Source organism: Actinophytocola xinjiangensis (assembly GCF_001921215.1).
In the GTDB taxonomy this organism is placed as follows: domain Bacteria; phylum Actinomycetota; class Actinomycetes; order Mycobacteriales; family Pseudonocardiaceae; genus Actinophytocola; species Actinophytocola xinjiangensis.
The window spans coordinates 1-40,992 of record NZ_MSIF01000044.1 but is presented as its reverse complement, the minus strand read 5'-3'; the positions used below and the strand labels follow the sequence as shown (position 1 = coordinate 40,992).

The 40,992-nt window shown below is 72.6% G+C and carries 31 protein-coding genes, 2 tRNA genes and 1 pseudogene; 19 read left to right on the top strand and 15 right to left on the bottom strand.

All coding sequences use genetic code 11. The annotated features are described in order from the left end of the window. Positions 1-587 precede the first annotated feature (587 nt). Entirely contained in the window at positions 588-1,472 is an 885-nt protein-coding gene (locus BLA60_RS40885) for a peptidoglycan DD-metalloendopeptidase family protein (RefSeq protein ID WP_245812505.1), read from the bottom strand. Positions 1,473-1,780: 308 nt separating this feature from the next. Here BLA60_RS40885 and BLA60_RS40880 point away from each other — a divergent pair, with 308 nt between their 5' ends. The 5 genes from BLA60_RS40880 to BLA60_RS40860 all read left to right on the top strand — a co-directional run bounded on the left by BLA60_RS40880 (position 1,781) and on the right by BLA60_RS40860 (position 4,966). After that, positions 1,781-2,926, top strand: a complete 1,146-nt coding sequence (locus BLA60_RS40880; RefSeq protein WP_075138481.1) for a sensor histidine kinase — start codon at positions 1,781-1,783, stop codon at positions 2,924-2,926. Then, complete coding sequence (locus tag BLA60_RS40875) at positions 2,923-4,095, top strand: hypothetical protein (RefSeq protein ID WP_075138480.1); 1,173 nt, start codon at positions 2,923-2,925, stop codon at positions 4,093-4,095. The genes BLA60_RS40880 and BLA60_RS40875 overlap by 4 nt, the downstream gene beginning before the upstream one ends. Next, on the top strand, positions 4,074-4,748 hold the full coding sequence (locus BLA60_RS40870; RefSeq protein WP_075138479.1) for a response regulator: 675 nt from the start codon (positions 4,074-4,076) through the stop codon (positions 4,746-4,748). Before BLA60_RS40875 ends, BLA60_RS40870 begins: the two co-directional genes overlap by 22 nt. Before the next feature lie 56 nt (positions 4,749-4,804). After that, positions 4,805-4,878, top strand: a tRNA-Asp gene (locus tag BLA60_RS40865). A gap of 14 nt (positions 4,879-4,892) precedes the next feature. Next, positions 4,893-4,966, top strand: a tRNA-Phe gene (locus BLA60_RS40860). A 123-nt stretch (positions 4,967-5,089) separates the two neighbouring features. On the opposite strand, the gene BLA60_RS40855 is transcribed toward BLA60_RS40860, so the two are convergent. Together BLA60_RS40855 and BLA60_RS40850 are read right to left on the bottom strand one after the other, a co-directional pair. Then, complete coding sequence (locus tag BLA60_RS40855; protein WP_075138478.1) at positions 5,090-5,569, bottom strand: TSCPD domain-containing protein; 480 nt, start codon at positions 5,567-5,569, stop codon at positions 5,090-5,092. 119 nt (positions 5,570-5,688) lie between these two features. Then, positions 5,689-7,293, bottom strand: a complete 1,605-nt coding sequence (locus BLA60_RS40850; RefSeq protein WP_162293090.1) for an aminotransferase class I/II-fold pyridoxal phosphate-dependent enzyme — start codon at positions 7,291-7,293, stop codon at positions 5,689-5,691. Between the two features lie 290 nt (positions 7,294-7,583). On the opposite strand from BLA60_RS40850, the gene BLA60_RS40845 reads away from it, so the two are divergent. From BLA60_RS40845 to BLA60_RS40835, 3 genes are all read left to right on the top strand, one after another. Further along, positions 7,584-9,017 carry a helix-turn-helix domain-containing protein gene (locus tag BLA60_RS40845; RefSeq protein WP_162293089.1) on the top strand — a complete coding sequence of 478 codons (1,434 nt, stop codon included), beginning with the start codon at positions 7,584-7,586 and terminating at the stop codon, positions 9,015-9,017. A gap of 15 nt (positions 9,018-9,032) precedes the next feature. After that, complete coding sequence (locus BLA60_RS40840) at positions 9,033-9,923, top strand: phosphotransferase (protein WP_075138476.1); 891 nt, start codon at positions 9,033-9,035, stop codon at positions 9,921-9,923. A gap of 137 nt (positions 9,924-10,060) precedes the next feature. After that, positions 10,061-10,492 (top strand): VOC family protein, encoded by a 432-nt coding sequence (locus BLA60_RS40835; RefSeq protein WP_245812503.1) that lies wholly within the window; start codon positions 10,061-10,063, stop codon positions 10,490-10,492. A 50-nt stretch (positions 10,493-10,542) separates the two neighbouring features. Here BLA60_RS40835 and BLA60_RS40830 read toward each other — a convergent pair whose 3' ends face one another. Next, positions 10,543-11,934: an outer membrane protein assembly factor BamB family protein gene (locus BLA60_RS40830; RefSeq protein WP_075138474.1), complete on the bottom strand. Its 1,392-nt coding sequence runs from the start codon at positions 11,932-11,934 to the stop codon at positions 10,543-10,545. A 607-nt stretch (positions 11,935-12,541) separates the two neighbouring features. On the opposite strand from BLA60_RS40830, the gene BLA60_RS40825 reads away from it, so the two are divergent. The 11 genes from BLA60_RS40825 to BLA60_RS40775 are packed head-to-tail and all read left to right on the top strand — an operon-like array spanning position 12,542 to position 24,325. Then, positions 12,542-14,029, top strand: coding sequence for a sugar transferase (locus BLA60_RS40825; RefSeq protein ID WP_425427139.1), 1,488 nt, complete (start codon positions 12,542-12,544; stop codon positions 14,027-14,029). After that, the gene (locus tag BLA60_RS40820) at positions 14,026-15,261 is read left to right on the top strand and encodes a class I SAM-dependent methyltransferase (protein ID WP_154814970.1); all 1,236 of its coding nucleotides are present in this window, start codon (positions 14,026-14,028) and stop codon (positions 15,259-15,261) included. The genes BLA60_RS40825 and BLA60_RS40820 overlap by 4 nt, the downstream gene beginning before the upstream one ends. Then, positions 15,258-16,169 (top strand): glycosyltransferase family protein, encoded by a 912-nt coding sequence (locus tag BLA60_RS40815; RefSeq protein WP_245812502.1) that lies wholly within the window; start codon positions 15,258-15,260, stop codon positions 16,167-16,169. The genes BLA60_RS40820 and BLA60_RS40815 overlap by 4 nt, the downstream gene beginning before the upstream one ends. Then, entirely contained in the window at positions 16,166-16,810 is a 645-nt protein-coding gene (locus BLA60_RS40810; protein WP_075138472.1) for a PIG-L deacetylase family protein, read from the top strand. Before BLA60_RS40815 ends, BLA60_RS40810 begins: the two co-directional genes overlap by 4 nt. A 3-nt stretch (positions 16,811-16,813) precedes the next feature. Then, positions 16,814-17,842: an NAD-dependent epimerase/dehydratase family protein gene (locus tag BLA60_RS40805; RefSeq protein ID WP_075138471.1), complete on the top strand. Its 1,029-nt coding sequence runs from the start codon at positions 16,814-16,816 to the stop codon at positions 17,840-17,842. After that, complete coding sequence (locus BLA60_RS40800) at positions 17,839-19,104, top strand: DUF4910 domain-containing protein (RefSeq protein ID WP_075138470.1); 1,266 nt, start codon at positions 17,839-17,841, stop codon at positions 19,102-19,104. The genes BLA60_RS40805 and BLA60_RS40800 overlap by 4 nt, the downstream gene beginning before the upstream one ends. Before the next feature lie 5 nt (positions 19,105-19,109). Beyond that, a complete protein-coding gene (locus BLA60_RS40795; protein ID WP_211289022.1) occupies positions 19,110-20,351 on the top strand; it encodes an MATE family efflux transporter in 1,242 nt (413 codons plus the stop codon). Further along, positions 20,348-21,292, top strand: a complete 945-nt coding sequence (locus BLA60_RS40790) for a glycosyltransferase family 2 protein (protein WP_075138468.1) — start codon at positions 20,348-20,350, stop codon at positions 21,290-21,292. Before BLA60_RS40795 ends, BLA60_RS40790 begins: the two co-directional genes overlap by 4 nt. Then, positions 21,289-22,452: a polysaccharide pyruvyl transferase family protein gene (locus BLA60_RS40785; RefSeq protein ID WP_075138467.1), complete on the top strand. Its 1,164-nt coding sequence runs from the start codon at positions 21,289-21,291 to the stop codon at positions 22,450-22,452. Before BLA60_RS40790 ends, BLA60_RS40785 begins: the two co-directional genes overlap by 4 nt. Beyond that, positions 22,449-23,009: a dTDP-4-dehydrorhamnose 3,5-epimerase gene (gene rfbC, locus BLA60_RS40780; RefSeq protein WP_075138466.1), complete on the top strand. Its 561-nt coding sequence runs from the start codon at positions 22,449-22,451 to the stop codon at positions 23,007-23,009. Before BLA60_RS40785 ends, rfbC begins: the two co-directional genes overlap by 4 nt. Next, positions 23,006-24,325, top strand: coding sequence for a glutamate-1-semialdehyde 2,1-aminomutase (locus BLA60_RS40775; protein WP_075138465.1), 1,320 nt, complete (start codon positions 23,006-23,008; stop codon positions 24,323-24,325). Before rfbC ends, BLA60_RS40775 begins: the two co-directional genes overlap by 4 nt. Here BLA60_RS40775 and BLA60_RS40770 read toward each other — a convergent pair. The 11 genes and pseudogenes from BLA60_RS40770 to BLA60_RS44490 all read right to left on the bottom strand — a co-directional run. Continuing rightward, positions 24,316-24,900, bottom strand: a complete 585-nt coding sequence (locus tag BLA60_RS40770) for a phosphatase PAP2 family protein (protein ID WP_075138464.1) — start codon at positions 24,898-24,900, stop codon at positions 24,316-24,318. The two genes, BLA60_RS40775 and BLA60_RS40770, sit on opposite strands and share 10 nt — an antisense overlap. 38 nt (positions 24,901-24,938) lie before the next feature. Then, complete coding sequence (locus tag BLA60_RS40765; RefSeq protein WP_075138463.1) at positions 24,939-28,517, bottom strand: CHAT domain-containing protein; 3,579 nt, start codon at positions 28,515-28,517, stop codon at positions 24,939-24,941. 4 nt (positions 28,518-28,521) lie between these two features. Further along, positions 28,522-29,694, bottom strand: a complete 1,173-nt coding sequence (locus tag BLA60_RS40760) for a glycosyltransferase (protein ID WP_075138462.1) — start codon at positions 29,692-29,694, stop codon at positions 28,522-28,524. Further along, a complete protein-coding gene (locus BLA60_RS40755; protein ID WP_075138461.1) occupies positions 29,691-30,356 on the bottom strand; it encodes a class I SAM-dependent methyltransferase in 666 nt (221 codons plus the stop codon). Before BLA60_RS40755 ends, BLA60_RS40760 begins: the two co-directional genes overlap by 4 nt. After that, on the bottom strand, positions 30,353-31,582 hold the full coding sequence (locus BLA60_RS40750; protein WP_342744826.1) for an O-antigen ligase domain-containing protein: 1,230 nt from the start codon (positions 31,580-31,582) through the stop codon (positions 30,353-30,355). Before BLA60_RS40750 ends, BLA60_RS40755 begins: the two co-directional genes overlap by 4 nt. A 1-nt stretch (position 31,583) precedes the next feature. Beyond that, the gene (locus tag BLA60_RS40745) at positions 31,584-33,041 is read right to left on the bottom strand and encodes a right-handed parallel beta-helix repeat-containing protein (RefSeq protein WP_075138483.1); all 1,458 of its coding nucleotides are present in this window, start codon (positions 33,039-33,041) and stop codon (positions 31,584-31,586) included. 56 nt (positions 33,042-33,097) lie between these two features. After that, positions 33,098-35,062: a heparinase II/III family protein gene (locus BLA60_RS40740; protein ID WP_245812499.1), complete on the bottom strand. Its 1,965-nt coding sequence runs from the start codon at positions 35,060-35,062 to the stop codon at positions 33,098-33,100. Next, complete coding sequence (locus BLA60_RS40735) at positions 35,059-37,239, bottom strand: bi-domain-containing oxidoreductase (RefSeq protein ID WP_075138459.1); 2,181 nt, start codon at positions 37,237-37,239, stop codon at positions 35,059-35,061. The genes BLA60_RS40740 and BLA60_RS40735 overlap by 4 nt, the downstream gene beginning before the upstream one ends. Positions 37,240-37,269: 30 nt before the next feature. Beyond that, entirely contained in the window at positions 37,270-39,183 is a 1,914-nt protein-coding gene (asnB, locus tag BLA60_RS40730; protein WP_075138458.1) for an asparagine synthase (glutamine-hydrolyzing), read from the bottom strand. Between the two features lie 13 nt (positions 39,184-39,196). Further along, a complete protein-coding gene (locus BLA60_RS40725) occupies positions 39,197-40,666 on the bottom strand; it encodes a Wzz/FepE/Etk N-terminal domain-containing protein (RefSeq protein ID WP_075138457.1) in 1,470 nt (489 codons plus the stop codon). Beyond that, positions 40,663-40,992: pseudogene (locus BLA60_RS44490) on the bottom strand (hypothetical protein); the annotation flags it as partial. The pseudogene BLA60_RS44490 and the gene BLA60_RS40725, both read right to left, overlap by 4 nt.

The window sequence follows — 40,992 nt, the reverse complement described above, 5'->3', positions numbered from 1 at the left end:
GATGCCACGCCGCTACGCGGGCATCCTTTCGTGAGGCAACGACTCACCTTCCCGGGCATTTTTGATGAGTCAACGCGCACCCCAAAACCCACCACCCCCACGACTAGAATGGAAATCGGGGGGATCCCCGTGCCAGGGGGAGTTCAATTCGCGGGGTGGCCGGTGGAACCGCCTGCGGTTCGGGCGGTGCGCGACGGGCGCGGACGACACGGACGACCGGGACACCGCCGCCGGACCAGCGAAGAAACCGGCGGTGGTGAGCCGGCGGCCTGGCAGGCGACGGGAGCCGTTGATCGAGCAGGGCCGTGGTGGCAGACAACCATGGTGGCGTCTCGATCAGGACACTGGCAACCCCAAGTGCTGTCGGCCGGCGTGGCGGCCGGTCGTGGGCGGTTGCTCCGCTGGCCGGAGCGGTGTTCGGTTGGCTGGGTCGGTGTGGTGGCCGGCCACGCTGGTGGCTGGGGTGGGTGGTCTGTTGACCGGGGTCGTGTTCGGTTGGTCGGCCGATTGGGTGGCGTGGCCGCCGATCAGCGTCGGTCGGCCCGGCGTGGCCGCCGACCACGGGGGTCGACGGCCGGGCGGCCGGGTCAGCCGACGAGGGCGCGCCAGGTGATCGGGCCGGCGTTGCCGTCCACCACCAGACGGTTGGCGCTCTGGAAGGTGCGGACGGCCGTGGTGGTCACCGAGCCGAAGTCGCCGTCCACGAGCAGGCCGGCGCTGCGCTTGTTGAGGGCGGTCTGGAGTCCCCGGACGTGGTGGCCCGACTTGCCCTGGCTGAGCGTGTACACGAGTTTCGGCCAGGTCAGCGGGCCGATCTGGCCGTCGGCGACTAGGCCCGCGCCGGACTGGAACTTCTTGGCGGCGTTCACCGACAGGGTGCCGTAGGAACCGTCCACCACCAGGTTGTTGCCGCGCTGGTTGAGCAGGTGCTGGATCACCGACACGGTCTGGCCGGCGGCCCCGGGGTCGAGGGCGGGCCAGCCGCCGCCCAGGTCGACGCCGCGGGCGGACAGGTAGTTCACCGGGTTGACGGTGCTGCCGAGCGCGCCGCTGTGGGTCTCGAAGTGGAGGTGGGGGCCGGTGACGTTGCCGGTCGCGCCCATGTCGGCGATGCGTTGGCCGGCGGCCACCCGCTGGTTGAGCGACACCCGGTACGTGTTCAGGTGCCCGTAGTACGTGTACACCCCGCCGCCGTGTGAGATGACCAGGGCGTTGCCGGTTCGCCCGCCCAGGCCGCCGCCCCACTGGCGGCGGATGACGGTGCCGGCGGCCGCCGCGTAGACGGCGGTGCCGGTGGAGTTGGTGACGTCCTGGCCGGCGTGGGCGCCGCCGGGGCGCGGGGCGCCGTAGTGGCCGCCGGAGGGGAAGTAGCCGAGCCCGGGGTTGCACCACGCGCCGTTGCGCAGGGTCGCGGCCGAGGCCGGGACGGCCAGGGCCGGCACCGCCACCAGGGCGGCACCCAGGGCGACCATCAGGCTCCGGCGGGACAGGCCCGTCGCGCCACAGGACTCACACATCTCGTTCCCCGATCAGTTGGACGGCCAGGCTGGGGATACTGACAGTGGCCGTAAGAAAAGGCCATAACTTCGGTGCAACTGGTAATGAATTGACCAATTCGGCCGATCGGTTTCGGCCGGTAAGGGCTGTGACCAGACGCGCCTACAGGGGCTTGCCACGGGCCTCCTAGTCTGTGCGGGTGACGCGTGTCGTCAGGCGAATGCCCGACAGGGATGCATAACAGTCGTATGTCATCCGGTAGTGTCATGGCCCGACTGACCCGATGCGTTTCAGATCCGGCGAGGTGACCGTGGCTGGACCGGCCGTGCGGATGCTGGATCGGTTCGGACGCCGGTACGCGGGCGCCGTCCGGGTCGTCACCCTGCCCCCGATCCTGGCCATCGCCCTGCTGCGCGCCTCCGGCGACCAGTACGCGAGCACGATCACCGTCGTCATCGTCATGGCCGCCTGGTCCTGCGGCTACGCTTGGTGGCTCAACCGCTCCGACTCCCCGCTCACCGGCGCCCTCCCGGTCGCCCTCGACGTCGTCGTGCTGCTCGCACTGTGCCTGAGCGTGTCGGCCGACCTGGTCGCCGAGACCAACACCGGCTGGATCCGGCTGCTGCTCACCTTCGCCTGCGTCGCCACCCAGTGGCACACCCGGCCGGTCACCGGGCTGGTGGCCGCGTTCACCACCGGCGGCGGGATGATCATCCTGTTCGTCATCGCCGACGCCGAGATGGGACTGTCGCACTGGTGGGTGCTGGTCGCCGCCAGCCTCTCCCGCGCCGTCTGGGTGCTGGTCACCCGGGCCGCCGAGCGCGCCGACCGGGTCACCCTCGCCGCCGAGCAGGCCCGGCGCGACTCCGCGGTGGCCGCCGCCGAACGCGCCGAGGAACGCGAACTGGCCAACTCGCTGCATGACACCGCCGCCACCACCCTGCTCATGGTCGGCGCCGGACAGGTCCCCGACGACGTGTCCTGGCTCGCCCCGCAGGCCCGCCGCGACCTGGACCGGCTGCGCTCCGACGGCGGCCCCGTCCCCGAACGCGCCGACCTCGTCGACCTGCTCAGCGCCGACCTCGACGCCACCATGATCAGTGTCGAGTTGTCTGCGCCACAACGACTTTCGCTGCCCTTCGAGGTCGCCGGAGCGATCGCCGGGGCCGCCGTCGAAGCCGTCAACAACGTGCGCCGGCACGCCGGAACCGACCGTGCCTGGGTGCGCGTCCAAGGTGACGCGGTGGCCGTCAGGGTGGAGGTCACCGACGAGGGCAGAGGGTTCTCGGTCGACGAGAGCTCGGTGACCCGACGCGGGCTGCGCGAGTCGATCTACGGCAGGATGAGCCGGATCGGCGGCGCGGCAACGATTTCGTCCACTCCTGGGGCTGGCACCGTGGTGTGCCTGGAATGGCGGGATGACGCGTGACCGACGCCGGTACCGACACCAGAACCGACGACAGAGCTGTCGACAGGGCCGCCGACAACGCGGACGACGTCGAGGCGCGGACCAGGATCCACCTGCAACGCAGCCTGCGGATCGCCACACTCATCGTGGCGATCGCCATCGTCTGCGGGCTCGGTCTGCTGAACCTGTTGCGGCAGCAGGACACCCACGACAACTTCGTCGTCCAGGTCATCGCCTTCGCCCTGCTCGCCGGGATCCTGGGGATGACCACGCTGCTGGTCGTGCTGCGGCTGCAGTGGGGCAGGTGGCGCCGGGCCGCGATCGCCGTCGTGTTCCTGGCCGTCGCGCTGTCCTACCTGACCCTGCCCGACGGCAAGACCTCGACCACCACCGACTGGATCTTCGGCGCCGCCAACTGGGTCGGCGTCGTCGTCCTGTTCGACCGTCCGTTCCGGACAACCGCCTCGTTCCTGGTGGCCCACGAGCTGTTCGCGCTGGGCAACCTCGTGCTGTTCCACGAAGTGGACCGGGCGTCACTCGCCCGGTTCGCCACCGGAACGGTCAGCGTGCTCGGCTTCCCGCTGTGCGTGGCCGTCGCCGCCGCCGTGCTCGCCTGGCTCGGCCGCGAAGCCGCCGCCGCCACCAGGGAACTGGAACGGGTGCGCACCGCCGAGGCCGTCGCCGCCGCCACCCACCGCCGCCGCACCCAACGGTTCGCCGAACTGTCCGACACCGCCGTGCCGCTGCTGGAGGGCCTCGCCGACGGCACACTGGCGCCCACCGACCCGGTCGTCCGCCGGCGATGTTCCATCGAGGCCGCCAGGATGCGCCGGCTGTTCGCCGAAACCGACTCGGTGGAGAACCCGCTGCTGCACGAGCTGCGGCACTGCGCGGACATCGCCGACCGCAAGGGCGTCGAGGTCGAACTGGACGCGCGCGGCCAGTGGCCGCAGCTGCCGGTCGCGGTGCGCCGCGACCTCACCGACGCCGCGCTCACCGCGCTCGCGACCGCGACCTCGTGGGCGCGGGTCACCCTCGTCGGCAGCGTGGACCTGGTGTCGGTCAGTGTGGTCGCCGACTGCGGCGAGTCGGGCGTACTCGCCCCGGCGACCCCCGAGGTGCGGATCGAAACCTTCGGCAGCGGCGGGACGATCTGGACGGAGGCGCAATGGCAGCCCATGGCGAGCTGATCACGGCGGTGATCGTGGACGACCACGCGGCCATCGCCGCCGGCGTGCGGTACTGGTGCGACCAGGCCGTCCCGCCGATCAGCCTCATCGACGCGGGCGACCGGCTGGCCGGCGTGTGGACCGGCCCCGGCGCCGACGCCGACGTGGTGATCTTCGACCTGGAGCTCGTGCCCCGCAACCCCGACTTCGGCGAACTGAGACGCCTGGTCGACAGCGGCCGGCGAGTGATCGTGTACTCCCAGCACTCGGAGAACGCGACCGCCATCAAGTGCATCGACCTCGGCGCGCTGGCGTACCTGACCAAACGCGAAGGCCCCGACCACCTCGTGCCGGCCATCCGCGCCGCCGCCCAGGGCCTGCCCTACACCGGCCCGTCCCTGTCCGGCGCCCTGGCCGCCGACGACGCCCCCGACCGCCCGCGACTGTCCCCCCGGGAGACCGAGGTACTGCGCGCCTGGTTCGCGTCCTCCTCCAAGGAACTGGTCGCCGCCAAGCTGCACATCACCGTCAAGACGGTCGACACACACATCGCCCGGGTCCGCGTGAAGTACGCCAACGCCGGCCGCCCAGCCAGAACCAAAAGCGAACTGGTGACCCGCGCCCTGGACGACGGCGTCATCACGTTGGCCGAGCTCAACGACGTCGCGCTGTAGTACGACGGCCCTGTGAGAGCGGTGTCAGGCGTCTGCTACAGTTCCACTCGTTGCCAGGCCCAGTGGCGCAGTTGGTTAGCGCGTCGCCCTGTCACGGCGAAGGTCGCGGGTTCGAGTCCCGTCTGGGTCGCTTCACTTTTCCTCGGCCAGGTAGCTCAGTTGGTATGAGCGACCGCCTGAAAAGCGGTAGGTCGGCGGTTCGATCCCGCCCCTGGCCACTGCTCTGAACAGCACAAACGCCCCGTCCGTGATCACGGACGGGGCGTTTGCGTCTCAGTTCTCGGCAGGTCCGCACGTCGGCCAGTGCTGGTAGCGCTTGGCGTGATGCCTGCGGTGATCGACTACGCGGTGGCGGCTCGCGGGTTCGGGGGTTGGCGGCGGGCCAGCGGGGTGGGGGCGTAGGCGTCGGCCGGGAGTGCGGCTTCTTCCTTGGTGGTCAGGACGCCGAGGTCCTTGCGGGTGTCGAACGGCAGCCAGTCGAGCGCGAGGCGCCGGGCGACCCAGTCCATGATGCTGGAGGCGTCGGGGATCTCGTCGTCGTCGGTCATGCCGAAGGGCTCGAACCGCAGGTCCCTGAGCTTGGCCACGATCGCCTCGGCGGGCACACCGTACTGCAGGGCGAGGGAGAGCATGATCGAGAAGGCGTCCATCATGCCGCCTGCGGTGGAGCCGTCCTTGCCCCATCTGGCGAACACCTCACCCGGGCGGCCGTCCGGGAACTGGTTGGTGGTCATGAACACCTCAGCGCCGTTGATCGTGACCGCGTGAGTGATGCCGTGACGGCGTCGTGGCAGTCGTTCGCGGGCGGGTGAGTGGTTCATCAAGGCACGCCTCCATGCACTATTTGTGGTGTCTTGTTTGTTTGCAACTACCAGATGTGGTGTTGGACCGTAGCGCAGGACACCGACGGTTTCGGGTGCGCCACGCCGACCCTGGTGGGTTAGTACCGCCGGTTCGCCAGGATCTGATCAAGGTCGGGCACGATGCGGTGAGCGCGCCCGAGCGCATGGTCGACGACCTGGTCGCGTCGATTGCCGAGTAGAGCGGTCGCGACGTCGTGGAAGCGCTGTACGGTCCGCACGATCGTGTCGGTGTCCACCGCGAGGTTCGTTCGCACCGTGAACCAGGCGTCGTCACCGTCATGCCCGAACAGCTCGCCGGGGAGTGCCGCGAGTCCGGACTCGGGGTTGTCGCCACCGTAGTAGAGCAGGACCGCGAGTGCCTCGACGCTGTTGCGGACCCGGTCGCCGAACAGGCCCCGTGCGATCCGCACCGGGACGTACCAGCCGCCTTGTGGCAGCTCGGTCCAGAACATGTCCCGGCGCAGGGTGGTGTTCAGGCTGGTGATCTCGCTGGCGAAGAAGCGGACCTGCTCCCGGTTCCAGATGTTCCATCGGGTGACCCAGTTCGCCGGAGTCAGGCAGATCGCGGCGGCGCTGACCAACTCGTTGGACTGCGGCACCCGGCCGTGGGAGAACACCGTCCGGTAGTGGGCCAGCGCGGTGCGAATGACCGGGCTGCGAGCGGTGGCGAACGCGACCCGTCCGGTTGGCAGGGTGAATGTCTTGGACGGGGTGACCACCGAGACACACCACGGGGCCATGCCAGGCGCCGCGCCGATCGGCATGGCGTCGATCCCATCGTGGAGGTAGGAGCCGACGTACACGTCATCACCCACGACGTAGGCGGGGTTGTCGGGGTGGTCCAGGTTGTGGGCCACGATCGCGGCAGCGAGGTCGTGGGCACGCTCCCGGGTCAGCACGTGACCGTCCAGGTTGTTGACCAACGGGACGTAGATCAGCCGGCCCGGCAGGTGTTCAGTCTCGGCAAGCCAGTCGGCGACGGTCGTACCGGTCAACTCGTCCTCGACGTTAATCGTGCCGCCGAACACCGCCGGCAGCAGCCGCAGTGACTGGTAGTAGCCGGACGGCGCGAGTAGCACACCGCCACGGTGGCGCAGTTCGTCGAATGTCCGGTGGCACATCAGCGCCGCGCAACATGCGAGGAACACGGCCTTCGCTCCTCCAGCGAAGATCATCACGTCGTCGATGTCGGACGGGATGCCGAGCTGGCGGAAATGCGCGCACATGAAGGCGCGAGCCTCGTCGTCGAACCCGGACGTCCCACCCCGGTACCAGCCGAGCCGATGTTCCCGGTCCGCGACATGGTTCAGGAACTCCTCGAGCATCCCGTCCACTTGATTTCGGTGATGGGCGAGGATGTTGAACGCTTCGCCGGACGATACCCGTGGTTGGTGGGCGCTGTCGAAGGCGGTCAAATCGTCGACGACGTAGCGTCCGGGGTCGGACTGGGCCCTCTCGCACACGTACCCAAACAATCCGCGACGATGTTCGAAGAACCACGAACCGAAATCCGTGACGATCTCATGTGGATCGGGTGAGCTGTGCGAGCCCTTGTAGAGCTTCACCACTTGGTACGCCGCTTTGGCGTCGTCAATCAGCTCGTAAACCGCTGTATACAGATCGTCGAAACATGTCTGTGGTAGCGCATTGAGGTTCGCGCCGCTGGCTGTCGGGGCGAGCATCCGGACTCCCCTTCGTTTGAGGACGGTTGCTGCCTTACCTGGAGAACGCACGTACCTACCGTCTCGTCGGCCGTCTCCGACTTCTACGCCTGCCGATATACCGAGTCGGTCTAGACCGACTCGGGCTGGTGGACCACGGTTATGCATATCTCGGTCGGTCGGCTCCACCACCGGAGGCCAGCGAAGGACGTTGCGGGGAGGATCCGTCACATCACGGCACGGAAGGGACGATGGCCGGCAACTCGGGACACCGCTGCCGAGCGTGCGGGTGCTCATTGCGTCGAGGGCACGTGGGCGTGCTGTGTGACCCCTGCGCACGCACGGCGCGTTCCTACGACCGATGCCCAGTTCCGGACGGCTTCTACGACACACCGTCCCTGCGCAGCGCCCTCGCCAACTACGACTTCGGCACGATCTTCCGTGCCGTTCGGGCACAAGCCACCCTCACCCAGGAGGAACTCGGGTTTCTCGTCGGACTACACCAACCGCGCGTCTCCGCCGTTGAGCGTGGCGACCACAAGATCCGTGATGTCGCGATCGTCGCCCGCATCGCTTCGGCGCTGGGTGTCCCAGCTCCGCTGCTCGGCTTCCACTCCTCGCCCGCAGGTAGCGTGCATGGCGAGGAGGTGGGTTGGGTGGATCGCCGGGACTTCTTCGGCGCGGTTGCCGCCATCACTCTCGGCGCTGGGCTGCATCCCGAACTCGAACGGATCGAGGCTCTCCTGCCTGTCCGTAGCGACCCGGCCCCTCCACGTCGGATCGGGGCCTCCGACGTGGAGGCGATCCAGGAGACCACGGAGGCGTTTCGGCAGTCCGACTACCGGCATGGCGGCGGTTTGTCCAGGGCGGCGGCGGTCGCGCAACTCGGTTACGTCCTCAAACTCCAGGACTCGCTGTGTTCCGACCAGGTGCACGCTCAGCTGCTGCTCGCGACAGCCGACCTCGCGATGGCGGCCGCGTGGATGACCTACGACGTGGAGCAGCACGAGGCCGCGCGCCGGCTGTGGATGATCGCGCTCGACACCGCGCGCCGTGCCGATCACCCATTCGCCGTGGACCTGACGGTGATCTTGTTGCTCGACCTCGCACACCAGGCGCTGCACCTCGACCGACCGGACGAAGCACTGCGGCTGGTGCAGCTCGCCGCGACGACAGCGACGACCCGCAGGTACCCGGTCAGTGCCAGTACCCGCAGCTACATCGCAGCGACCCTGGCCTGGTGCCATGCCTCCCTCGGTGACGCCGAGGCTTGTTGGCGTGCGCTGGGTGACGCCGAGCAGTCCTACGCCGATGCCGACCCCACGAACGCACCGCCGTGGGCGGCGAACGTGACTTCGGCGGAGATCGCGGCACAGCACGGCCACTCCTACTATCTACTGGCCCGGGCGGAGCCCGGCCACGCACCGAAGGCGGTCGAGCATCTCCGCGTCGCGGTGGACGGATTCGGGTCGGCCTACGCGCGCTCCCGCGCGGTCAACTTGCCTGGCCTTGCGGGGAGCTACTTCTACGTCGGCGACGTAGACGCGGCAGTGGCGACCGGACATGAGGCTGTGACCGAGATCGGCACACTGTCCTCCAAGCGGGCCTATGCCCGGCTGGCGGTACTCGACGATGCGGCGGCCCGGTTCGCCGCAGATTCGGCTGTCGCGGACCTGCGGGAGCGGATCCGGCGCGTGTCCGCCACGGCGGATTCAGGGCCCGCTGGCCACCGTGGCGTGATCTGATCGACGATCACACCTATGGCGGAAGATCCCCCGGGGCTGACGGCGCTCGCGGCGGCGTGTGCCGTGTTCGGCCTGGAAGACACCGACGCACGCCTGCTGCACCACCGGTCGAACGTGGTGTACCTGCTTCCCCGGGACCAGGTTGTCGTTCGTCTGGCGCCGGCTACGGACCTGCGTCGAGAACGAGCTGCCACCGTGATCAAGGTGACCCGCTGGCTTGCCGAGCACCAGGAACCGATCGCCCTGGCCCCCGTTCCGGGTGACCAGCCGGTGTTCGCGGGATCCGCGATCGCCACGTTCTGGCCGTACCGGCCGACGACCCCGCCGCCGACGCTCGGTGAGTTGGCGCGACTGGTGCACCGTCTGCACCAGGTGCCGCCGCCGCCATTCCCGCTGCCCCGGTACCGCCCGTTGTACCGCCTTCGCGAAGCTTTGGACATCGACCGACACCGATCCGACCCGGTGCTCACCGGCACGACGCGAGCGTGGTTGGAAGGCCGAGTCACCGCTCTGCTCGACAACTACGCCCGGACGACCTTCCCGCTCGGGTTCGGTCTCGTGCACGCCGACGCCCACAGCGAGAACCTCGTCCGCCAGGGCGACGGCTGGGTCTTGATCGACTGGGACCAGACCTGCCTGGGGCCTCGCGAGCTCGACCTTCTCACCGGCCTGCCCGACCACTTCAACGAATCCGAATCCGCCCGAACCACGTTCCTCACCGCCTACGGGTACGACCTGACCCGCTGGCCCAGCTGGCCCCTGCTCCGCGACATAGCCGAACTGCACTCACTGGCCGCCTACATCCGCCTCGCGCCTACCAAACCCGCCGCTGCCAACGAACTTGCCCGGCGGGTGTACTCGCTGCGCACGGGGGACCGGTCCGTCCGCTGGGAGGCGGTCTCGTAACCCGTACTGGTGGTGCCTCGGAGCGGTGCCTCGCGGTGCTCAGTTCGAGCTTGCCTGACGACACTTGGATATGGCAGACGCGGCCGAACCCGTATGTCGCGGTGCGGCGGGAGGGCATCAATCTGCATTTCTTCGGGATGGACGACTACGACCCGGCGCAGTCCTACAGCACGTGCGTGATCGTCGTGGTGGACACCGGCGGGCTGTTCGAGGCCTTCGCGGCGGGGATGCGGTCCGTGCGCGGAAAACTGCTCATCTCCGGCATCCCACGGATGACCCGGCCGAGGTTGCGCAACGACCGGTACACCGGGTTCACCGTCGTCGATCCCGGGGGCAACTGGATCCGGATCACCAGGGCCACCGCCGAACCCGAGGCGCGGACCACGCTCGCCGCGGCCCTGGAGAACGCCGCGAGGCAGGCCGACTCGCACGGCGACGAACGCCAGGGGCTGAAGATCCTCGAAGGCGCGTTGACACGGGCGAGCGGCGACGAACCGGAGTACCAGGCGGTGCGGGAGTACCGCGACGAACTCGTCGAACGGATCACGGGGACCGAGTCGCGCCCCTGACCAGCACGAACGCCCCGTCCGGAAAGGACGGGGCGTTCCGCGTGGAGGGGTCAGGAGTAGACGAGGCTGGCCAGGGAGCCGGCGCCGCCGCCTCCGCCTTCCTTGGTGACGACGACCGCCGAGGTCAGCAGGCCGAGGGTGCCGTCGTGCCAGGTGAGCAGGCCGGTGCCGTGGTCGCCGTTGCTGACCATGTTCTGGCCGGGGGCGCCGGTCTCCACCTTCGGCAGGCCGGCCAGGGCGGTGAGGTCACCGGTCTTCGGGTCGGCGGCCACGACCGCGGCCGCGGCGTCGCCCTCCTGGGGCTGGAACAGGATCGGGCGGCCGTTCTCGTCGAGGTCGATCAGGCACAGGGACGCCTCGCCCTCGGCGCGGGCCGTCCAACGCTTGTCGCCGGTTTCCATGTCCACGGCGACGATGCCGTGCTGGCGGCCGTTCTCGTCGAGGCGCTCGCGCAGGTACAGCACGCCGTCGCCGACCAGGACGTGGTCGCAGTGGGTGAGGTTGGTGGACGCCGGGCAGGGCCGGGAGATCGACGGGTCGGACGGGACGAGCACGGTGTGCTCGCCGGGGTCGTCGACGGTGCCCTTGCCGGGCTGCACCCGCCAGATCTCCTGCTCGGTGCGGGTGTCGGAGACCACCACCAGCGGCTCCAGCGACAGCACCCGCGCCACGACCGGCTTCTTGCCCCCCTCCGGGTGGCGCCAGCCCCAGGCGATCTCCCGCATCTCCCCGGTCCAGCCCAGCAGCGCGTAGAACGGCTCGCGTTCCTTGTTCACACAGCTCATCCACGAGATCAGGGTCTCGTCGATCGCCTGGTAGGCCGCGGGCTCGCAGTTGCCCACCAGCGTCATCTGCGTCGGCGAGCCGTCGGCCACCGACAGGTGCACACCGCCGTCGCCGGTGGCGAGGTGGACGTAGTCGCCGAGGATCACCGGGATGGGGGTGATGCCCACGAGCTGGTTCGGGCTCATCTTCTCCAGCTCGACCGTCCACACCTCCTTGCCCTGGGTGATGTCGACCATCGTCAGCTGGTGGCAGCCCTTCTCCGCCTTGCTGCCCATCCCGTCACCGCGCAGGATCGCGACGTAACCCTCCGACGTGACCTCCCGCGACGACGGGCACGAACCGTTGCCCTCCAGCGGCAGCCGCCACGCCGCCTCGCCGGTCGCCGGGTCGTAGGCGACGACCTCGTCGGGCATCTCCCGGACCAGGTGCTTGTCGGTCCACCAGCGGCCCTCGATCCACGAACCGACCGACATCTCGACCTCGTCGCCCTCGGGCGTCCAGTCGTCGGGGATCTTCTCCTCCATGGTGAGCGTGAGCTGGGTGTCGGCCCCGGCCGCCAGATCGCCACCGCCGCCGCCACCGTCGCCGCTCTGCTGCCAGAACCAGACGCCGCCGCCGGCGGCCAGGGCCACCACCACGACCACGACGGCGATCACCAGGCCGCGTCTGCTCTTCCTGGGGGCGGGCGGCGGCGGACCGTAACCGGGGGGCTGCGGGCCGTATCCCGGGGGTGGTGGTGTCGGCTGCCACCCACCCTGCGGACCGGGGCCGGGCTGACCCGGGCCGGGTCGACCGGGGCCGGGCTGGCCCGGTGGGTACTGCTGCGGTCGCGGGGGATACTGCGTCATTCGACGAAGCTAGAGCGTCCACCGGCCCGCCGATGTCCGGTGAACACTGGACACCGGCCCCGGGTGCGACGCATGTCTCAGTGCCGGAACGGCCGGTCGTGAAGTCGTTGGGGCACCAGGAATCAGGTCGGTCCGGCGGGCGATCGGCGCAGGTCCCGGGGCCTGACCTCCCCGCTCCGGGGGATACCGGTCTCACTGTCCGTGTAACGGTCAGGTCGGGGGAAACGAATCTCTCAACGGCGACCGCGGCTCGGCCTGGGGCAGTCCGAATCGTTGGGTCGCAAGCGAATCGTCCACACCATGGGCTTCTCGGGGATGCCCTCAACCCCGTCGTGCTCGCGTGCGCGCGCGGCCGGGAGGGGACCACAATGAGTGAGCAGACGAGCGAATCCATGCCGCCCGACGGACACCGGTCGTGACCGGACCACGGCTGGGGGTCCGGCGGCGAAGACCAACGATCCTGCGCAGTCTCACCACCACCGGCGGTGAGCACTCCCGGTTACCCGTGGCCGGCTGGGAACCCCGCTACCGCCGGCTGGTCATCCTCAGCGACGTCACCGTCGCGGTCGTCGTCGCCGTCGTTCTCGGCGGGCTGCTCAGCGTCGGCGGCGCCGCCCTGTTCAAGGACCTCACCCTCGGCTTCCTCACCGTCACCATCGAGGTCTGTGCGCTGGCCGCCGGCCGCGCCTGGCACCCGGTCGTCCTCGGCCAGGGCGCCGAGGAGTACGTGCGGCTGGGCCGGGGGCTGTTCGCCGCGGCCGTCACCCTCGCCCTGGCCGGCCTCGCGACCGGCGTGGTCTCCACCCGGCCGTGGGTGTTCGTCGTCGTCCCGGCCACCGCGCTGGTCGCGCTGTTCGCCCGCTACCTGCTGCGCCAGGTACTGCACCGGGCGCGGCGGATCGGGCAGTGCCTGCTGCCGGTGATGGCCGCCGGCCACCCGGACACCGTGCGCGACCTCATCGAACGCACCAGGGACAACTCGCACATCGGCTGGCAGGTCGCCGCCGTGTGCACCGCCGACGGCACCGGCGACTCGATCGCCGGCATCGCCGGGGTGTCGGTCGTCGGCCGGCTCGACGAGCTGGCCGAGCACGTGCGGCGCGGCGGCTACCGGATCGTGGCGATCACCGCCGACCCCTACTGGAACCCGCGTCGGCTCCAGCGCCTGGCGTGGCGGCTGGAGGACAGCGGCGCGGAGATGGTCGTCGCGCCGACGCTGATGGAGGTCGCCGGGCCCCGGCTGCACGTCTCCGGGGTGCTCGGGATGCCGATGCTGCGGGTCAGCGCCCCGGTGTTCACCGGGATGCGGCGCGTGGTCAAGGGCGTGATGGACCGGGTCGGGGCGGTCGCGCTGCTGGCGATGGCGCTGCCGCTGATGGCGCTGATCGCCGTGGCGATCGCCATCGACAGCCGGGGGCCGGTGCTCTACCGGCAGCGGCGGGTCGGCAAGGCCGGCCACGAGTTCACCATCCTCAAGTTCCGCACGATGGTGCGTGACGCCGACCGGCTCAAGCCGGCGCTGGCCGGCGACAACGAAGGCGCCGGTGTGCTGTTCAAGATGCGCCGCGACCCCCGGGTCACCCGGGTCGGCGCGGTCCTGCGGCGCTACTCGCTCGACGAGCTGCCGCAGCTGCTCAACGTGCTCGCCGGCGCCATGTCGCTGGTGGGGCCCCGGCCGCCGCTGCCCCAGGAGTGCGCCCGCTACGAGCCGGACATGCGGCGCCGGCTGCTCGTCAAACCCGGCTTGACCGGATTGTGGCAGGTCAGCGGTCGCAGCGACCTGTCGTGGGAGGAGGCGGTCCGGTTGGACCTGCGCTATGTGGAGGACTGGTCACTGGCCATGGACGTGATGATCCTGTGGAAGACGTTCCGCGCCGTGCTCGGCGGACAGGGGGCGTACTGATGCGGTGCCGCCTGTGCGGGTCGGCGAGCCTGGTGAGCGTGGTGGACCTGGGGGCGACCCCGCCGTGTGAACGGTTCCTCACGCGGGCCCAGCTCGACGAGCCGGAGACCACCTACCCGCTGCACCTGCGGGTGTGCACGTCGTGCTGGCTGGCGCAGCTGCCGCCGCTGATCACGCCGGAGGAGACGTTCACCGAGTACGCGTACTTCTCGTCGTACTCCACGTCGTGGGTCGAGCACGCCCGGCGCTTCGTCGACGACTCGGTCGCGCGGCTGCGCCTCGGTGCCGACTCGTTCGTCGTCGAGGTCGCCAGCAACGACGGCTACCTGCTCCAGCACGTGGCCGCCGCCGGCATCCGCTGTCTGGGTGTCGAGCCGTCGGTCAACGTCGGCGCGGCGGCCCGCGAGCGGGGCGTGCCGACGCACACCGCGTTCCTCACACCGGACACCGGGGCGGGCGTGCGCGCCGAGCACGGGCCGGCGGACCTGGTGGTGGCCAACAACGTCTACGCGCACATCCCGGACGTCGTCGGGTTCACCAAGGGCCTGCGGGCGCTGGTCGCCGACGACGGCTGGGTGTCGATCGAGGTGCAGCACCTGCTCACGCTGATCGAGCACAACCAGTACGACACGATCTACCACGAGCACTTCCAGTACTACACGGTCGCCTCCGCGCAGCGCGCGCTGGCCAGCGGTGGACTGTCCCTTGTGGACGTCGAGCTGCTGGCGACGCACGGCGGGTCGATCCGGTTGCTGGCCAGGCCCAGCGAGGTCGCCGGGGAGCCCAGCGCGGCCGTGCTGGACGTGCTGGCCAGGGAGAAGGCGGCCGGGCTGCACGAACTGGCCGGCTACGCCGAGTTCGCCCGCCGGGTGGCCGGCGTGCGCCGCGACCTGCTGAGCTTCCTGACCCTGGCGGCCGAGCAGGGCCGCAGTGTCGTCGGCTACGGCGCGCCGGGCAAGGGGAACACGCTGCTCAACCACTGCGGCATCCGCCCCGACCTGCTCGCCTACACCGTGGACCGCAACCCGTACAAGCACGGCCGGTTCACCCCGGGCACCCGGATCCCGATCCTGGAGCCCGAGCGCATCGCCGCCGACCGGCCGGACTACGTGCTGGTGCTGCCGTGGAACCTGCGCACCGAGCTGACCGACCAACTGTCCTTCGTGGGCGGTTGGGGTGGGCGGCTGGTCTTCCCGATCCCCCGTCTCGAGATCGTCGAGGTGAACCCATGAAGGTCGTCCTGTTCTGCGGCGGTTACGGGATGCGGATGCGCGCCGGCGCCGCCGACGACGTGCCCAAGCCGATGGCGATGGTCGGGCCGCGACCGCTGATCTGGCACGTGATGCGCTACTACGCGCACTTCGGGCACACCGAGTTCGTGCTGTGCCTTGGCTACGGGGCGCACCACATCAAGAACTTCTTCCTCAACTACGAGGAGACGGTGTCCAACGACTTCGTGTTGCGCGGCGGCCGGGCGACGCTGCTGTCCACCGACATCGCCGACTGGTCGATCTCGTTCGTGCAGACCGGGATCTCCTCGGCGATCGGTGAGCGGCTGCGCCGGGTGCGCGAGCACCTCGACGGCGACGAGATGTTCCTGGCCAACTACGCCGACGTGCTGACCGACGCGCCGCTGGACGTGATGGTCGACCGGTTCACCGCCAGCGACGCCGGCGCGTCGATGATGGTGGTGCCGCCGCAGTCGTCGTTCCACTGCGTGGAGATGGGCGAGGACAACCGGGTGGGTGCGATCACCGCGGTGAGCGAGATGCCGCTGTGGGAGAACGGCGGCTACTTCGTGCTGCGCCAGGAGATCTTCGACCACCTCCCGCCGGACGGTGACCTGGTCGCCGACGGCTGTGGGGAGCTGGCCAAGCGCGGGCGGCTGCTCGCCTACCCGTACCGGGGTTTCTGGAAGCCGACCGACACCGTCAAGGAACGCTTCGCCCTCGACGACGGCTACTCCCGTGGCGAACGGCCGTGGGCGTTGTGGGAGTCCCGGCCGGCGCCAGGAGCGAAGGAGCGGTCGGCGTCTGGACTGAGGAGCGCGCGCAGGCGCGCCAGCGCCGAGCACGCGACGAGGGAAGACGCCGACTCAGCGGATGAGCGGGGCGCCCAGGAGAAACAGGTGCTCGTGTGATTGGACTTGCTGGTGCGGTCCGGCGCGTGGTCGCCCTGGGTGCTCACTGTGACGACATCGCGATCGGGGCCGGGGCGACGCTGTTCGCGCTGTGCGACGCCACGCCGGGGATCCGGGTGGACGCGCTGGTGCTGTCCGGGGGCGGGACCGAGCGGGAGGCCGAGGAGCACGCGGCGCTGGCCGCGTTCTGTCCCGGGGCCGACCTGGCGCTGACCGTGCTGAAGATCCCCGACGGGCGGCTGCCGGCGCACTGGGACGAGGCCAAGAACGCCCTGGAGACCCTGCGCGCGGGCACCGACCCGGACCTGGTGCTCGCGCCGCGCGTGGACGACGCGCACCAGGACCACCGGGGCCTGGCCCAGCTCGTGCCGACGGCCTTCCGCGACCACCTGGTGCTCGGCTACGAGATCGTCAAGTGGGACGGCGACCTCGCCCCGCCCAACGCCTACCAGCCGCTGACGGCCGAACTCGCCGAGAAAAAGGTCGAGCTGCTGCAACGGCACTACCCCTCGCAGCGACACCGTCCGTGGTACGACCGGGAGGTCTTCCTCGGGCTGGCCAGGATCCGTGGCATCGAGTGCCAGGCCCGCTACGCCGAGGCGTTCCACGTCACCAAGCTGATCCTCGACCTGAAGGGCTGAACGATGCGTGTGCTGCTGACCGGTCACCTCGGCTACCTCGGCACCGTGATGGCGCCGGTGCTCACGGCAGCCGGCCACGACGTGGTCGGGCTGGACTCCGGCCTGTTCGACCGGTGCGTGCTCGGCCCGGCCCCCACCGACCCGCCCGGTCACACCGTCGACCTGCGGGACGTCACCGCCGCCGAGGTGTCCGGTGTGGACGCCGTGGTGCACCTGGCGGCGCTGTCCAACGACCCGCTCGGCGCGCTGGCCCCCGAGCTGACCTACGACATCAACCACCACGCCGCCGTGCGCCTGGCCCGGCTGGCCCGCGACGCCGGTGTCTCCCGGTTCCTCTACGCCTCCACCTGCTCGGTGTACGGGGCGGCCGGCGGCGACGAGCTGGTCGGGGAGGACGCGCCGCTGCGGCCGGTGACCCCGTACGCGGAGTCCAAGGTCCGCGTCGAGGACGACCTGCACGAGCTGGCCGACGGCGACTTCACCCCCGTGTACCTGCGCAACGCCACCGCGTTCGGCTTCTCGCCCCGGCTGCGCGCGGACATCGTGCTGAACAACCTGGTCGGGCACGCGCACCTGTCCGGGGAGGTGCTGGTGCTCTCCGACGGCACGCCGTGGCGGCCGCTGGTGCACGCCCGTGACATCGCCTCGGCGTTCCTGGCGGCGCTGGAGGCGCCGCGCGAGGCGGTGCACGACCGGGCGTTCAACATCGGCACCGAGGCCAACAACGTGACGGTCGCGCAGATCGCCGCCGAGGTGGTCGAGGCGGTGCCAGGGTCGCGGCTGCGGATCACCGGGGAGGCCGGCGCCGACCCGCGTTCCTACCGGGTCGACTTCGCCCGTTTCCGCGCGGCGGTCCCCGGGTTCGCCTGTGCCTGGTCGGTGCGTGACGGCGCGCGGGAGCTGATCGAGGCCTACCGGCGCCACGGCCTGACCCGCGAGGACTTCGACCAGCGGTTCACCCGGTTGACCTGGCTGCGCGAACACGGCGCCGCGGACCAGTCCCTGCGGCCCGCCGCGCAACCCGCCAGATGACCACCGGCCCCTGGATGCACACGCTGGTGTCGCGGCTGTACCCGTTGTGCCGCAGCATCACCGGCGACGGCGTGCGGCAGACGCTGGCGATCGTCGGCGAGCACCTGCCGCTGACCGTGCACGAGGTGCCGACCGGGACGCCGGTGCTGGACTGGACGGTGCCCCAGGAGTGGAACATCCGCGACGCCTACGTCGCCGACGCGAGCGGCCGGCGGGTGATCGACTTCCGGGAGTCGAACCTGCACGTGGTGGGCTACAGCGTGCCGGTGGCGACCCGGCTGCCGCTGGCGGAGCTGCGCGAGCACCTGCACACGCTGCCCGACCAGCCAGCACTCGTGCCGTACCGCACCAGCTACTACGCGCCGACCTGGGGCTTCTGCCTCGCACAGTCCACATTGGACTCTCTGCCGGACGGCGAGTACGAGGTGTGTGTCGACTCGACGCTGGCCGACGGCTCGCTGACCTACGCCGAACACGTCGTGCCGGGGCAGGTCGAGGACGAGGTGATCGTCAGCGCCCACGTGTGCCACCCGTCGCTGGCCAACGACAACCTGGCGGGGATCGCGGTCGCCGTCGGGTTGGCGCTGTCGCTGGAGAACCCTTACTACACCTACCGGTTCGTCTTCGCGCCCGGCACGATCGGCGCCATCACCTGGCTCGCGCGCAACGCGCAGCGGATCGACCGGGTGCGGCACGGGATCGTGCTGGCCTGCGCCGGCGACCGGGGATCGTTGACCTACAAGAGAAGTCGCCGGGGCGACGCGCCGATCGACCAGGTAATGGAGTACGTGCTGCGCGACCGCCCGCACGAGATCCGCGAGTTCACGCCCTACGGCTACGACGAGCGCCAGTACTGCTCACCCGGCTTCGACCTGGGGGTCGGCTCGCTGACCCGCACCCCCTACGCCGGCTACCCCGAGTACCACACCTCCGGCGACAACCCCGACCTCGTCAGCCCGGAGTCCATGGTGGACACCCTGGAGGTGCTGCGGGAGGCGGTGGCGGTGCTGGACCGGGACCGGCGCTACGTCAACCTGTCGCCCTACGGCGAGCCGCAGCTGGGCCGGCGTGGGCTCTACGACTCCCTCGGCGGGCGCAGCGACGCCCACGACGCCCAGCTGGCGATGCTCTGGGTGCTCAACCTGGCCGACGGCCAGCACTCCCTGCTGGACACCGCGCGACGCGCCGGCCTGCCGTTCACGTCGGTGGCCGCCGCCGCTGACGCGTTGCTGGCCGCCGGATTGCTGAAGGACGCCCCGTGAGGGGGTTGGCCGGGCGGCTGACCTGGGGACTGGGTGACCAGGCACTGTCGAGCATGACGAACTTCGTCGTCGGGGTGTTCGTCGCGCGGGAACTGGGGGTGGCCGGGTTCGGGCTGTTCAGCCTGGCCTGGGTGACCTACGGCGTGGTGCTCAACGTCTCGCGGGGGTTGGCGACCGACCCGCTGGTGGTGCGTTTCTCCGGCGTCGAGCACGGCACGTGGGCGCGGGCGACCGCGCGCGCCGCCGGCACGGCGATCGCCGTCGGCCTCGCGTTCGGGGTGGTGAGCGTGCTCGCCGGGCTGGTGATCGGTGGGCAGCTGGGGGCGGCGTTCGTGGCGCTCGGGGTGGTCGCCCCGGCGATGCTGCTGCAGGACAGCTGGCGGTTCGCGTTCTTCGCCGCCGGCACCGGGCGGCGCGCGTTGCTCAACGACCTGGCCTGGGCGGGCGCGATGGTGCCGGCGCTGCTGGTCGCCTCGGCGCACGGCCAGGTGTGGGCGTTCGTGCTGGCCTGGGGCGGCTCGTCGGTGGTGGCCGCCGGCTGCGGGTGGTGGCAGAGCGGGATCCGGCCCACGCCGGGCGGGGTCGGCGACTGGGTGCGCGCGCACCGCGAACTCGGCACGCGCTACCTGGTGGAGAACGTCAGCAACTCCGGCGCCGGGCAGCTGCGGATGTACGGCCTCGGCGCGATCGCCGGCCTGGCCGACGTCGGCGCCCTGCGGGGCGCGGAGCTGCTGCTCGGCCCGTTCCTGGCGCTGCTGATGGGCCTGAACCTGGTCGCCGTGCCGGAGGCGGCGCGGGTGCTGCGCCAGGCCCCGCACCGGCTCGCCCGGTTCTGCCTGGCGCTGGGCGGGGTGCAGGCGCTGGCGGCGGCGAGCTGGGGAGCGGCGCTGCTGTTCGCGGTGCCCGACACGCTGGGCGAGCTGGTGCTCGACGACGTGTGGGGGCCGGCGTCCGCGCTGATCCTGCCGGTGTCGCTGTCGGTGACCGGGGCCGGTGTGGTGGCCGGGGCGAGCGCGGGGCTGCGGGCGCTGGGCGCCGCGCGGCGGAGTCTGCGCGCCCAGCTGCTGGCCTCGGCCGGCTACCTGGGCGCCGCGCTGGCCGGCGCGGCCGCCGCCGGGGCGCCCGGCGCGGCCTGGGGGTCGGCGATCGCCATGTGGTGCGGGGCGCTGGCCTGGTGGGCGCACCTGCGGGCGGCGCTGCGTGAGCACGAACCTGACCGAGTACCAGCGGAGATGGGGACGAGATGAACACGGTGCCACGGCTGAGCATCGGCCTGCCGGTCTACAACGGCGAGGAGTTCCTCGCCGAGTCGCTGGACGCGCTGCTCGGCCAGACCTTCCACGACTTCGAGCTGATCATCACCGACAACGCGTCCACCGACGCCACCGAACAGGTCGCCCGCGACTACGTCGCCAGGGACTCGCGGGTGCGCTACCTGAAGCTGGAACGCAACATCGGCGCGGCGCCCAACCACAACCACGTGTTCACCCTGGCCAGGGGCGAGCTGTTCAAGTGGGCCTCGCACGACGACCTGTACGGCCGGGAGCTGCTGGCCCGGTGTGTGCGCGAACTCGACGAGCACCCCGAGGCGGTGCTCGCGCACGCCGGGCAGGCCATCATCGACGGCGACGGCGCGGTCACCGTGACCTTCGACTACCGGCTGGCCACCGACTCGCCGCACGCCCCGCAACGCTTCCGCAGTCTGCTGTTCGAGCCGGGCGGCGACGACTTCTACGGCGTGATCCGCACCGAGGTGCTGCGCCGGGTCCGCCCGCACGACAGCTACCACCACGCCGACCGCACGTTCGTCGCCGAGATCGCCCTGCACGGGCCGTTCCGCCAGGTCCCGGAGCTGCTGTTCTTCCGCCGCGACCACCCCGACCGGGCCGAGCGGGCCAACCCGACGATCCGGTCGCGCTGCGCCAACCTCGACCCGCGCCGCGCCGACCGGCTGCGGCACCCGACGGTGCGGCTGCTGTCGGACTACGTGCTTGGCTTCGCCGGGGCGATCAACCGGGCGCCGCTGACCGGGCGCCAGCGCCGCGAGTGCTATCGGCACCTGGCGTCCTGGCTGGGCAGCCGGGCGCGCCCGCACCGCACCCACCGGGTGGAGGACCGCGCGCCGGTCACCACCGAGCCGCTGCTCGTCGACGCGATCGTCGCCGGGCGGGACCGGCGGCTCGGGTGAGCGGGATCGGCCTGTTCGGGCTGTTGGGCTCGGGCAACCTGGGCAACGACGCGTCGCTGCTGGCGATGCTCGGGCACCTGCGCGCCGCGCACCCGCACGCCAGGATCGACGCGCTGTGCGGCGGCCCCGACCAGGTGCGTGCGACGTTCGGGCTGGAGGCCACGGCGCTGTACCGCACGACCGAGTTCACCACCGCGTCCGGGGTGCGCTCGGCGGTGGCCAAGGCCGTGGCCAAGCTCGGGGAACTCGTGCGCACGGCCGCCTGGGTCCGCCGCCACGACGTGGTGATCGTGCCGGGGATGGGCGTGCTGGAAGCGACGCTTCCCCTGCGGCCGTGGGGTTTCCCGTACTCGCTGTTCGTGCTGTGCCTGGCCGGGCGGCTGTTCGGCACGCCGGTGGCGCTGGTCAGCGTTGGCGCCGGGCCGATCCGTCAGCCGGGGGTGCGCTGGTTCGTGGTGCGCGCGGCGCGGCTGGCGACCTACCGGTCCTACCGGGACACCGGGTCGCGCGACGCGCTGGCCGCCCTGGGCGTCGACGTGCGCGCCGACCGGGTGTACCCGGACCTGGCGTTCGCCCTGCCGGGGCCGGACGCGCCCGGTGGTACCGGGGTGGTCGGGGTCGGGGTGATGGCCTACCGGGGCGGGCCGGGCGACCGGGCGCACGCCGACCGGATCCACGACGACTACCTGGCCAGGCTCATCGAGCTGGTGCGGGGGCTGACCGGCGACGGCCGGGCCGTGCGGCTGCTCACCGGCGACCGGATGGACCTCGCGGTCGCGCACGCGGTCGTCGCCGCCCTGCCGGACGCGCCGGTCAGCGCCGCCAACGCGTCCACAGTGGACGAACTGCTGGCCGAACTGGCCGGCGTGGACGTGGTGGTCGCCAGCCGGTACCACAACGTGCTGTGCGCGCTCGGGCTCGGCCGGCCGGTCGTGTCGCTTGGCTACGCCGCCAAGAACGCCGCGCTGATGGACACCATGGGCCTGCCCGGGTTCAGCCACTCGATCCGCGACTTCGACGTCGACCTGGTCCGCGCGCAGGTCGCCGACCTGTGCCGGCGCGCGCAGGAGGTGTCGGCCGCGTTGCTGGTGGCGGCCAAATACCAGCGCCAGCTGCTCGACGAGCAGTTCGCCGCGCTCTCGGCGATGGTGGCCTCGTGAGGGCCCGGCCGGTCCCCGAGATCGCCGGGGCGCTGCTGTTCGAGCCGACCCCGCACGGCGACGAGCGCGGGTTCTTCTCCCGCACCTTCGACGCCGACGTGGTGCGCGCCGCCGGCCTCGACCCGGACGCGTTCGTGCAGGACAGCGTGTCCCGGTCGCGCCGGGGCGTGCTGCGCGGGATGCACCTGCGGTCGGGCGCGGGGGAGGCGAAGCTGGTGCGCTGCTCGGCCGGGCGGGTGTTCGACGTGGTCGTCGACCTGCGGCCGGGTTCGCCGACCCACCGCAAACAGCTGCACATCGTGCTCTCCGGCGACACCCAGGTCTCGCTGTACGTGCCGGCCGGCTGCGCGCACGGGTTCCAGGCGCTGACCGACCCGGCCGACGTGTCCTACCGCATCGACCGCCGCCACGACCCGCGCGAGGACGTGGCGATCGCCCACGACGACCCGGACCTGGCCATCCCGTGGCCGCTGCCGGTCGCGCTGCTGTCCGACCGGGACAGACAGGCCAGCCCGCTGGCCTCACTGACGGATTCGGTGCTGGAGGAACTGCCATGAGGACACCGGACCTGCCCCACTCGCGGGAGGCCAACAAACGGCTGCACGACCTGGTGCCCGGCGGCGCGCACACCTACGCCAAGGGCGAGGACCAGTACCCCGAGGGCCTCGCGCCGGTGATCTCGCACGGGCGCGGCGCGCACGTGTGGGACGTCGACGGGCACTCCTACGTCGAGTACGGCTCCGGGCTGCGGTCGGTCAGCCTCGGGCACGTGCACCCCCGGGTCACCGAGGCGGTGCGCGCGCAGCTGGAGCTGGGGTCGAACTTCGTGCGGCCCAGCCGGCTGGAGATCGACGCCGCGCAGATGTTCCTGGCGACCGTGCCGACCGCCGAGATGGTGAAGTTCGCCAAGAACGGCTCGGACGTGACCACCGCCGCCGTGCGGCTGGCCCGCGCGGCCACCGGCCGCGACCTGGTCGCGCTGTGCGCCGACCAGCCGTTCTTCGCCACCGACGACTGGTTCGTGGCGACCACGGCGATGGCGGCCGGGGTGCCGCGCGCGATCGCCGACCTCACCGTCACCTTCCCCTACGGCGACCTGCCGGCCGTGGAGGCGCTGTTCGCCGAGCACGACGGGCGGATCGCCGCTCTGGTGCTGGAGGCCGCGACCCAGGCCGACCCGCCGCCGGGCTACCTGCGCGGCCTGCGTGAGCTGTGCACCCGCCACGGCGTGGTCCTGGTCTTCGACGAGATGATCACCGGGTTCCGCTGGTCGGAGTCCGGGGCACAGGGCGTGTACGGGGTGACGCCGGACCTGTCGACGTTCGGCAAGGCGCTGGGCAACGGGTTCGCCGTGGCGGCGCTGGCCGGCAAACGTGAGCTGATGGAGCTCGGTGGGCTGCGGGACCACCGGGAGCGGGTGTTCCTGCTGTCCACCACGCACGGCGCCGAGAGCCACTCGCTGGCCGCGGCGATGGCGGTGATGCAGACCTACGACCGGGAGGGCATCGCCGAGCAGCTGCACGTGCTGGGCACCCGGCTGGCGGCCGGGGTGCGCGCGGCGGCGCGGGCGGCCGGGGTGGCCGACCACGTGGTGGTGCGCGGCCGCGAGTCGAACCTGGTGTTCGGCACGCTCGACGGCGACGGCCAACCCTCGCAGGCCTACCGGACGCTGTTCCTGCGCCAGCTGGTCAGTGGTGGCGTGCTGGGCCCGTCGTTCGTGGTCAGCAGCGCGCTGTCGGACGTGGACCTGGAGTACACGGTGGACGTGGTGGCCCGCGCCTGCGCGGTGTACCGCCGGGCGCTGGACGCCGGTGACCCGACGCCGTGGCTGGGTGGGCGGCCGGTGCGCCCGGTGTTCCGCCGCTACGCCTGAGGGCGGGTGAGGACCAGCGCGGTCGCCGGCACGACGGCCAGCGCGGTGGCGAACCCGCCGAGGGTGTCGGTGGCGTAGTGGGCATTGAGCAGCACCTGCGCCCAGGCCATGGCGGCCCCGGCGGCGAGGGTGACCAGCGCGGTGAGCACGCGGCGGCGGGTGAACACCAGCATCGCGACCAGGGCCACGGCGGTGGCGGTCGCGGTGTGGCCGCTGGGGAAGGCCAGGAACCCGCCGTTGATCTCCCGGCCCACCAGGGGTTTGAGCGCGGTGGTGACGGCGATCGAGCCGCCGGTGCCCACGATCGCCAGTACGGCGCCCCGGCGGTGGCCGGTGACCAGGCAGGCCAGCACCAGCAGGCCGATGGTCAGCGCGCCGCCGACCGGTTCGGCGGTGAAGTCCACCGCCAGCGCCAGCTGGTGCCAGGGGGATCCGGCGCCCAGCAGCGTCGAGCGCGCCCACTCGTCCACGCCGGTGCCGGCCGTGGCGCCGGCGAACAGCACGCCGAGGACCGCCACGGTCAGCGCGGCACCCAGCGAGATGAGGGCGAGGGCGACCCGCCAGGAGACACGCACGACAGGGGCATCGTCGCGCCGGCCACCGGTGTTTCGCCCTACGGTCCACTGTGGACGAAGGGTGCCCACAGCCGGGGGTCGCGGGGGTGCTCGGCGCGCAGCCGCCTGGCCACCCGGTGCAGCGCTTGCGCGGGCGGGACGTCCTGGTCGCGCAGCTCGTGGAACCGTTGGGCCGCCGAGGCCGCGACCGCGTCGGACACCGGCCACAGCGTGGCGACCACGTGCCGGAAGCCCGCCAGCTGGAACGCCGAGCCCAGGTGGATCGCCTCGTCGGCGGTGACCACGCCGCCGCGCCCGGTCGAGCACGCCGACAGGTAGGCCAGCTCCGCGCCGGACAGCCGCAGCCGCGCCACCTCGGGAACGGTCAGCAGGGCGTCGTGCAGGTGCAGGCCGCTGCCGGCCGAGGCCGCCGGGTCGCTGGTGGCGTGGCAGGCGAAGTGCGCGACGCTCGCCGCCGGCAACGCGGCCAGCACCGCGCCGGCGGTGGCCGTCGCGTCGGCCAGGGCGACCGTGTCCGGATGGCGGGTGCGCAGCGCCTCGGCCTCGGCCGTGGTGCCCGGCAGGTCGGGGAGCCCGGCGGTGTGGCGCATCGCGACCGTGAGCCGGCCGCCGGTGCCGGCGGGCCTGGCCCGCGCGTGCAGCAGGGACCGGACGGTGGGGGCGTAGGAGCTGGTCACCCGGTCCAGGGCCGACGGGCCGCCGGGACGCTCGGCGGCGTGCAGCGGGAGCAGGCCCAGCAGGCCGGTCGGCACCCACCAGACCCGAGGCGGCTCGTCGGACGGCTCGGTGTGGCCCAGGGCGTCGAGGACCGGGCCGGTGATCGTCTCCCACAGCCAGGACAGCAGGCCCGGGTCGGCCGGCACCGGGCGGGTGAGCGAACCGCCGCCCTCGTCGGCGACCGTGACGCCGGTCAGCGTGGCGACCCTGGCGCGAACCTCGCCGGCGTCCAGGCCGGGCAGCGGCAGATGGGTCAGGCCGTCGGGGCGGACCAGGATCGCGTCGCCACCCGGCTGGCCGACGGTGTGGCCGACGGTATGGCCGACGCTGACCAGCACGACCGTTCCGCCGGTCGCAGCCGCCCGCAGGTCCCGCGCACGCGGCGGGGCGAGGAAGTCGGCGAAGTCGGGCAGGGCGCGGATCCGGTCGAGTAACTCGTCCCACTCGCCGGCCGCCGCTCTTCGTCGCGACAGCCACGCGGCGGCCCGCACGGTGTCCAGCTCCGGCGGGCGCGGCAGGTCCAGCTCGGCGCACACCCGGTCGAACTCGGCGGCCAGCTCCGGGTCGGCGCCCGCCAGGCCACCGGTGCCGGCGCGGGCGTCGAGCTGGTTGCCCAGCAGGACGCCGCGCCCCAGCTCGGCCAGCTCCAGCGCGCCCTCGACGTCACCGGCCGCCAACTGGGCGGCGATCGCGTCGCCGACCAGGCCGCGCCGGGGCGCCAGCTGGAACTCCTGGTCGGACCACTCCAGCCCGCGCGGCGCGCACCGGGGCAGCGCCCGCACCGCCGCCGCCAGCACCCTGGCCGCGGCGGTCGGCTCGCCCGCGCGCAACGCCAGCGTGCCGACGTTCTGCTGGGCGGCCGAGAGCTCCGAGGCCAGCACGTCGTCGGCGGCCGACAGGACCCCCTCGACGAGTCGTTCGACCGTGCCATCGGGCAGCCGGTCGGCCTTCTCGCCGTAGGCGATGGCCAGGTTGCCCAGGTAGTTCACCGACCCGTGGACGGCCGCGCGCTCCATGGTGTCGATCGCGGCGTCCAGGTCGGCCTGCTCGCCCGCGTGCCGGTACCGGGCGAGCAGGGCGCCGGCCAGCGCGGCCGCGTGCTCGGCCCACTCCGGGGTGTCCCCGGTGGCGCCGGCCAGACCCTGCTCGGCCAGCTCGACCGCCCGCGCCAGGTCCTCGGGGTCGCCGCCGGCCACGAACCGCTCCCGGTGGTGGACGCCCAGGGCGAGCCGGAAACGCGCCCGGTCCCCGGTGTCCGGCAGGCCGGCGACCGCCTGCCCGCCGTGCTCGATCGCGGTGTCCAGGTCCCCGGTGGAGCCGGTGCGGCGGAACCGCTGGGCGTGGGCGAGCGCCAGGTTGCCCAGCCGTGGTGGGCGCTGCGGGTGGTCATCGGGCAGCGCCGCCACGGCCTGTTCGCCCAGGACGATCGCCGCGTCCAGGTCCGCGCCGGCGCCGAACCGGTCGTAGCGGCGGCGGTGGCCCACCGCGACGTTGGACAGGCAGGCGCTGCGGTCCGCGCCGGTCTCCGGCAGCAGCGGCAACGCCCGCTGCCCGAAGCCGATGGCGGTGTCCAGGTCGGCCGGGTCGCCCAGGTGGTGGTAGCGCTCCAGGAGGTCGGCCGCCAGGTTCACCAGCGCCGGGACGTGGGCGCCGCCCTCGGCCGGTTCGGTGCCGGCGACCACCCGCTCGTTGAGCGTGATGCTGGCCGCCAGGTCATCGTCGTCGCGGGTCAGCTCGAACCGCGCCTGGTAGGCCATCGCCAGCTTGCCCTGACAGTCGATGTGGTCGGGGTGGTCCTCGGGGATCGCCGCACACGCCGACTCCAGCCGGTCCACCGCCGTCCGCAGCGACGCCTCGTCGCCGGTGAGCCGGAAGCGCGCCAGGTGGTCCAGGCCGGCGTTGGCCTGCCAGCGGGCCCGCCGCTGGTCGTCCGGGTCGAGCGCGGCGACCGCCCGCTCCAGCCCGTCGATGGCCGCGTCGAGGTCGGCCCGGGTGCCCAGCCGGTCGAACTTGCGGCGGTGCCCCTCGGCGGCCATCGCCAGCAGCGAGGGCCAGCTCGGGGCGTCCGGGTCGCCCAGCGCCACCGCGGCGTCGGCCCGCCGGGCCATCGAGTCGGCGTCGGCGAGGTCCCCGGTCAGGTCGAAACGGTGCTGGTAGACCAGGGCCAGCAGGAACAGCCGGGGGACCCGCTCCGGGTCGTCGGCCGCCGTCTCGGCCAGACAGCGCTCGCCGTGGCGGGCGGCGGTGTCCAGATCCTCGAACACGCCCTCGCGCAGGTAGCGGTCGAAGTACCCGTTGCGCAGCCACGCCCGCACGTCGCCGTGCCGCACCCCGGGCATCGCGGGGGCGGTCAGCGCCTCCTCGCACAGCTCCAGCATCGAGTCGTGGTCGTCGACGTCGCCGGTGCGCTCATGGCGCCAGCGGTAGGCCACCGCGAGGTTGTACAGCTTCTCCGCCAACTCCGGATCGTCCTGGGGCGCCAGCTCCAGGTGCTCCTCGGCCAGCTCGATCGCGGCGTCCAGATCGGACAGTTCGTCGTCCACCCGGAACAGATCGACGTAGTGGTTGGACAACTGGAGGAGCACCTTGTGCCGCTGCGGGTCGTCGGCCGGCAGCGCGTCCAGGGCCAGCTCGCCGTGGTCGATGCCGGCCCGCAGGTCGTCCACCTCACCGGTGAACCGGTACCGCCGGGCCAGTGCGAAACCCAGAACCGCTTGGTACACACCGATGTTCGGCTCGTCGTCGGGTAACCGGCCGATCCCGGCGGTCAGCTCGTCGATGGCCGTACCGAGTGCGGGGACCTCACTCGCCCTGATCGCCGCGTAGACGGCGTCGACCGCGCGGGCGAGCTGGGAGTAGGTGTCGGCCGGTGGTCGCTGCGTGCGCTTGGTCCACGCCATGGGGTTACCGTAGCGAGTGACCCACCGCGGCCTCGTACCCGGACAGCAGGCGGGACAGTCCGACCTCCGGCGTGAAGTCCCGAACGTAGCGGCGACGCGCGGCCGCCCCCAGCGCCGCGTTGCGTCCCGGCTCGACGATCGCGGCCAGCGCGTCGGCCAGCGAGCCGGCGTCGCCCGGCCGGTGCAGCAACCCCGTCCCGTCTCCGAGCAGCTCGACGAACGCGCCGTGCCCCGCCGCGACCGCCGGCACCCCGGCCGCCATCGCCTCCACCACCACCAGACCGAAGGTCTCCAGCCACTCCGACGGCGCGACCACCGCCGCCGCCCGCGCCGTCAGCTCCCGGCAGCGCGCCCGGTCGGCCAGCCCCACGTAGTGCACGTCGTCGCGGCCGGCGGCCCACGCCGCCACCTCCCGCTCCAGCGGCCCGGTGCCGGCCACCACCAGCGGCAGCCCCACCCCGGCCCGCTCCCAGGCCGCCATCAGCAGCCGCACACCTTTCTCCTCGGCGAGCCGCCCGAGGAACAGCACGTGCTCGCCGGCCCCGGCGCGCCGCACCCCCGGGTCGGGCACGAAGTTGTGCTTGACCACGAGCCGCGCGGCCGGCAGCCCGGCGGCCACCAGCAGCTCACGCTGCGCGGCCGAGATGCAGAAGAACCGGGACACCCCGGTGCGCCAGCGCCGCCGGTTGAGCACCTGGCTGACCGCGCCCGGCACGGTCGCCACCGCCGAACCCCGGTAGCAGCCGTGGCGCACCGCCGGCAGCGGCGAGCCGCCGACACAGTCCCGGCAGACCTTCCCGTCCCGGAACAGGGTTCCCGGCGTGCACACCAGCGTGTAGTTGTGCAGCGTGGCGACCACCGGCACGCCCGCGTCCGCGCACGCCGCCAGCACCGAGGGCGACAGCAGCGGGAACGTGTTGTGCAGGTGCACCACGTCCGGCCGCTCCCGCGCCAGCCGGGTCGCCAGCGCCCCGCGCGCCGCCGGGTTCCACGGCACCCGCAGCGGCACCGAGGCCTTGGCGGGCAACGACATCGCCGCGATGTCGTCGCTGTGCCGCTCGAACAGGGACACCTCGTGGCCGGCGCCGGCCAACAACGCCACCTCCTGGTCGACCACCGCGTTCTCCCCGCTCGGCTGGCCCGAGCGGTAGCGGTTGTGCACGACCAGAACCTTCACGCCTTCACCGCGACGATCGACTTGGACAGCCCGCCCAGGCGCTCGTGCCAGATGTCCGAGCCGGGAAACAGGTGGCGCAGCTCCGCCGTGCTCACCAGGTCGATGGTCAGCACCTGCGCCAGCGCGTCCTCGACCGTGTACACCCGTTCGTGGGCCAGCGGCCAGCGGCTGACCAGCCGCGCGCGGGTGCGCACCGGCAGGAACTGGAACCCCGGCGCCACGTAGTGCGGCTCCACCGGGAAGTACCGGTTGGGGGTCTGCACCCAGTGCGCCGGCGCCGCCGCCCGCACCACCTCGGCGAAGTCCCGCCGCCGCTGGTAGCCGCCGACGTGCTCGATGAGGCTGTTGGACACCACCAAGTCGTAGTCGCCGGGGGTCTTGCCCAGGGTCGCCTGCTCGCACGCGTCGGCCACCACGTGGTCCAACCACGACTCGTCCGGGTCGTACTTGGGGTCCAGGTTGACGGTGGTGACGTAGGCCGGGGCCACCGGCGCGGACCGCCAGAACTCCGGGGTGCCGCCCAGGTCGAGCACCCGCATCGAGCGCAGGTCGGGGAAGCGACGCAGCAGCTCCTGGAAGCGCAGCGAGCGCCGCCGGCTGGAGAAGGAGTTCCGCTGGTCGGGATCGCCGATCAGGTGGTGCAGGCGCCGCGCCAGGTTCATCGTGTCAGCTCCGTTCGTGGGGTGGGGTGGGGGCCGAGCAGGGACGCCGCGACCGCCAGGTGCAGCAGGTAGGGCGAGGCGTCACCGAGCCCGACCTCGGTGTAGGAGGCCATCAGGCAGTAGGCGATCAGGAACACCGCGCACGCCCGCGCGGGCGATGGCGGACGCAGGAACGCCACGGCCAGCAGCGTCAGCAGGAACGCGGCGACGATCGCCACGCCGACCAGGCCCTGCTCCTGGTAGACGGCCAGCCAGCCGCTGTCGATCGGCAGCCCGTCGAAGGACTTGTTGCCAAGGCCGGTACCGAACGCCAGCTCGCTGGGCGTGCGTTCGGCGCCCAGCAGCGCGTCCCAGACCTTCTGCCGGCCGGTCAGGTTCGCGAAGTTCTCCTCGTCCTGCCCGCGCAGGAACCAGGTCTGCACGGCGCCGGCGAAGGCCACCGCGACCAGCGCGCCGGTCACCGCTGCCCCCGCGATGAACCGGCGCGCCCGCGAGGTCGTCAGGGCCAGGCTCACCCCGGCCACCACCAGCCCGACGACCAGACCCAGCGTCGCGGTCCTGGTGTAGGACAACAGGACCAGCCCGACCGCCGGCAGCGCGATCGCCAGCGTGCTGACGTGGTCGGTGCGCCGCGAGAGCCACAGCACCAGCGTCAGCCCGGCGACCACCGCCGCGTACTGGCCGACCTGCGGGGGCGTCAGCGGCCACAGCGCGCCGGTCAGCCGCCCGCCGTAGGTCTCCGGCAGCGCCAGCCCCGGCGCCACCACCAGCCCGACGACCACGGTCACCAGCACGGCCGCGTAGCCCCGGATGTGGTAGCGGACGAACGCCAGCGTGCCGTCCCACCAGCGGGTCAGCAGCCACAGCGTGGCCAGGAACATCGCCAGCCGCCAGCAGCGGAACAGCCCGCCGAAGCCGACCTCCTGCCCGACCGTGGCCACGACGCTGACCACCAGCAGCAGGCTCAGCAGCAGCAGGTACGCGTTGGGCCGCAGCCGCACCCTCGGGTTGAGCACCAGCGCCAGGCCGAACGCGCCGAGCAGCGACCCCATGGTGACCAGCTGGTACACCGGCTGGGGCACCGGCAGGAACGTCTGCGCGCCCTGCGAGCCGAGGGTGTTCACCACCAGCAGCGCCCACGCCACGCCGACCAGCTTCGGCGGGTCGACCGGCCCGGTGCCGGCCAGCCGGTCGGTGGGCGCGGAACTGGTCCCGGGGCCGGCCACCTCAGCCACCGCCCGGGACGAACGTGCTGCCCTCGTCCTGCCCGTAGGGCCGCGCCTGCCACGCGGTGTGCGTGAGCACCCGGTCGGTGTCGTGGGCCAAGAACGTCCACGGGCCGGAGTAGCTGTTGTCGTACCAGCGGTTGTCCTGGTGGAAGGTGATGGCCTCGCCGACCACCTCACCCATGTACGGCGACCACTCCGGGTAGGTGCCGTAGTTGGCCAGCACCGCCATCCTGGTGCACAGCGACTCGCAGGTCACCACCGTCGGGTCGAGCACGAACCGGTTGTCGTGCACCGAGAGCCGCTGGGTCTTCCACCGGCAGTCGTCGTAGAGCGGCGGCCGGGTGATCGCCGGTTGGGCGCAGGTCGCCGCGTCGGGCACCAGGGCGGTGCAGTCGCCGCTGGGGTTGGCCGGGCTGTTGCAGAAACGGTCGGCGTTCTCCCACGCGGTGATCCCCGACCAGTTGTTCTCCAGCAGGTTGCCGGTGATGTCGATCCGGTCGGTGCGTGCGTCCAGCCGGGGCTCGCCGCCGGACTCGGAGACGTAGATGGTGGCCACCGGGAACGGGTCGCCCCGGCCGGCGAAGTCCTTGCCCTCCACCCAGTTGTTCGCCCGGATGGTGTTGCCCCGGATGATCGCGTTGTAGCTGGCCTCGTAGACGATCGCGGCGCCGTCGTTGTCCTCGATGAGGTTGTTCTCGATGAGGAAGTCGTTGTTGTTGATGTCGCCCCACAGGCCGGGGCCCCGGTTGTCGTGCACCCAGTTGCGCCGCACGTCGGCGCCGTCGACCGCCCAGAACTTGACCCCGCCGGTGCAGCCGCAGCCTGGCCGGCGGCGCTCCCAGTCGCCGGTGTTGTTGCCGACGATCTCGTTGCCCTCGACCACCAGGCCGGTGATCGTGTTGCCCTCGCTGTAGGCGTTGATGCCGTACTGGCCGTTGTCCCGCAGGCAGTTGCCGACGATCCGCTGGCGGGCGCCGGCCATCATCGCGGCGCCGTCGTTGCGCTGGATGGTGTTGTGCTCGATCACCCAGTCCTCGCCGGAGTCGTGGTTGACCACGCCCTGGTTGTGCGGGGCGGCGAAGCCCTGGATGGTCAGGTACCGGATGGTGACCTCGCGCGCGGGCTGGGTGAACGCGAACAGGTTCCTGCCCTGCCCGTCGAGCACCGCGCCGGGCGCGCCGAGGTAGCTGTTGCCGTCCTTGGGGATGACCTGGCCGTAGAGGTCGGTGGTCAGCGTGTGCCGGCCGGGGGCCAGCCAGAACGTGGTGCCCGGCGGGTTGGCCATGGTCAGCTCGGACAGGGCGCCGTCGACGGTCGGGTCGACGGTCACCGCCCCGGCCGGCGCGGCGCGCGGACCGGGTTCGAGGTGGTCGCACACCGCCGGCACCGCGCCCGCCGGCCCGTCGCCGGTCTCGGCGCCGGGTTGCGGGGCGCTCGTGCAGGCCGCCAGCAGCATCACCGGCAGGAAGAGCACGGCGACCAGTGACCGGGTGTCCACAGCAGTCCTCCGCCTCAGCCGTCGAAGCGCAGCAGGGTGGTCAGCGGGGCGCGCACGGTGCCGGTGCCGACCAGGGTCGTCGCCGGCACCCGGACACCGAAGCCCGGCGAGTACCAGCCCAGCGGCGGGTCCTGCTGGCCGTGGTGGGCGCGCCAGGTCAGCTCCGCCGGCAGGGCGAGGACCGCGCCGCCGGTGGGCCAGTCGAGGCGGGCGGTGTGCCCGTGCAGGGCGACGGTGACCGTCGGGCCGAGGTGGAAGGCGAGCCGCCCGGGCACCGCCGCGCTCACCTCGTCGACGATCCGCAGCAGTTGGCCGGACAGCTCGACCGTGCGGCGGTGCACGTCCGGCGCGTAGCCGTCGTGCTCGGCCTGCCAGCGCCCGGCCTCGGCGGCCAGCACGCCGGTGGTGGCGTGCCTGGTCCACAGGAACGGCCCGCCGGAGACCGACTGGTCCCGCCCGTGCAGCTCCAGGGTGTTGTGCCCCAGCGTGGACCGGAAGTAGCGCCGCCACTCGGGTTCGCCGTGGTAGCAGTAGGTTCCGGGGTCGGCGAGGACGTCGACGCCGTCGTGGCGCACCTCCAGTGACAGCGCGTCGGCGTGCGCGTGCGCGGCGATCGACAGGAACCCGTGCGGGCCGCCGTCGCAGCGGCACCAGATCTCGCCGCCGCCGGTGGTCCGCGACCGCAGCACGGTCAGCCCGGCGTCGGGCAGGTGCGTGGGCCGGACCGCCGGACGGGCGAACGCCACCGGCACCCCGGTGCCCAGCGTCCTGCCTGCCGTCGTGCCTGCCGTCGTTCCCGCCGCCGTGCCCAGGGCCGTGAGCAGCGGGGTGCGGACGTCGGTGCCGGGGACCGCCGGCCACCAGTCGCGGGCGCCGAACAGCGCGGCGCCGGTGGCCAGCAGCGAACCCCAGCGGTGGGTGCCGGCGCCGTCGAGGACCAGGCCGTGCCCGTCGTCGGCGTCGCCCTGCCGGGGCGGGCGCAGCGTGCCGTCGACGATCGCGGCGAGCGCGTCGCACATCCTGGTCAGCACCAGCCAGGTGGTCTGCGGGACGGTGATGCCGGCGGCGTGCGCCTCCAGCGCCCCGGCCAGACCCAGCTCCAGCACCAGCCCGTGGTACTCGGTCGCCAGCTCCCGGTTCAGGCCAGAGCCGAAGGTGTTGCGCCGCAACTGGTCGTCCAGCGTGCGTAACGCCGCCACCCCCCAGCCGGCCGACTCGGGGAACCAGCCGAACGCCGCCGACGCCGCCAGCTGCCCGGCGGCCTCGGCGATCACGTGGTTGTTGGCCGAGGAGCCTCGGCTGCCGAAGGCTGCCAGCCACCGCTGGTGGTGGCGGATCTGGTGTCCGGCGACGGGATTGTCCTCGAACAGGGCCGGCGCGCCCGGCCAGCCGTCGAGCAGCCGGCGGGTCCACACCCACGACAGCAGCCGGATGCCCAGCTCGATGCCGCTGACCCAGTGCACCCCGCGCAGCGGCGGGTTCGCCGCCCACCACGACCGCAGGTGCTCGCCGACCCGCACGGCGTACCGTTGCTCGCCGGTCAGCGCGTAGGCGGCGGCCAGCACGGTCAGGTGCTGGTGGCGGGAGGGCTCCCACAGCTGCTTGACGTCGCCGACGGTGTCCTCGCTGCGGTAGGCGATGTCGAAGGCGTAGGCGCTGGGCGGGGCGCCGCGCCCGGTCTTCGGGTCGTGCGACCAGTCGGGGTCGACCAGGTCGGTGCGCGCGACGCCGAAGTACTCGGCGCGGCCGGCCAGCAGCTCGTCGGCGGTGGCGAGCAGCCGCAGCCGCGCGTCCGCCGGCACCGCGTCGACCAGCCCCGGCACGGTGGCGAACGACCGGTCCGCCAGCCACCTCGGCGCCACCGGCTCCCCGGCCACCGACCGCCAACGCCGCCGCCGCCACACGTCCCCGGCCCGCCCGACGACCTCCGCCGGCCCCATCCGCGACAGCCGCCGCAGGTACCAACCTGTAGACGTCACCGGACCCCCAGGCGCACCGGGGCGCCGGTGCCCAGGGAGGTCTCCACGGCCAGGGTCGCCAGCGTGGTGGCGGCCAGCGAGGCGAGCGGGACCGGCATCGGGCCGCCGGTGGCGAGCGCGGTCAGGAACGCGTCCAGCTCGGCGCGCTGGCCCTTGTCCCGCCCGCGCGGGATCCTCGGCGTGGCCCACCGCTTCCTGGCCAGGCCGGAGAAGTGCACCGAGGCGCGCAGGAAGTCGTCCAGCCGCAGCACCTTGCGGTCGGCCAGCAGGTCGAGGGTCTCCTTCGGGAAACCGGGGGCGCCGCTGGTGACGTAGGAGACCGTGGCGGTCGAGCCGTCCGGGTAGCGCAGCACGACCTGCAGGTCCGCGCCGCCGGGGGTGGCGGTGGCGAACACCGACACCGGGTCCTCGCCAAGCAGCCAGCTGACCGTGTCGACGAAGTGCCCGCCCTCGCCGGCGAACCGGGTGCCCTCGGCGTCGGCGCGGTTGTACCAGGAGCCGTGGTCCAGGGTGCCGGCGTTGACCAGGTAACGCACCGACGCCGGACCGACCCGGGTGCCGAACCGGGCGCGGGCCTCGCGCAGCATCGGCGCGAACCGGCGGTTGAAGCCGACCTGCAACCGGTCGTTGCCGGACTCCTCGACCGCGTCCAGCACCGTCGCCAGACCCTCGGGCGACAGGGCCAGCGGCTTCTCCACGAACACCGCCTTGCCGGCTCGCAGCGCCCGCGCCGCCAGCTCCGCGTGCGAGCTGTGCCTGGTCACCACGAACACCGCGTCGATGTCCTCGTCGGCCAGCACGTCGTCCAGCTCGGTCGACGCGCCACCGAACCCGAACGTGCGCCGCGCGTTGGCCGCCGAGAGCGCCGAGGTGGTCACCACGTGCGCCAGCCGCACGTCCTCGCGCTGGGCCAGGTGGGGCAGCAGCATCGACGAGGCGTAGTTGCCGGCGCCGACGAACCCCAGACGCAGCACCCCGGTCCGCCGCTGCCAGCGGCGGGACCCGGCGGCCGGCACCGGGACCGACAGGGCGGTGTCGGTCGGGGCCGGCTCGGCGGTCGGGTAGCGGAACAGCACGGCGACGGCCTTGCGCTCACCCGACTCCAGCTCGGCGTAGGTCGCCGCCGCGTCGGCGAACTCGGCGACGTGGGAGACCAGCGGCTCCAGGTCGAGCCGGTCGCGGGCGGCCAGGTCCAGGAAGCACTCCAGGTTGCGCCGCTCGGTCCACCGCACGTACCCGATCGGGTAGTCGCGGCCCTCCAGCTCGTAGGACGGGTCGTAGCGGCCCGGCCCGTAGGAGCGGGAGAACCGGACGTCCAGCTCCTTCTCGTAGTAGGCGTTCCACGGCAGGTCCAGCGAGCACTTGCCGATGTCCACGACCGTGCCCCGGTCCCGCGCGAGCCTGGCCGCCAGCTCCACCGGACCGTTGGAGCCGCCGCCGGCCGCCAGGTACACCTGGTCGACGCCGTGCCCGCGGGTCAGCTCGGCGACCGCCGTGTCCACCACCCCGGAGTCGGGGTGCGCGCACGACCACGCGCCGAGCCGTTGCGCCAGCTCACAGCGCGCCGGGTCCGGGTCGACCCCCACCACCCGCACGCCCGAGGCCACCAGCAGCTGCACGACCAGCTGGCCGATCAGCCCCAGCCCGATCACCAGCGCCACGTCCCCCAGCTGCGGCTCACCCCGGCGCACGCCCTGCATGGCGATGGCGCCGACCGTGCCGAACGCCGCGTGCCGGGGGTCGAGGCCGGCGGGCACCGTCGCGTAGAGGTTCTTGGGCACCCAGTTCAGCTCGGCGTGCAGTGCGTGCTCGTTGCCGGCGCAGGCCACCAGGTCGCCGACCGCGACGTCGTCGATGCCGGCGCCGACCGCCTCCACCCGCCCGGCCAGGGAGTAGCCGAGCGGGGTGTAGGAGTCGAGCTTGCTGGTGACCTTGCGGTAGGTGGCGGCCAGCCCGTTGGTCGCCACGCTCGCCACGACCTTCGCCACCTGGTCCGGGCGGGCCTTCGCCTTGCCCAGCAACGACTTGGACGCCTCGGACACCTTCATCAGCTCGGTGCCGGTGGAGATCAGCGAGTACGTGGTGCGCACCAGCACCCCGCCCGGCTTGGCCGCCGGCTCCGGCACGTCCAGCAGCGCCAGTTCGCCGCTGCGGTAGTTCTGTACGACCTGCTTCACGGGCTTCCCCTGTGTCTATGCGGACAACGTCTATGCGGACAACGTGTTCGCCGGCGCGGTGGCGCCCCGGTACCAGTGCTCCAACGTCAGGACGTGCCACAGGTGCTTGGCCCGGTCCTGGGCCCCGCTGGCGTCCTGCTCGACCAGCCGCGCCAGCGCCTCGCGTCGCAGGATTCCGTTACGCACCAACAGGCCGTCGTGGACGACCTCGTCGACCAGCGGCGCCAGGTCGCGGCTCATCCAGGCCCGCAGCGGCGCGCTGAACAGCCCCTTGGGCCGGTACACGACCTCCCGGGGCAGCACCCCGAGCGCGGCCTTCTTCAACGCCGCCTTGCCCTGCCGGCCGGCGATCTTGTCCCGGCCGGACAGCGCGAACGCCGCGCGCACCACGTCGACGTCGACGAACGGCACCCGCACCTCGGTGGAGGCGGCCATGCTCGACCGGTCGGTGTAGGCCAGGTTCAGGCCGGGCAGGAACAGCCGGGCGTCGGCCAGGCACATCCGGTTGACGTGGTCGGTCAGCGCGGTGTCGTGGTAGGTGTCCGCGTGCTCGGTCAGCACGTCGTCCACGGTGGACGCCAGGTCGGGGCTGACCAGGTCGAGCAGCTCGGCGCGGTCGTACATGGTGTAGCTGCGGCGGAACGCGGTTTCCTCGTCCAGCCCGGCGAAGCTCAGGAACCGCTTGGCGAAGCGCACCGAGCGGTACCCGCGCCGCGCGGTGGCCACCGGCAGCCGGTCCACGACCGTCCCGATCGGACGCCGCAGGACCGCCGGCACCTTCTGGTAGCGCAGCGCCAGCAGGTTGGCGAAGTGCTTGCGGTAGCCGGCGAACAGCTCGTCGGCGCCCATCCCGGACAGCATCACCTTCACCCCGGCCTCGCGGGCGGCCGTGCAGATCAGGTACGTGTTGATCGCCGCCGGGTCGCCGATCGGCTCGTCCAGGTGGTAGGTCATCGTGCCCAGCAGGTCGAGCACGTCCGGCGCGATCTCGATCTCGTGCAGGTCCACGCCGTAGCGGGCGGCGACCAGCCTGGCGTAGCGCAGATCGTCGGGCATCGCCTCGAACCGGGCGTCCTCGGCGCGGAAACCGATGGTGTACGCGGAGATCCCCGGCCGGTGCCGGGCCGCGAGCGCGGTCAGGTAGCTGGAGTCCAGGCCGCCGGACAGGAACGTGGCGACGGGGACGTCGGCCAGCAGGTGCGCCCTGGTCGACTCCTCGACGATCCACGCGAGATCCGGTGCCGGGTCGTGCGCGGCCTGCTCGGCGACCTCGCGCAGCGACCAGTACACGCCCCGCTCGGTGCGCCCGTCCGGCCGGATCGTCAGCCAACTGCCCGGGGGCAGCTTCTCGGCCTCCCGGTAGGCGCAGCGCCCGTCGGGAACCCAGTAGTACAGCAGCGAGGCGACCATCGCCGCGTCGTCGACGTGCAGCGAGTCGCCCAGCCCGGCGGCCAGCGCCTTCAACTCCGAGGAGAACACCAGCCCGTCGCCCCGGCGCACCAGGAACAGCGGCTTGATGCCCAGCTGGTCGCGGGCCAGGGTCAGCTCGCCGGTGCGCTCGTCGAACACGGCGAAGGCGAACATGCCGCGCAGCCGGGGCAGGCAGTCAACGCCCCAGCGCCGCCACGCCTCCAGCAGGACCTCGGTGTCGCTGGTGCCCCGGAACACCACCCCGGCGTCGGCCAGCTCACGCCGCAGCTGGGGGGCGTTGTACAGCTCGCCGTTGTAGGTGATGGCCAGCCCGCCGGCGACCATCGGCTGCGCGCCGGTCGGCGACAGGTCGATGATCGAGAGCCGCCGGTGGCCCAGGTGGACCTCGCCGTCGCCGGCCTCGTGCCGGTAGCGGCCGGAGCCGTCCGGGCCCCGGTGGGCGAGGATCTCGGTCAGCCGGTCGGTCAGCTGACCGCCCGCCGGCCACCGGTAGGTGCCCGCGATGCCGCACATGGATTCGTCCCTCTCAGCCCGGTGTCTCGGTGAGTCTGCGCAGGTCCTGCCGGGTGCCGTTGACCTGCTGGTGAACCGGCGGCGGCGCGGCCCGCCCGCGCACGGCGGTGTGCAGGCCGTCCCAGAGGGTGCCGTCGGTGCGGTCGCGCGGGTCCGGGTCGACCAGCACGACGCCGATCACCGGGATCCGCGCGTCGGCGAGCTGGCGGGCCACGGTGTGCAGCCACTCGGTGCCGGCGAACCCGGCCCGCACCACCAGCACGGTCTCCACGCCCAGGTGCGGAAGGTCGGTCCAGGCCGTTCCCGGGGTGACCGAGCCCAGGCCGATCCGGGTCTGCCCCGGCCACACCGGCCCGGCCTCGCCGGCGCCGACGACCCGCGCCCGGCCCGCGTCCAGGGCGATCCGGCCGGCCGGCTCGGCCACCACCAGCACGTCCCGGTCGGCGGACAGCGTCGTGGCGAGGTCGACGGTCAGCGCCTCGGCGGCCCGCGCCGCGCCCAGTTCCAGCACCGACACCGGCGCCGGGCCGGCGCGCACCAGCCTGGCCAGCGTGCCGGCCACCCGTTCCCGTTCCCGGGTCGCCCGGCGGCGTCGGCCGGCCGGCAGCTGGGCGATGACCGACGCGCCGAGGTGCGCGGCGACGTCGCGGCGCAGCACCGGCCGGTCCTTGACCACACCGGTCACCATCACCAGCGCCAGGCCCGCGACCAGCCCGAGGACCAGGCCGACCGCGCCGTTGGTGGCGGCCGCGCGGACCAGTGACACCGGCACCGGCTCGGGCGCGTCGACGACCTGGGTGCCGGCGGCCACCCGGGGCGCGCCGATCGCGGCCTGCTCGGCCTGCTGGGTGAGGTCGGAGACCCGGGAGGTCAGCTCGGCGCGGCGGGCGTAGAGCGAGTCCAGGCCAGCGGCCCCGTCGGTGTCCCCGTCGGTGTTCTCCACCCGGCCGATCTCGGCGTTGACCCCGGCCAGCTCCTTCTCGATCCGCCCGCGCTGGTCGGTCAGTGCCGTGGCCTCGGCCTGCGCGGCCGACCGCGCCCGGCCGACGTGGTCGGCGATGAACGCGTCGGCCAGTGCCCTGGTCCGCGCCAGCGCCTGCGCGGGGGTGTCGCCCTCGGCGCTGATCTCCAGCACGTTGTTGGTCAGGCCGGTGACTGTGTACTCCTTGAGGAAGTCCTCCGGCCGCTGGTCGGAGCCCAGTTCCTTCAGGGCGGCCGAGGCGATCCGGGTGGTGGCCACCAGCGCGGCGTCGGTGCGGATCAGGCTGCCGGTGTCCGAGGGCTGGTCCTGCTCGTGGATCACCAGTACCCGGGTCACCGCCGTCGGCGGCGCCGGCAGCAGCGCCGCCAGCAGCCCGCCGCCGATCAGCCCCAGCAGCCCGCACGCCAGCCACAGCCGCCGGCCCCGACGGGCCGCGACCACCAGCCGCCCCAGGTCGAGCAGCGGTTGCTGACCGGTCTGGCCGGTCGCCCGGGCGGTCACGGTGACCCCGCCAGGACCGCGCCGGCCGGTACCACCGGCTCCGGCCGCGCCGGGACGGTCGGCGTGACCACCACGACGCCCAGCACGTCCTGCCCGGCGTCCGCGCACGCCTGCGCCAGCCCCACCAGCTCCCACGCCGTGCGGGTGCCGGCGGTCAGCACCACCAGCACGCCCGCCCCGCCCGGGTCGTCGGGCACGGTCGGCCGGTGCGCGGTCACCTCGACCACCCGCACCCGCCCGCCGGACGCGCCGGTGAACTCGCCGAGGCCGACGCTCTGCTCGCCGACCTCGCTGATCTCGCCGCCGCCCCGACCGGCCAACGCGAC

Excerpts from the sequence above, each read along its gene's own strand:
- BLA60_RS40885 (WP_245812505.1), bottom strand. The coding sequence starts at position 1,472 with ATGGTCGCCCTGGGTGCCGCCCTGGTGGCGGTGCCGGCCCTGGCCGTC.
- BLA60_RS40880 (WP_075138481.1), top strand. The coding sequence starts at position 1,781 with ATGCGTTTCAGATCCGGCGAGGTGACCGTGGCTGGACCGGCCGTGCGG.
- BLA60_RS40870 (WP_075138479.1), top strand. The coding sequence starts at position 4,074 with ATGGCAGCCCATGGCGAGCTGATCACGGCGGTGATCGTGGACGACCAC.
- BLA60_RS40855 (WP_075138478.1), bottom strand. The coding sequence starts at position 5,569 with ATGAACCACTCACCCGCCCGCGAACGACTGCCACGACGCCGTCACGGC.
- BLA60_RS40850 (WP_162293090.1), bottom strand. The coding sequence starts at position 7,293 with ATGCTCGCCCCGACAGCCAGCGGCGCGAACCTCAATGCGCTACCACAG.
- BLA60_RS40840 (WP_075138476.1), top strand. The coding sequence starts at position 9,033 with ATGGCGGAAGATCCCCCGGGGCTGACGGCGCTCGCGGCGGCGTGTGCC.
- BLA60_RS40835 (WP_245812503.1), top strand. The coding sequence starts at position 10,061 with ATGGACGACTACGACCCGGCGCAGTCCTACAGCACGTGCGTGATCGTC.
- BLA60_RS40815 (WP_245812502.1), top strand. The coding sequence starts at position 15,258 with ATGAAGGTCGTCCTGTTCTGCGGCGGTTACGGGATGCGGATGCGCGCC.
- BLA60_RS40805 (WP_075138471.1), top strand. The coding sequence starts at position 16,814 with ATGCGTGTGCTGCTGACCGGTCACCTCGGCTACCTCGGCACCGTGATG.
- BLA60_RS40800 (WP_075138470.1), top strand. The coding sequence starts at position 17,839 with ATGACCACCGGCCCCTGGATGCACACGCTGGTGTCGCGGCTGTACCCG.
- BLA60_RS40790 (WP_075138468.1), top strand. The coding sequence starts at position 20,348 with ATGAACACGGTGCCACGGCTGAGCATCGGCCTGCCGGTCTACAACGGC.
- BLA60_RS40775 (WP_075138465.1), top strand. The coding sequence starts at position 23,006 with ATGAGGACACCGGACCTGCCCCACTCGCGGGAGGCCAACAAACGGCTG.
- BLA60_RS40765 (WP_075138463.1), bottom strand. The coding sequence starts at position 28,517 with ATGGCGTGGACCAAGCGCACGCAGCGACCACCGGCCGACACCTACTCC.
- BLA60_RS40755 (WP_075138461.1), bottom strand. The coding sequence starts at position 30,356 with ATGAACCTGGCGCGGCGCCTGCACCACCTGATCGGCGATCCCGACCAG.
- BLA60_RS40745 (WP_075138483.1), bottom strand. The coding sequence starts at position 33,041 with ATGCTGCTGGCGGCCTGCACGAGCGCCCCGCAACCCGGCGCCGAGACC.
- asnB (WP_075138458.1), bottom strand. The coding sequence starts at position 39,183 with ATGTGCGGCATCGCGGGCACCTACCGGTGGCCGGCGGGCGGTCAGCTG.